Genomic DNA, 55,392 nt, shown 5'->3' on the forward strand with positions numbered 1-55,392 from the left:
GCGCATCTGGGTATATCGGCTGCCGCCGCGCGAGCCGCTCCCGGCGCGGCGCGGCTGAGCCGACGGAACGCTCGCGGCGCCCGTGGCGGGGCCGCTCCGGAGCGGGGATAATGCCGCCCTGTGCACCGCGACGTGGCTTCCGGCCGCCGCGCGGCGTCGGAGTCTCGCCGAACGCAGGACGGCCTGCGCCCGCGATCGGCCAGCAGCGTCGATCCTTCCCGAATCTAACAATGCTCGGCGGATGCCGGCCGTGGGGCCCGTCCGTCCAGGAACCGTCATGTTCAGCCCGCTCGTCACCTTTCCCGCGCTCTACACCGCCACCCTGCTCATGCTGGCCGGCTCCGGCCTGTTCACCACCTACATCGGCCTGCGCCTGACCCAGGAAGGCGCAGGCGACCTGTGGGTCGGCGGGCTGATGGCGTCCTACTATTTCGGCCTGGTCTGCGGTGGAAAATTCGGACACAAGCTGATCGCCAGCTTCGGCCATATCCGTTCCTACGTGGCTTGCGCCGGGATTGCCACCGTGACCGTGCTGCTGCATGCCCTGGTCGATCAGCTGGAAGTCTGGCTGCTGCTGCGCTTCATCACCGGCGCGGTGATGATGAACCAGTACATGGTGATCGAGAGCTGGCTCAACGAGCAGGCCGAGAGCCACCAGCGCGGCAAGGTGTTCGCCGGCTACATGGTCGCCGTCGACCTTGGCCTGGTGCTCGGCCAGGGCCTGCTGGCGCTGAGCCCGACCCTCGACTACAAGCCGCTGCTGCTGGTCGCCATCTGCTTCGCCTCGTGCCTGATCCCGCTGGCCATGACCCGGCGCGTGCACCCGGCCAAGCTGGTCGCCGCGCCGCTGGAAGTGCGTTTCTTCTGGCAGCGCGTGCCGCAGGCGCTGGGCACCATCTTCATCGCCGGCCTGATGGTCGGCGCCTTCTACGGCCTGGCGCCGGTCTACGCCAACCGCAACGGCCTGGATGCCTCGCAATCGAGTTTCTTCGTCGGCATGTGCATCGTCGCCGGCTTCTGTGCGCAGTGGCCGCTGGGTTGGCTGTCCGACCGCCTCGACCGCAGTTGGCTGATCCGCGGCAATGCGGTGCTGCTGTGCCTGGCCTCGATCCCGATGTGGGGGCTGGTGACGCTGCCGTACTGGTTGCTGCTGGCCAACGGGTTCGTTACCGGCATGCTGCTGTTCACCCTCTATCCGCTGGCGGTGGCGCTGGCCAACGACCACGTCGAGCAGCCGCGCCGGGTCGCGTTGTCGGCGATGCTCCTGACCACCTACGGGGTCGGCGCCTGTATCGGTCCGCTGGTGGCCGGCGCGCTGATGCGCCACTTCGGTCCGGGACTGTTCTACATGCTGGTGTCCGGCTACGCGGTGCTGCTGGTGTTCTGGGTGCAGCCCAAGCGCGTCACCGGCGAACACCGGGTCGACGAGGCGCCGCTGCAACACGTGGCGATGCCGGACACGGTCAGCCCGATGGCCGCCACCCTCGACCCGCGCGTCGAGGAAGTGCCGGAGGAGCTGGTGGTGGAGGCGCCGGCGAATATCGGCCGCTCCGACGGCGAGCCGGACGCCGGCGAGAAACCCGCTCAGTCCTGAGCCGGGAACGCCAGGTCGAAGCGGATGCGTCCCGGAGCCGGTGCACTCGCTTCGGCGCGGCCGCCGTGCAGGCGCATGATCGCCTGGACGATGGCCAGGCCGAGACCGCTGGACTGGGCGTCGCTGCGCGCGGCGTCGCCACGGTAGAAACGGTCGAACAGGCGCGACAGCGGTTCGGCCGGCAGCCTGTCGCAGGCGTTCTCCACGCTCAGCAGGAATTCCCCCGATCGGCGCAGGCCGCGCACTTCGATCAGGCTGTCGGCGCTGGCGTAGCGGATGGCGTTGGCCAGCAGGTTGCTCAGCGCCCGGCGGAACAGTTGCGGATCGGCGCGTAGCTGGCCGCTGACCTGCACGTCGAGGCTCAGCCCACGTTCCTCGGCCAGCCCTTCGAAATACTCCGCCTGGCGCCGCAGTTCTTCGCCCAGGTCCAGGCGGCTGCGCTCCACCGCTGCCCGTACGTCGTCGGCGCGAGCGAGGAACAGGATGCTCTCGACCATCCGCGCGATGCGCTCCAGCTCTTCCTGGTTGGAGGCGATCAGCGCCTGGTACTCCTCGTTGCTGCGCGGCTGGCGCAGGGCCACCTGGCCGTGGCCCATCAGCGAACCGATGGGCGTGCGGATCTCATGGGCGAGGTCGGCGGAGAACTGCTGCAGACGCTGGTAGCCGTCGTCTAGGCGTTCGAGCATGGCGTTGAACGACTGTGCCACCTGCTGCAACTCGGCAGGCGCGGCGGCGACGTCGAGGCGGGTATCCAGGCTGGTCGGATGGATCTCCGCCGCCTTCGCCGCCAGCGTGCGCAGCGGGCGCAGGCCGTGGCGCAGGACCAGCCAGCCGAGCAGGGCGGTGCCAAGGAACGCCAGCAGCACGGCGGCGATGACCCGGTCGCGGTACTGGGCGAGCATCCGCGTCTCGCCCAGCAGCAGGTGTGCGGCGGTGATCTGCAACGGCTCGCGGCCGCCGACCAGGACCTCGGCGGCGAGCACGCGCATCGGGATGCCGTCGTGGGTCAGCGCGGCGTGCACGACGGACGGATTCAACGCCTGGCCGGCGGCGACCACCCGTAGCGACGGCAGGCGTTCGTGGCGCGGGTTGACCGCGACGATCGGCGCCTCGCCGGGCTGACCGAGGAGCAGGATGTCCTGCTCGTTGCCGAGCATGTTCTCGAACAGACGCGGGCGCGCCTTCAGCTCGGCCAGGGTGAGGTTGTCGCGCAGCAGGTTGCGGAAGTGCTCGACCCGGCCGGCGACCATCACGTCGCTGCGCCGCAGCATCGCCTCTTCCACCGAGCGGTACAGGTAGAAGCCGACCGCGCTGACCACCAGCGCCGCCACCGCGGCGAACAGCAGCGCCGCGTAGAGGGTCAGGGAGCGGCGGGCGGGCACGGGCGCTCCTCGCAGACGTAACCGATGCCGCGCACGGTATGGATCAGCTTGTTCGGGAAGGGATTGTCGACCTTGGCGCGCAGGCGCTTGATCGCCACGTCGACGACGTTGGTGTCGCTGTCGAAGTTCATGTCCCAGACCTCCGAGGCGATCAGGGTGCGCGACAGCACCTCGCCCTCGCGGCGCATCAGCAGGTGCAGGAGGGCGAACTCCTTGTTGGTCAGGGCGATCACCTGCCCCTGGCGGCTGACCTTGCGCCGCAGCACGTCCAGATGCAGATCGGCCAGTTGCACCTGCTCTGCCTCGCGGACCACGCCGCGGCGCAGCAGGGTACGGATACGCAGCAGCAACTCGGTGAAGGAGAAGGGTTTCACCAGGTAGTCGTCAGCACCCAGTTCGAGGCCGCGGATACGGTCTTGCAGCTGGTCGCGGGCGGTGAGGAAGAGCACCGGCACATCGTGCTTCTTGCGCAGCACTTCCATGATCTGCCAACCGTCCAGGCCGGGCAGCATCACGTCGAGGACCACCAGGTCGTAGCGGTTCTCCAGCGCCAGGTAGAGACCGTCGGCGCCGTGCTGCGACCAGTCGACCGCATAGCCCGACTCGCCGAGGCCCTTCTTCAGGTACTCGCCGGTCTTCGTATCGTCTTCGATCACCAGGATGCGCATGTCTCGTTCCCCCTCGTTCGCCGCCATTCTAGCCAGCGCGCGGCGCGGATTCGGTGACATTTTTGTCATGCGAAAGTCATCTCCGGGTACCGCCGGCGGGGCGACCATCGAGGCTCAACCCCACCGAGGATCGACCGATGCTTCGACTCAAGGCTTCCCCCGCGCTGTTCTTCGGCCTGCTCCTGGCCAGTGCCGCCAGCTTCGCCGCGCAACCGCCTGCGGGCATGCTGCAGCCGCTGCGCGGCACCATCCAGCAGGCCGCCGACGACCACCTGCAACTGAAGGCCCGCAACGGCCAGCAACTGACGGTCAGACTCACCGACAAGACCGCGATCCGCGCCGTGTCGCTGGCGAAGCCGGAGGACATCCAGCCCGACAGCTTCATCGGCACCGCCGCCGTGCCGCAGCCCGACGGCACCCTGAAGGCCCTCGAGGTGCATGTCTTCGCCCCCAGCCTGCGCGGCAGCGGCGAAGGCCACCGGCCCTGGGAGAACGCCGATGGCAGCGCCTCGACCATGACCAACGGTACGGTCGGCAACCTGGTGGTCAGCCAGGGCCGGCGCATGACCGTGAAATACGGCGATGGCGAGAAGACCGTGGTGGTGCCGGACGACGTGCCCATCGTCAGCCTGGAGCCGGGCGAGCGCAGCCTGCTCAAGCCTGGCGCCAAGGTCGTGCTGTTCCCGCAGAAGGGCGCCGACGGCAGCCTCACCGCCCTGGCCATCTCGGTCGGCAAGGACGGCGTGACCCCGCCGATGTGAGGTTTCGCCGGGACGGCGCGTCCGTCCCGGCCGGGTTTCCTGGGAGAAAAGCCATGAACCGTGCGTTGCACGCCTGGCCGGTGAGACTCTGCCACTGGCTCAATGCCTATGCCATGGCCTGCCTGATCGGCAGCGGCTGGGGCATCTACAACGCTTCGCCGCTGCTGGATTTCCGTTTTCCCGCCTGGGCGACCCTCGGCGGCTGGCTCGGCGGTTCCATCGCCTGGCATCTCGCCGCCATGTGGCTGCTGCTCGGCAACGGCCTGTGCTACCTCGCCCACGGACTGTCCAGCGGGCATTTTCGTCGCGACTTCCTGCCTTTGAGCGCGGCCGGCGTCTGGCGCGACCTGCGCCTCGCCCTCGGCCTGCGCCTGGTCCATGAGCCGGGCCGCTACAACGCGGTGCAGCGCCTGCTGTACTGGCTGGTCCTGGCGCTCGGTGCGCTGCTGGTGCTGTCCGGGCTGGCGATCTGGAAACCGGTGCAACTGCACGGGCTGACCGCGCTGTTCGGTGGCTTCCAGGGTGCGCGCTGGGTGCATTTCCTGGCCATGGCCGGGGTCGTCGGGTTCGTCGTCGTGCACCTGCTGCTGGTGCTGTTGGTGCCGCGCACCCTGCTGCCGATGATCATCGGACGCGAGTGGCGGCGCGGACGGAGGAGCGAAGGATGAAGGGGCCGGAGAAGAAGCGCGCGAAGATCGCGGTCGACCCGTCCAGCGAGCGGCAGATGGTCGATTTGCAACGCCGCCTGCTGTTGCGCGGCGGCCTGTCCCTGGGCGCCCTGGCGATGCTCTCGGGGTGCCGGCTACAGGATGGCGATTCGGTCGACAAGGTACTCTGGGCCATGTCGCGCTGGAACGACCGGGTCCAGGCCTGGCTGTTCAGCCGTATGCGGCTGGCGCCGACCTTCGATCCGTCGCAGGTGGCCTCGCCGTTCCCCTTCAACGCGTTCTACCCGGCCTACAACGTGCCGGAGATCGACCTGCCGGAATACCGCCTGCAGGTTTCCGGGCGGGTCCGCGACAAGCGCCCCTGGAGCCTGGAGCAACTGCGCCGGCTGCCGCAGGCCAGCCAGGTCACGCAACTGATCTGCATCGAGGGCTGGAGCGCGATCGGCCAGTGGAGCGGAGTGCCGCTGCGCACCTTCCTGGAGCTGGTCGGCGCCGACACCTCGGCGAAGTACGTTGGCTTCAAGTGCGCCGACCGCTACTACTCCAGCCTCGACATGCCCAGCGCGCTGCATCCGCAGACCCTGCTGGCGCTGGAGATGTCCGGGCAGGCGCTGCCGGAGGAGAACGGCTATCCGCTGCGCCTGCGGATTCCCACCAAGCTCGGCTTCAAGAACGCCAAGCACGTGGTGGAGATCTTCGTCAGCAACAGCAATCCCGGAGGTTACTGGGAGGACCAGGGCTACAACTGGTTCAGCGGAGTCTGAGGCGGGAGAGTGCGGCTTGCCTCGGGCCATGCGCCCAGCGCGACAGGGATGGGAAAATAGGAAAGCCCGGCATCGAGCCGGGCTTTTCTCGCGCCTTGCGGCGTAACGAGCGGTCAGGCGGTGCGCAGGTCGAAACGGCTCATGCTGCGATGCAGGCGGTCCACGGTCTGTTCGCTGCCGTTGTCGGCCAGGCGGGCTTCGGCCTTGGTCATGTCCTTGTGCAGGCGGTCGATGGTCTGCTCGCTGCCGTTGTCGGCGATGCGCAGTTCGACGCTGGACATGTCCTGGTGCAGCCGGTCGATGGTGCGGCTGGAGCCATCGGCGGCGAAGGCGGCGTTGGCGGTCAGGGTGGCGAGGGCGAGGCCGAGGATCAGGGAAGCTTTCATGACGGTGACTCCGAGTGGGTTGTCGATTGCGTTGGAGTCATTTTCAGTTCGGATAAGTCGATTTAAAAACGAAGTGCGATGATAGTGTCTATCGACATGGGTGATTATGTGTTTTCTTATTACTTATCAGTAAGTTAGTTGATTATTTTTGTGATGTCGAAGATTTCGTAAAGGATAGTTAGCTTTTCTCTATTTAATCGATAAATTGGATAAATAAGGCGAAAAGAAAAGCCGGCGCTGCGGGCGCCGGCTCTCGGACGGGTCTTGCTCTGGAGTCAGGCGAGGTCGTCGAGGATGTCGGCCATGTCGTCCGCGTGTTCTTCTTCCTGGGCCAGGATCTCCTCGAAAATGCGTCGGGTGGTGGGGTCGTCGTTACCGAGGTAGGTGATGATCTCGCGATAGCTGTCGATGGCGATGCGCTCGGCGATCAGGTTCTCGGTGACCATGTCCTTCAGGGTCTTGCCTTCGACGTATTCGGCATGGGAGCGCTCCTCCAGGCCGCGCGGATTGAAGTCCGGCTCGCCGCCCAGTTGCATGATGCGCTCGGCCAACTGGTCGGCATGCTGCATTTCCTGGTTGGCGTGCTCGAGGAACTCGGCGGCGGCGATGCTCGCCTTAAGGCCGGTGGCCATGAAGTAGTGGCGCTTGTAGCGCAGGAAGCAGACCAGCTCGGTGGCGAGCGCTTCGTTGAGCAGGCGCAGGACGGTCTGGCGATCGGCCGAATAGCCTTCGGTGACCGCGCCTTCCTGGATGTTCTTGCGGGCACGGTCGCGAAGGGTCTGGACGTCCGTCAGTTGAACGGTGGTCATCGGTTTTCTCCTTGAGGCTGATCCGGTGAAAAGGGCCGGCTCTGCGGCCGGCTTTTTCTGCTTACCTAAGGTGTGAGTCCCGCGCGGTCGAAAAAGTTTTATCGACCCGCCGCCGAACTGGCCTTTTGCCTGAAATGCGTGGGACGGGGAGCAATGCCGGCATTTCGCCGGTCCTAACGGAACGGGCCGGCGTATTCGCGCTGGCGAGTCCATGGGCCAGCCTGCACACTGACGGGCTGAGCGAGGCGCGCTGCCGCGCCTGCCCGACAACCGACGCGGCGAAAAGGAGTTGTGCATGACGCGCGGCCGAAAGATCCTGACCTGGAGCCTCGCCAGCCTGGTCCTGCTGCTGGCGGCGTTGGTGGTGTTCATCGCCACCTTCGACTGGAACCTGATCAAGCCCACCCTCAACGAAAAGGTCTCGGCGGCGCTGAACCGCCCGTTCGCCATCAACGGCAACCTCGCCGTGGCCTGGCGCCGCGAGGAGGGCGAGGAAGGCTGGCGCGCCTGGATCCCCTGGCCGCGCTTCAGCGCCGAGGACATCACCCTCGGCAACCCGGAGTGGACGGCGGGCAAGACCAAGGCGAGCGAGTTCGCCAGCCTGGAACGCATCGAATTCCGCCTCGCGCCGTTGCCGTTGCTCTGGCAGACCATCCGCATTCCACAGATCAAGCTGACCCAGCCGCGCGCCGACCTCCTGCGCCTGGCCGACGGCCGCGCCAACTGGGATTTCGACCTGCCTGCCAGCGACAGCGACGAGCCGTCCGCCTGGCAACTGGACATCCGCGAGATCGGTTTCGACAAGGGTAGCGTCAGCCTCGACGACCAGCGTTTGAAGACCCGCCTGGAAGTGCTGGTCGACCCGCTCGGCAAGCCGGTGCCGTTCGGCCAGTTGGCCGGCAAGGCGCTGGCCACGGGCGATGCGGCGAACGCCCAGGACTATGTGTTCGGCTGGAAGGTCAAGGGCACCTACAAGGGCCAGGCTCTGGCCGGCTCGGGCAAGGTCGGCGGGATGCTGGCGTTGCAGGATGGGAGCAAGCCCTTCCCGCTACAGGCCGAGGTCAGTGCCGGCAGCACCCGTGCCGCGGTGGTCGGCACCCTGACCGACCCGCTCAACCTCGGCGCCCTCGACCTGCGCCTGAAGCTGTCCGGGACCAGCATGGCCAATCTCTATCCGCTGACCGGCATCACCCTGCCGGACACTCCGGCCTACTCCACCGACGGACACCTGCTGGCGCGGCTCAAGGAGGAGGGCGGCGCACTGTTCCGCTACGAGAACTTCAACGGCAAGGTCGGCGCCAGCGACCTGCACGGCAGCCTGACCTTCGTCGCTCGCCAGCCTAGGCCGAAGCTGTCCGGCAAGCTGACCTCCGAGCAACTGCGCTTCGCCGACCTCGGCCCGCTGATCGGCGCCGACAGCAATGCCGAAAAACAGAAGCGCGGGCAGACCAGCCGCCAGCCGGGCGACAAGGTGCTGCCGGTGGAGGAATTCCGCACCGAGCGCTGGCGCGACATGGACGCCGACGTGGAATTCACCGGCAAGCGTATCGTCCACAGCGACCAGTTGCCGATCAGCGACCTCTATACCCATCTGGTGCTCAACGATGGCCTGCTGCGCCTGGAGCCCCTGCGCTTCGGCGTGGCCGGCGGCAAGCTGGAGTCGGACATTCGCCTCGACGGCGGCAAGCAGCCGATGCAGAGCCGAGTGAAGATGAGCGCGCGGGGCTTCAAGCTGAAGCAGTTGTTCCCCGGCTTCGCGCCGATGCAGACCAGCTTCGGCGAGCTGAACGGCGACGCCAGTCTCAGCGGCAGCGGCAATTCGGTGGCGAAGATCCTCGGTGGCGCCGATGGCGAACTGAAGATGCTGATCAACGACGGTGCGATCAGCAAAGGCCTGACCGAAATCGCCGGCCTCAATGTCGGAAACTACCTGGTGACCAAGCTGTTCGGCGACGACGAGGTGAAGATCAACTGCGCGGCCGCCGACTTCGGCCTGCAGAAGGGCCTGATGACCAGCCGGCTGTTCGTCTTCGACACCGAGAACGCGCTGGTCAACGTCGACGGCACGGTGAACTTCGCCAACGAGAAGCTCGACCTCGATGTCACCCCGCACAGCAAGGGCCTGCGGATCTTCTCGCTGCGCTCGCCGCTGTACGTGCGCGGCACCTTCGCCAAGCCCGACGCCGGGGTCCACGCCGGGCCGCTGGTGGCGCGCGGCGCGGGAATGATAGCCCTCGGCGTGACGGTGGGCCCGGCGGCCAGCCTGCTGGCGCTGGTGGCGCCGAGCAAAAGCGACGACAACCAGTGCACCGCGCTGCTGCAGCGCATGCGCTTGCCAGCCAAGGTGCCGGCCGGCAAGCGCTGATTCAGTAGATGGGGATATACAGGTCGACTTGCGAGTTCGGATCCAGCGGTCCGCGGAAACGCTGGTCGTAGTATTCGAAGTCGACCCCCGCCTTGGGCTCCAGGCCGCGTTCGGCGAGCAGGTGGCTGTAGATCGCCTGGAAGCTCTCGGCGATCTGCGGCGCCGTGCCCTTGTGGGTGAACACCGCGTACTTCTGCGCTGGCACCTGGAAGCGCACCATGCCCTCCGGCACCGGCCAGCCCTCCTGCACCTCGAAGCCGGCGACGTAGTGGAATTCGCCGTTGGGCTGCTGCGCGCAGATGCCATAGGAGACCTCGGGATCGTGCTTGCCGGCGATCTCGTGCTCGCGCGGGATGAAGCGTTCCCAGAGCTGGCCGATGGTGTCGCCGGGGGCGCTGCCGAAGTATTCCATGCCCACCACGCTGAAGGCGGGACGTTCGACGATTCGTGCATGCATGTTGCGGATCCTCCAGTGGGCGAGCTTCGCCAGGGTTCGGTCGAGTTCCGCCAGCAGGCGCTGGCGGGCGCTGATCTCTTCGCGCAGGGTGTGCTGGTGTCGTTGCAGGAAATGCCGCAGGCGTTGCGGGTCGTCCAGCGCGCCATCGCGTTTCAGGCGGTCGATGGCTTCCAGCGGAACGTCCAGCCGGCGCAGCGCGAGTATGCGCGAGAGCTGCTCGATCTGTTCCGGCTGGTAGTAGCGGTAGCCGTTGTCGCTACCGGTGCGCGCGGGGACGAACAGGCCGATGGCATCGTAGTGGCGAAGCGTCTTGGTGGAGATCTCGAAGATTCGCGCCAGTTGGCCGATGGTGAGCATTTCCGGTTCCTGCTGCGGGATACCGGCAGACTACGGATTGCCCCTGGGGCAAGGTCAAGGGGTTTGTGCCGGTGCGCACTTTCTCTGAACGTCCGCCGTCGCCTCCCGGTCCCAACAGTGAACCCATCGCAAAGGGAGATATCCCCATGCCCCGTGGCGACAAGAGCAAGTACAGCGACAAGCAGCAGCGCAAGGCCGAGCACATCGAGGAGAGCTACAAGGCCAAGGGTGTGAGCGAATCGGAAGCCGAGGCGCGCGCCTGGGCGACGGTGAACAAGCAGTCCGGCGGCGGCGAGCGCAAGGGCGGTTCCGGCCGCGCCAAGAGCGAGACGGCCAAGCGCGCCGACCGCAAGGACTCGGCCCATCGCGCCGCCCAGGCCCGCTCAGGGAGACCGGCCAACCGCGGCTCGGCGAGCCGTGGCAAACGTCAAGGCAGCACCTCGGTGAGCGAGATGACCCGCGAGGAATTGATGCAGCTGGCGCGCAAGCGCGACATCCGCGGTCGTTCGACGATGCGCAAGGCCGAACTGATCGAGGCCCTGTCCCGGGCCTGAACGCAGACGCCCCGCCTCCGTAAGGAAGCGGGGCGTCGAGCCGTCAGGGGCGGGCGTCGCGCTCGTGGCGGTCCAGCTCGGAGCAGCTCAGGAAGCCCGAGCCGTCGACCTTGCCGCTGCCGTCGAAACTGACGTAGAACGGCTGCTGCTGGCCGTCCTTGTTGAGGATGTAGCTGTTGCAGCTCCCCGGTTTCATCAGGCGCTTCTGGGTGTCGGAAGGCGTGCCGCCGATGCGCAGGACTTCCTGCTGGCTCATGCCTTTCTCGACATCCTTGACCAGCGGTTCGTTGCGGAAGGTGATGTAGTTGACCGGGTTCTGCACCTTGGTCGACGCGCAGCCGGCCAGGGTTGCCATCACGAACAGTGCCGCCAGTGACTGCTTGTACATGCTGTGACTCCTTGTGGTTGAGCGGTGCTTGCCAACATTGGAACGCAGGCCCTCGCGCAGAGTTCGCCCGGAATCGCGGCGGATTGCCTCAGACCTTCTCCAGGGCCCGGTGCGGCAAGGGGGGCAACTGGATATCGATGGCGTCGCCGGGGCGAACCTCGCCGTCTTCCAGGACGATCGCCATCACCCCGGCCTTGCGAATCAGGTTGCCCTGTTCGTCGCGGCCGAGCACGGCGGCGGTCAGTCCGGGCTGGTAGTTGTCCAGCTGCGAGCAGGGATTGCGCAGGCCGGTCAGCTCGACCAGGGCGCTTTCCCCCAGGCGCAGGCGGGTGCCGGTGGGCAGGCCGAGCAGGTCGACGCCACGGGTGGTGATGTTCTCGCCCATGGTCCCCGGGCCGATGGCGAAGCCGCTGGCGCGTAGCTCGTCGTGCAGTTCCTCGTGGATCAGGTGGACCTGGCGCAGGTTCGGCTGGGTCGGGTCCTGCCGCACCCGCGAGCGGTGCTTCACGGTGACGCCGTGGTGGGCGTCGCCCTCGACGCCGAGGCCTTTCAGGAGGCGGATGGCGGGACGCACCTGCTTGCTGAACGCGTGGGTGGCGCAGAGGCTCACCGCGATGACCTGTTGCATGGAACTCCTCCTCGTGCGAAGCGTCAGTCTAGCCGCGAAACATGACGCTTGTCGCAAGCGCACAGGACGCGTTCCCAGCCCCTGCAAAGCCCGCCGCAGTCGCTAGACTTCAGCGCACCTGCATGCGAACGTGCAGCCCTTCAAGGAGAGTTCGATGAATATCCTGCGTATCCCGATGTTCGTATTGGCCATGGCCGTCTCGGCCCATGGTTTCGCTGCCACCGCGCAGCAGGAGAAGATGACCGCCTGCAACGCCGAGGCCACCACCAAGGCGCTCAAGGGCGACGAACGCAAGGCGTTCATGAGCGGCTGCCTGAAGGCCGGCGCGCCTGCCGGCGGCAAGGCCACCGCCCAGCAGGAGAAGATGAAGAGCTGCAACGCCGACGCCAGTGCCAAGTCGCTCAAGGGCGACGAACGCAAGGCGTTCATGAGCAGTTGCCTGAAGGCCGGCGGCAGCGCCAAGGCGGCGACCCAGCAGGAGAAGATGAAGACCTGCAACGCCGACGCCACCGCCAAGGCGCTCAAGGGCGACGAACGCAAGGCGTTCATGAGCACCTGCCTGAAGAAGTGAGTCCCGCCCTAGTCGGGCTCGGTGGGGCGGCGGATAGCGCCTGTGGCGTTATCCGCCCTGCGGACGGGTGTGGCGTGGTCTTGGCGTAGGGCGAATAACCGCTCGCGGTTATCCGCCATGGCGGGCCCGGTGTGACCTTATCCCCCTATAGGGCAGGGGCGCGGCCAGGGCGGCTCAGCCGTAGCGCTTCTTCGCCTCGATGGCCAGGCCGCTGCCGATGCTGCCGAACAGGTTGCCCTCGACATGACGGGCGTTGGGCAGCATCGCCGAGACGCTCCGGCGCAGCGCCGGAATGCCGCTCGAACCGCCGGTGAAGAACACCGTGTCGACCCGGTCCGGGTCGACCCCGGCCGAGGCCAGCAGTTGCGCGACGCTGTTGCGCACGCGCTCCAGCAGTCCGTCGACGGCGTTCTCGAACAGCCCACGGGTCAGCTCCACGCCGAGCCCGGCCTCGATGCGCTCCAGCGAGAGGTGCAGGCGCTCGGTTTCGGTCAGGCGGATCTTGCTGTCTTCCACCTGCATCGCCAGCCAGTGCCCGGCGCGTTCCTCGATGAGCCTGAAGAGGCGGTCGATGCCGGTGCTGTCGACGATGTCGTAGCGCATGTTCTTCAGCGCCAATTGCGACTTCTGCGCGTACACCGCGTTGATGGTGTGCCAGGTGGCCAGGTTCAGGTGGTAGCTGGTGGGCATGAAGGCATCGCTCTTCATCCGGCTGCCGTAGCCGAACAGTGGCATCACGCCTTCCAGGCTGAGCTGCTTGTCGAAGTCGGTACCGCCGATGTGCACGCCGCCGGTGGCCAGGATGTCGTCCTGGCGCTCGGCCAGGTTGCGCCGCTCCGGCGCCAGGCGCACCAGGGAGAAGTCCGAGGTGCCGCCGCCGATGTCGACGATCAGGACCAGTTCCTCGCGCTGGATGCAGCGCTCGTAGTCGAAGGCCGCGGCGATCGGTTCGTACTGGAAGGAAACCTCCTTGAAGCCGAGCTTGTTGGCCACCTGCACCAGGGTGTCCTGGGCCTCGCGGTCGGCCTCCGGGTCGTCGTCGACGAAGAACACCGGGCGACCCAGCACCACCGCGTCGAAGGCTTGCCCGGCGGCGGCCTCGCCGCGCGCCTTGAGCTGGCCGATGAACAGGCCGAGCAGGTCCTTGAACGGCAGGGCGCTGCCGAGCACGGTGGTCTCGCTCTTCAGCAGCTTGGAGCCCAGCAGGCTCTTCAGCGAGCGCATCAGCCGGCCCTCGTAGCCCTCCAGGTACTCGCCGAGCGCCTGGCGGCCGTAGACCGGGCGGCGCTCCTCGACGTTGAAGAACACCACCGAGGGCAGGGTGATCTTGCCGTCCTCCAGCTCGATCAGCGGTTCGACCTCCGGCCGCCACCAGCCGACGGTGGAGTTGGAGGTGCCAAAATCGATGCCCAGGGCGCGGGCGGCGGTGCTCGGGTTCATGGCGCGAAACGGTCCGGGAAAAAAACGGCCGCGCAGTGTATGCGAGAGCGTCGTAGATTTCACCGCCGGCGATCGGCAGGAAGCGTCCTGGGACGTCCGTGCGGGCCGCCCCGACCTTTGTATACGGATTTGCCAAGGGGCCTGCGCATGGTGCTATGTTGGCGCTGCTTTCCCACTCCGTCTTGCCGTGTTGTCCTGGATTTCGCCATGCATAGAGCCTCACACCATGAGTTGCGTGCGATGTTTCGCGCGCTGTTGGACTCCTCCCGTTGCTACCACACCGCTTCCGTGTTCGATCCCATGTCGGCGCGTATCGCCGCCGACCTCGGCTTCGAGTGCGGCATCCTCGGCGGTTCGGTGGCTTCCCTGCAGGTCCTGGCGGCGCCGGACTTCGCCCTGATCACCCTCAGCGAATTCGTCGAGCAGGCCACCCGCATCGGCCGGGTGGCGCGCCTGCCGGTGATCGCCGACGCCGACCACGGCTACGGCAACGCGCTGAACGTGATGCGTACGGTGGTCGAACTGGAGCGCGCCGGAATCGCCGCGCTGACCATCGAGGACACCCTGCTGCCGGCGCAGTTCGGGCGCAAGTCCACCGACCTGATCTGCGTCGAGGAAGGCGTCGGCAAGATCCGCGCGGCCCTGGAGGCGAGGGTCGACCCGGCGTTGACCATCATTGCCCGGACCAACGCCGAACTGATCGACGTCGATGCGGTGATCCAGCGCACCCTGGCCTACCAGGAAGCCGGCGCCGATGGTATCTGCCTGGTCGGCGTGCGCGACTTCGCCCACCTCGAGGCGATCGCCGAGCACCTGCACATCCCGCTGATGCTGGTCACCTACGGTAATCCGCAACTGCGCGACGACGCCCGCCTGGCGCGGCTCGGCGTGCGTGTCGTGGTCAACGGCCACGCCGCCTATTTCGCCGCGATCAAGGCGACCTACGACTGCCTGCGCGAGGAGCGCGGTGCGGTGGCCTCGGACCTGACCGCCTCGGAGCTGTCGAAGAAGTACACCTTCCCCGAGGAATACCAGGCCTGGGCCCGCGACTACATGGAAGTCAAAGAGTAGGCGATTTCAGGCCAGGCCCATGTTGCGCTGCCGCGCCTGCAGGTCGGCGACGCCCGCCAATGCGCAGAAGGTCGCAGGGCGACAGTCTGGCTCAGGATCGCCCGGAGCGCTCGCGTCGCTTGCGTTCGCGGTAGGCGGCCTGGTTGGCCAGGCGCCGCTGCGCCGAACCGGGGCGGTTGGCCGACTGGGCGCGGTACAGGCGCTGGGCGTAGACCAGTTCCATGTAGCGTTGCATCGCCCGGCTGTTGAACAGCAGCCAGGCACAGGCGCCGCCGCCGAGCGCCACCAGGCCCGACGTCTCGCCGCTGGCCAGGCGCAGCAGGAGCCCGGTGGCGACCAGCAGCAGGCTGGCGTCGCGGGCCAGGCGCGGGCCGAGGCTGGCGCCACGGGAGAGCAGGGCGATCAGCCACAGCCAGGCCGCCAGCAGCGGCAGGGCGGAGAGCCAGCCCAGCGGCCGCAAAGGAGCCTCCGGCAATGCCAGGCGCAGCGCGGCAAGACCCAGCGGCGCGGCACCGAGCAGCAGCGCCAGGCTGCCGAGCAGCGGTGCGTAGAGACCGGGATGACGGCGCGGATACAGGCCGTGCAGTTGCCGGACGCTATAGCGGTCCTCCGGCGCCGGCAGGGCGAACGGATCGCCGGCGAGCGCGGCGTCGAGCTGGCGGCCCTGGTCGATCAGGTGGGCGAGGCGGCGGAACGGTCCCATCATGCGGTGTACCTCCAGGCTTGGCTGGCGATTGTGCCACGCCAGGCCGATGGTCGCGCCGCCCTTGCAAAGCCGCGGGCGAACGCCCATATCTGGAGGTTCCAGGGTTTCAGCCAGAGGAGTCAGTCATGGCCAGCGGGTGGGCGAACGACGGTGCGGTGCAGGAACAGATCGACAGCACGATCGAGGATGCCATCGCTCGTGCGCGCAGCCAGTTGCCTCGTGGCGAGAGCCTGACCCATTGCGAAGAGTGCGACGCGACTATCCCCGAGGCGCGGCGCCGGGCGATTCCCGGCGTGCGCCTGTGCGTCAACTGCCAGGCCGAGCACGACAGGGAACAGGCGAAGTTCAGCGGCTACAACCGCCGCGGCAGCAAGGACAGCCAGTTGCGCTGAAGGCCTGCCTCAGTTTTCCCGATAGCGTTCCTTCACCCATTGCTCCACCGGCGACAGGGTGCGCATTCCCACGCCCAGCGGATCGTCCATGTCATGCTGGCTGGAGGCGGTCCAGCGCGGGTCGATGAAGGACCAGGCCAGGCCCGCCGGGCCCTGGTCGCGGTAGGTGCCGAAAACGTCGTTGAGGCCCAGCGGCTCCGCGTTGCGCAGCCATTGCCCGTTGAAGCTGTCGCCGTTGATGGTGCGGTCCGAGATCCAGCGACCGTCGTCGTAATGGAAAGCCATCACTCGCCAGCGATGCTCGCACCAGTGGCAGGCGTCGTCGTCGACGTAGAAGGCTTCGACGAAGATTTTCTTCCCGCCGATGTCGAGGAAGGTCGAGTAATCGTCGGTATGGCGCGGGGCCAGGGTCAGTCGGCTGCCGTCGCCGAGGTCGATGAAGCGATCGGGGGCGTAGGGCGAGCGCGGCGAAAGGCTCATCAGGACCCTGGCGTAGTCGTCCCGCTGCGGCGGGTCGGCGACCAGTGCCTGGCGCTCCGCGGCGGTCAGGGCGAAGCGCTCGCTGCCTCGGCCGACCACGTCTTCCAGCTGACGCTGGTCGCGTGGCAGGGTGCCGTCGAGGCCGGCGTACAGGTTGACCGCCTGGATGAACCGGGCGACGTCGATGTCGAGCATTTCCGGATAGCCGGAATGGGCGGTCAGCGCGCCGTCCTTCAGGTCGTAGATCACCGACCAGCGCGTCCCTCCCGAACCGCCGGCGTAGGACAGGTAGCCCAGGCGCAGTTCGTCGCGGCCGTCGCCGTCGTAGTCGGCGACTTCCATTTGGCTGAGGCTGAACAGCTGGGGGAAGGCATAATCGGTTTCGAACTGCTCGCGCGGTTTCCGCTTCGCGTCCGGATCGAAGGGGACCAACTGGATCTTCCGGTATTCCCGGAGGCTCAGCTCGACCATGTTCTTCTGGATATCCAGGAACGGGGAGAGGTTGAGCAGCGAGGAGAGGAGGCCGGGTTCGGCGATGTAGAACACCTTCACCAGCGGCAGGTTGGTCCGTCCCTGGTTCCGCTCCAGGCGCTCGATGACCTGGTCGTCCATGGCGAAGGCCTTGCCGACGAAGCGCCGATTGCCGTAGGCGACCAGGAATTTCTCGCCGAAGCCGAGCAGGTCGGCGCCCTTGATCTCCACCTCGTAGTCCGCCGGAAAGCGCGCGAGGATGGCTTGGCGCAGCATCACGTCCTTCTTGCTGATGGGAATCTCGCCGTACTGGTAGAGCTGGTAGGTCCAGTAGAGGAAGTAGCTCACCACGACGATGGCCGTTGCCTGGAAGGCCTTGGCCAGATACGGGGTGGAAGCGTTGCGGGACGATTGGCGGGAGGACATGGACGGACTGCCGGCGGCTACGGGTAGGCGCCATTGTCGCCGCTAGCGCCGACAAGCCAAGCTGTCCGAACGGAGCGGTCGACGTCCCGGCGTGGCGCCGGGACCCGTCGCGTGGGAATCAGAACAGGAAATAGCGCTGCGCCATCGGCAGCACGTCCGCCGGTTCGCACCAGAGCAACTGGCCGTCGGCGCGTACCTGGTAGTTCTGTGCGTCGACCTCGATGGTCGGCAGGTAGCCGTTGTGGATCAGGTCGGTCTTCTGCACACCGCGACAGCCGCTGACCACGCCGATGGCCTTGCGCAGGCCGAGCTGCTGCGGTACGCCGGCGGCGAAGGCGGCCTGGCTGACGAAGGTCAGGCTGGTCGCGTGACGGCTGCCGGCGTAGCTGGCGAACATCGGTCGGTAGTGCACCGGCTGCGGCGTGGGGATCGAGCCGTTGATGTCGCCCATCAGGCTGGCGGCGATGGCCCCGCCCTTGAGGATCAGGCTCGGCTTGACGCCGAAGAAGGCCGGGCGCCAGAGCACCAGGTCGGCCCACTTGCCGGCTTCGACGGAGCCCACTTCATGGCTGATGCCGTGGGTGATCGCCGGGTTGATGGTGTACTTGGCGATGTAGCGCCTGGCGCGGAAGTTGTCGTTGCGCGCACCGTCGCCGTCGAGGCGGCCGCGCTGGCGCTTCATCTTGTCGGCGGTCTGCCAGGTGCGCGTGATCACTTCGCCGACCCGGCCCATGGCCTGGCTGTCGGAGCTGATCATGCTGAACGCGCCGAGGTCGTGGAGGATGTCCTCGGCGGCGATGGTCTCGCGGCGGATGCGCGACTCGGCGAAGGCCACGTCCTCGGCGATGGCCGGGTCGAGGTGGTGGCAGACCATCAGCATGTCCAGGTGCTCGTCGATGGTATTGCGGGTGAACGGCCGTGTCGGGTTGGTCGAGCTGGGCAGCACGTTGGCGAAGCCGCAGGCCTTGATGATGTCCGGTGCGTGGCCGCCACCGGCGCCCTCGGTGTGGTAGGTGTGGATGGTGCGGCCCTTGAAGGCGCCGAGGGTGGTCTCGACGAAGCCGGATTCGTTGAGGGTGTCGGTGTGGATCGCCACCTGGATGTCGTGGCGCTCGGCGACCTCCAGGCAGTTGTCGATCGCCGCCGGGGTGCTGCCCCAGTCCTCGTGCAGCTTCAGGCCGATGGCGCCGGCGAGCACCTGCTCCTCCAGCGGCAGCGGCAGGCTGGCGTTGCCCTTGCCGGTGAAGCCGATGTTCATCGGGAAGGCGTCGGCGGCCTGGAGCATCCGCGCCATGTGCCAGGGACCGGAGGTGCAGGTGGTGGCGTTGGTCCCGGCGGCGGGGCCGGTGCCGCCGCCGATCATGGTGGTGACCCCGCTCATCAGCGCCTCTTCGATCTGCTGCGGGCAGATGAAGTGGATGTGCGTGTCGATGCCGCCGGCGGTGAGGATCATGCCCTCGCCGGCGATCACCTCGGTGCCGGCGCCGATGGCGATGTTCACCCCGGGCTGGATGTCCGGGTTGCCGGCCTTGCCGATGGCCTGGATGCGCCCGTCCTTGAGACCGACGTCGGCCTTGACCACGCCCCAGTGGTCGAGGATCAGCGCATTGGTGATCACCGTGTCGACCACCTGCGCCGCGCCCAGCTGGCTCTGGCCCATGCCGTCGCGGATGACCTTGCCGCCGCCGAACTTCACTTCCTCGCCATAGACGGTGAAGTCCCGTTCCACCTCGAGCCACAGGTCGGTGTCGGCCAGGCGCACGCGGTCGCCGACGGTGGGGCCGAACATGTCGGCGTAGGCTTGTCTGCTGATTTTCATCGAACGCTCCTTTGGCGATCGTCGGTGTTCGCTGTCTTTCCTCGGACCTGGCCAGTTGGGAATGGGCCCTAGAGGTCCCCCATCACCCGCCCGGCGAAGCCGTATACCCGCCGTCCGCCGCCGATTTCCACCAGCTCCACCTCGCGGCTCTGCCCCGGTTCGAAGCGCACCGCGGTGCCGGCGGCGATGTTCAGGCGCATGCCACGGGTGGCCGGACGGTCGAAGGCGAGGGCGTCGTTGACCTCGAAGAAGTGGTAGTGCGAGCCGACCTGGATCGGCCGGTCGCCGGTGTTCGCCACGCTCAGGGCGAGGGTGCGGCGGCCGGCGTTGAGTTCGATATCGCCGGGCTGGATGTCGTATTCACCGGGGATCATGGGGGCTCCTTGGGGCTCAGGGCGCGCTGCGCGTCGGGTCGAGGTTCAGTTGCATGAAGGTCAGGTCGAGCCAGCGGCCGAACTTCTGGCCCACCTGCGGCATCTGCCCGCTGATCTCGAAGCCGAGGCGCCGGTGCAGGCCGATCGAGGCGGCATTGCCGCTTTCGATGGCGGCCACCATGACGTGCAGGCCCTGGGCCCGCGCACGTTCGATCAGCGCCAGCAGCAGTTGCACGCCGAGGCCTTTGCCGCGCTGGTCGTCGCGCACGTAGACGGAGTGCTCGACGGTGCCGCGGAAGCCCTCGAAGGGTCGCCAGTCGCCGTAGGAGGCGTAGCCGAGCACTTCGCCGGCGGCGTCGCTTGCCACCAGGATCGGGTAGCCCTGGCGGGCGCGGGTGTCGAACCAGGCCTGGCGGTTGGCCAGGTCCACCGGGGTTTCGTTCCAGATCGCCGTGGTATTGCCCACGGCGTCGTTGTAGATGGCGAGGATGCCGGGCAGGTCGGCGACGCCGGCGTCGCGGATCGAAGCGCTCATGGCCGGCCTCAGGCGATGGGCTGGTGGACGGTCACCAGCTTGGTGCCGTCGGGGAAGGTGGCCTCCACCTGGATGTCCGGGATCATCTCCGGCACGCCCTCCATCACCTGCTCGCGGTTCAGCAGGGTGGTGCCGTAGTGCATCAGCTCGGCGACGCTGCGGCCGTCGCGCGCGCCCTCCAGCAGGGCGGCGGAGATCAGCGCCACCGCCTCCGGGTAGTTCAGCTTGAGACCGCGTGCCAGCCGGCGCTCGGCGAGCAGGCCGGCGGTGAAGATCAGCAGCTTGTCTTTCTCGCGGGGGGACAAGTCCATCTCAGGTACTCCAGATGCGTGGGGGAACGGCCTCGCGGCCGAGCAGCGCCGGCCGCAGCAGGCGCCAGAGTTCGATCAGCCAGGCTCGCGCGTGCAGCGCCTCGTCGGCCAGGCAGCGCGCCACCAGCAGGCCGCCGGGCAACTGGCTGAGGTTGCCGCGGCCGGCGCAGGGGAGCGCGCGGCAGCGTTGCAGCAGGTCGGTGTCGATCTCGCCGCTGGCGACCAGGGTCGCCAGCACCGGATGCCCGGCGAGGCCGATCGGCGAGTCGAGCAGGCGGTCGCCGCCGTCGATGCGCTGGCGCTCGTGCCAGAGCAGGCGGTCGTCGCGACGGATGTCCAGGGCCGCGACGAAGTGGCCGCTGGCGAAGCGCTCGCCGCTGGCCGGGCGGCCGAGCGCGACCATGTCCCAGTAGAACAGGCGGGCGTCGCCGCGCAGCTGGATACGGGTTTCCAGTTCGGCCTGGGCGCCGGCGAAGACGATGCTTTCCTGCGGCAGCCATTCCAGGGTGGCGCCGGGCTCCAGGTGGATCTCCAGGGTCTGCCGCGACGGGCAGGCGGCGCGGTACCACTTGGCCGCGCCGGGGCTGGTGAGCTGGGCCCAGGCGCGTTCGCCGAGGCGCACGTCGAAGGCCAGGCTGTCGCCGCCGGCGATGCCGCCGGGCGGATGCACGAGGATGTGCTGGCAGACTTCCGGGCCTTCGGCGTAGAGGTGCTTCTGCACCCGCAGCGGTCCGGAGTGGCGCCGCGTCACCGGGCGGGTGGCGTCGCCGGCGCGGGCGTAGGCCAGCTCCAGTTGGGCGTGCCAGGCGGGGTGGAAGCTCAGGTCGGGGAGGGCGGCGGTCATCGGTCGGGTCAGGCCAGGGCCTTGCGCATGAACACGCGGCGGAATCCCTCTTCCTGGCGGCGTTCGTATTCGAGGTAGCCGACCCTGGCGTAGAGCTCGATGTTTTCCGTCATCCGCTCATTGGTGTAGAGGTACAGCGAGCGGTAGCCGAGGCTCGTTGCGTCGCGCTCGGCACGCTCCAGCAGTTGTCGGCCGATGCCCTGGCCCTTGCATTCGGGAAGCACGGCGAGGTTGTCGACGAGGAAGCCGTCGGCGGTTTCCCGCGTCACCAGCAGGCCGACCGGCTGGCCGTCGTGCTCGGCGATGAGGACCCGGTCGCTGGCGATCACCTCGTGGTAGTCCTGGGTCATCGGCCAGGGCTTGCGGCCGATCACCGCGATCCACGGGGCATAGGCGGCGGCGACGCAGAGCGCGGCGAAGCCCGCGTCGGCCTGGACGGCCGGGCGCAGAGTGACGGTCATTTCGACCTCCTGCGGAAAGACGAGGGCATAGAGATTGCCAGCGCAGGCCCCGGTTGCGCCAGCGGCAGTGTGTCCCAGTCCGTTCAAATCGCCACCAGCCCGCGCACGCCCTCGCTCTCCATGTCGCGGCCGCGGCCCTGCTGGACGATCTCGCCGCGCGCCATCACCAGGTATTGGTCGGCCAGTTCGGCGGCGAAGTCGTAGAACTGCTCGACCAGCAGGATCGCCATGTCGCCGCGCGCCGCCAGGCTGCGGACGACCGTGCCGATCTCCTTGATCACCGAAGGCTGGATGCCTTCCGTGGGTTCGTCGAGGATCAGCAGTCGCGGCTGGCTGGCCAGGGCGCGGCCGATCGCCAGTTGCTGCTGCTGGCCGCCGGAGAGGTCGCCGCCGCGGCGCTGTTTCATTTCGCGCAGGACCGGGAACAGCTCGTAGATGAAGTCCGGCACCGCCCGGGCGTCCCTGGCGCTGAAACGGGACAGTCCCATCAGCAGGTTCTCTTCCACCGTCAGCCGGGGGAAGATTTCCCGTCCCTGCGGCACGTAGGCGATCCCGGCGCGGACCCGCTGGTGCGGCCTGAGTCCGGTGAGCGAACGGCCTTCCCAGGCGACCTGGCCCTCGCGGGCCGGGACCAGGCCCATCAGGCAGCGCAGCAGGGTGGTCTTGCCCACCCCGTTGCGACCGAGCAGGCAGGTCACCTCGCCCACCTTCGCCTCGAAGCTCAGGCCACGGAGGATATGGCTACCGCCGTAGTACTGGTGGAGCTTGTCGACTTGCAGCATGGTTCTCTTCCATTTGTCCCGTGATGGTTCTTCACTGCGATTCCCAACCTGGCTCGGCGGATAACCGCGAGCGGTCATTCGCCCTACGCGACGGGCGCCACTTGGCAGGCGCTACCCGCCGAGCGGATGGCTGGCGTCAGCGACCGAGGTAGACCTCGATCACCTGTTCGTCGGCCTGTACCTCCGCCAGCGAGCCTTCGGCCAGCACGTGGCCCTGGTGCAGCACGGTGACATGGTCGGCGATGCTGCCGACGAAACCCATGTCGTGCTCCACCACCATCAGCGAGTGCTTGCGCGCCAGGGACTTGAACAGCTCGGCGGTGAATTCGGTCTCGGCATCGGTCATGCCCGCCACCGGCTCGTCGAGCAGCAGCAACTGCGGTTCCTGCACCAGCAGCATGCCGATCTCGAGGAACTGCTTCTGGCCGTGGGACAGCAAACCCGCCGGACGCTGCCGCGACTCCAGCAGGCGGATGGTGGCGAGCACCTCCTCGATGCGTTCCCTCTGCGTGCCGTCGAGCCGCGCGCGCAGGCTGGCCCACACCGACTTGTCGGCCCTCTGCGCCAGTTCGAGGTTCTCGAACACGCTCAGGGCCTCGAACACCGTGGGCTTCTGGAACTTGCGGCCGATCCCGGCCTGGGCGATCTGCACCTCGCTCATGCGGGTCAGGTCGAGGGTGTCGCCGAAATACGCGGTACCGCTCTGCGGGCGGGTCTTGCCGGTGATCACGTCCATCAGGGTGGTCTTGCCGGCGCCGTTGGGGCCGATGATGCAGCGCAATTCGCCGACGCCGATGTACAGGGTCAGGTCGCGCAGGGCCTTGAAGCCGTCGAAGCTGACGTTGATGTCTTCCAGGCTGAGGATGGTGCCGTGGCGCGCGTCCAGCCGGCCGCTGGTGGCGGCGCCCAGGCCGATGGCGTCGCGGCCGCTGCCGGCGGTATCGAGGCCGGGGTGGAAGGCCGGTTCGAGCATCAGGTGCGGGGTGGTCCTCATTGCTCCTTCTCCTTGCGCAGCAGGCCGAGCAGGCCGCGCGGCAGGTACAGGGTGACGACGATGAACAGCGCGCCGAGGAAGAACAGCCAGTATTCCGGGAAGGCCACGGTGAACCAGCTCTTCGCGCCGTTCACCACGCCGGCGCCGAGCAGCGGGCCGAGCAGGGTGCCGCGTCCGCCGAGGGCGACCCAGACGGCGGCCTCGATGGAGTTGGTCGGCGACATCTCGCTGGGGTTGATGATCCCCACCTGCGGCACGAACAGCGCGCCGGCGAGGCCGCAGAGCACCGCGCTCAGGGTCCAGACGAAGAGCTTGTAGCCGCGCGGGTCGTAGCCGCAGAACATCAGGCGGTTCTCGGCGTCGCGCAGCGCGGTGAGGACCCGGCCGAACTTGCTTCGCGCCAGGCGCCAGCCGAGCAGCAGGCTGGCCGCGAGCAGCGCGACGGTGGCGAGGAACAGGGCGGCGCGGGTGCCCGGCGCGGTGATCGGGAAGCCGAGGATGCTGCGGAAGTCGGTGAAGCCGTTGTTGCCGCCGAAACCGGTCTCGTTGCGGAAGAACAGCAGCATGCCGGCGAAGGTCAGGGCCTGGGTCATGATCGAGAAGTACACGCCGCGGATCCGCGAGCGGAAGGCGAAGTAGCCGAAGGCGAAGGCCAGCGCGCCGGGCACCAGCACCACCAGGCACAGCGCCCAGAGGAAGTGCTGGGTGCCGGCCCAGTACCAGGGCAGTTCGTTCCAGGAAAGGAAGGTCATGAACGCCGGCAGGCTGTCGCCGGAGGCCTGGCGCATCAGGTACATGCCCATGGCGTAGCCGCCGAGGGCGAAGAACAGCCCGTGGCCGAGGGACAGCAGGCCGGCGTAGCCCCAGACCAGGTCGAGGGCGAGGGCGACGATGGCGTAGCAGAGGATCTTGCCGGTCAGGGTCAGGCTGTAGGCCGAGAGGTGCAGCGCGCTGTCCGCCGGCAGCAGGTGCAGCAGCGGCATGGCCAGCAGCGTGGCGAAGGCTGCGCCGAGCGCGATAGCGGTGACGCGGCCGCCGGCCCGGCGGGCGAGGGTGACGGTGAGTGGCTGGTTCAATCGATGACCCTCCCTTTCAGGGCGAACAGTCCCTGCGGGCGTTTCTGGATGAACAGGACGATCAGCGCGAGGATCAGGATCTTGCCCAGCACCGCGCCGATCTGCGGTTCGAGGATCTTGTTCGCCACGCCGAGGCCGAAGGCGGCGAGGACGCTGCCGGCGAGCTGGCCGACGCCGCCGAGCACCACCACCAGGAAGGAGTCGATGATGTAGCCCTGGCCGAGGTCCGGGCCGACGTTGCCGACCTGCGACAGGGCTACCCCGCCGAGCCCGGCGATGCCCGAGCCGAGACCGAAGGCGAGCATGTCCACGCGCCCTGTGGGCACCCCGCAGCAGGCCGCCATGTTGCGGTTCTGGGTCACCGCGCGGACGTTCAGGCCGAGCCGCGTACGGTTCAGCAGCAGCCAGGTGAGGAGCAGCACGAACAGGGCGAAGCCGATGATGACGATGCGGTTCCACGGCAGCACCAGGTTCGGCAGCACCTGGATGCCGCCGGACAGCCAGGCCGGGTTGGCTACCTCGACGTTCTGCGCGCCGAACAGCATCCGCACCAGTTGGATCAGCACCAGGCTGATGCCCCAGGTGGCGAGCAGGGTTTCCAGCGGCCGGCCGTAGAGATGGCGGATCACCGTGCGCTCCAGGGCCATGCCGATGGCGGCGCTGACGCAGAACGCCACCGGTAGCGCCAGCAACGGGTAGAGCGCCAGCCATTCCGGCGCCAGGCGCTGGAACAGCAGTTGCACCACGTAGGTGGAGTAGGCGCCGAGCATGAGCATTTCGCCGTGGGCCATGTTGATCACCCCGAGCAGACCGTAGGTGATCGCCAGGCCGAGCGCCGCGAGCAGCAGGATCGAGCCCAGCGACAGGCCACTGAAGGCCTGGCCGAGCAGGTCGCCGACCAGCAGCCGGCGCTTGACCTGGGCCAGGCTGGTGGCGGCGGCGATGCGCACGCCTTCCTCCGGTTCCACCGCCGGGTCGAGCAGGTTCTCCAGGCGGGTTCGCGCCAGCGGATCGCCGGACTCGCCGAGCAGGCGCACGGCGGAAAGGCGTAGCGCCGGGTCGGGATCGCCGAGTTGCAGGTTGGCCAGGGCCAGGCCGAGGGCTTCCTTCACGCCAGCGTCGCTCTCGATCCGCAGGCGCGCTTCGAGCAGCGGCCGTTGCGCGGCCTTGGCGGTTTTCTGCAACTGCTGCGCGGCGGCCTGCCGCAGCGGCACTTCGTTGGCCACCAACTGGTGGCTGGCCAGGGCGGTGTTGAGCAGGCCGCGCAGGCGATTGTTCAGGCGCAGCGGCTTCGGCTCGCCGTCCGGCAGGGCGTCGCCTTCGGCGGCCTGGAAACGCTGGTCGGCGCCGAGGATGAATGGCTGCTGGCGGCTGTCCAGCGCAATGCGGTTGTGGCGCAGCGCTTCGAGAAAGGCCAGGCGATCGGCGTCGGGCGTCGCCGCCCAGTGTTCGAGCAGGTGGGCGCGACCGCCGTTGTCGGCAGCGGCGAAGTCCTGCGCCGGTCCGGCGTAGGCCGTCACCGCGAGAAGGGCGGCCAGGACCAGGACACAGGCCTGGAGCGGGCGGGTGAGGAGGGCAAGGGGCATGCTGGGGTTCCTGGGCGACGTGCGGTATGGCCGGTCCCCGCCCTCTCCCTGAAGGACGAGGGGGCCGTTAGGCGCGCGACCGGGGCGTTCCCGTTCCGTTCAGGGGAACGCCTGGTCAGGGGGGCAGGGTTCTTCACGGCAGAACTCAGTTGCTCTTCAGCGCATGCTCCGGCTTCTTCTCGTTGCCCGGGATGAACGGGCTCCAGGGTTGCGCGCGAAGCGGCTCGGGGGTCTTCCAGACCACTTCGAACTGGCCGTCGTCCTGGATCTCGCCGATCATCACCGGCTTGTGCAGGTGGTGGTTGCTCTTGTCCATGACCAGCGTGTAGCCGGATGGCGCCTTGAAGCTTTGCCCGGCCATCGCCTCGCGAACCTTGTCGACCTCGGTGCTGCCGGCCTTTTCCACGGCCTGCGCCCACATGTGGATGCCGACGTAGGTGGCTTCCATGGGGTCGTTGGTCACCGCGGTGCCGTAGTTCGGCAGGTTCTTTGCCTTGGCGTAGGCTTTCCAGTCGGCGACGAACTTCTCGTTGACCGGATTGCTCACCGACTCGAAGTAGTTCCATGCCGCGAGGTTGCCGACCAGCGGCTTGGTGTCGATGCCGCGCAGTTCTTCCTCGCCTACGGAGAAGGCCACCACCGGCACCTCGGTGGCTTCCAGGCCCTGGTTGGCCAGTTCCTTGTAGAAGGGCACGTTGGAGTCGCCATTGACGGTGGAGACCACCGCGGTCTTGCCGCCTGCGGCGAACTTCTTGATGTCGGCGACGATGGTCTGGTAGTCGCTGTGGCCGAACGGCGTGTAGACCTCCTGGATGTCCTTGTCGTCCACGCCCTTGCTGTGCAGGAAGGCGCGCAGGATCTTGTTGGTGGTGCGCGGGTAGACATAGTCGGTGCCGAGCAGGAAGAAGCGCCTGGCGCCGCCGCCGTCCTCGCTCATCAGGTACTCCACCGCCGGGATCGCCTGCTGGTTCGGCGCCGCGCCGGTATAGAAGACGTTCGGCGAGAGTTCCTCGCCCTCGTACTGGACCGGGTAGAACAGCAATCCGTTGAGTTCCTCGAACACCGGCAACACCGATTTGCGCGACACCGAGGTCCAGCAACCGAAGACCACCGCGACCTTGTCCTGGGTCAGCAACTGGCGGGCCTTTTCCGCGAACAGCGGCCAGTTCGACGCGGGATCGACCACCACCGCCTCCAGCTTCCTGCCGTTGACCCCGCCCTTGGCGTTAATCTCGTCGATGGTCATCAGGGCCATGTCCTTCAGCGAGGTCTCGGAGATCGCCATGGTCCCGGACAGCGAGTGGAGGATGCCGACCTTGATGGTTTCGGCGGCCTGGATGGACCAGGACAGGCCCATGGAAGCGATGGACGCGGACAGCGTGAAGGCCTTGAGCAGACTGCGACGTTTCATTGGTGTTGTTCTCCATTCACCAGCGGTCGGGGCGGCAGTTTTCAGGAGGCGTCGTGCTTGTCGTCGGGCATCCGTCCGGTGGACGGCGGGGTGCGCACTGCGGCCTGGATCTCTTCGTCGAGGCTCCAGAGCAAAGGCTGTGCCTCTTCTTGGCGCTGGCCGGTATCGGTCGGCGAAAAGGCGCCGCGAGTCGCCGGGGAAGCATGCCGAGCAGGCCTGGTTGTGCCGGGGAAGGCGGCGTTTTCAACGGGTTTTCGCCGGATATCGAGGGAGAAGGCGCCGTGGGCACCGGAAGGGGATGCGTCGCGCTGACCTCTCTCCTTGCCGCCGGCGGCGCGTCCATGGGAACGCCGTCGCTCCGTCCTGGCACCACCGCGGTGCGTCAGGGCGCGGCATCCAGGGCGTCCGCCTCAGGCTGGTGCGCTCAGCCTGGGAACAGCGAACCCTTCAGGCCGGTGACGATGATCTGCGCCGCCAGTGCGCAGACGAACAGGCCCATCAGGCGACTGACGATCTGTAGCCCCTGGTCGCCAAGCAGGCGTTCGATGCGGTCGGAAAGATAGAGCGTGGTGCCGAGGGTCAGGCAGGCGAGGAAGATCGCCACCAGGGAGATCAGCTTGGCCTCCCAGCCCTGGCCGACGCCCATCACCAGCAGCGCGCCGATGGTGCCGGGGCCGACGGTGAGAGGAATGGTCAGCGGGACGATGGTCACGTCCTGCTGCACGTTGTCGCTCTGCACCGCCGCGCGCCCCTGGGCCATGCCCAGCGCGGAGATGAACAGCACGCTGCCGGCGCCGATGCGGAAGGCGTCGGCGGTGATACCGAAGAGGATGAAGATGTAGCGGCCGAACAGGTACAGCGCGACGCTGGCGATCAGCGCCGCCAGGGCCACCCGCCAGGCCATGCGCTTGCGGTCGCGCGGGCCGAAGCCGCGGCTGAGGCTGATGAAGCAGGACAGCACGAAGAAGGGGCTATAGAGCACCAGCATCTTCAGGTAGACGCTGAACAGCAAATGCATGGAGGCGCTTCCGGTCCGGGTGTGGGCATGAGCATAGCGTGCGACGGGCCGGTGCGATGTCCGGCGGGTTGGCAATATGCCGGTTCGCGTGGCATGTGACAACGAGGCCGGATGTCGGCGGATAACGCCGTTGGCGTCATGCGCCCTACGGGAGCCGGGACCACCGGGGCGTAGGGCGAATAGCCGCTTGCGGTTATCCGCCGTGGCGGAAATGGCGGTATCGGTGGCGTCATGCGCCCTACGGGAGTCGGGACCACCGGGGCGTAGGGCGAATAACCGCGTGCGGTTATCCGCCGTGGCGGAAGTGGCGGTATCGGCGGATAACGCCGTTGGCGTTATGCGCCCTACGGGAGCCGGGACCACCGGGGCGTAGGGCGAATAGCCGCTTGCGGTTATCCGCCGTGGCGGAAATGGCGGTATCGGTGGATAACGCCGTTGGCGTCATGCGCCCTACGGGAGCCGGGACCACCGGGGCGTAGGGCGAATAACCGCGTGCGGTTATCCGCCGTGGCGGAGGCCGGGTGCAGCGCCGGAGCACGTCGCTGCCCTCAGGAGGGCAGGGCGTCGCCCTGGCGGCGGCGATCGCGTTCGCCGACCCAGTAGGCGATCAGCTCACGCAATTGCGACAGCTCCACCGGCTTGGCCATGTGCCCGTCCATGCCGACCAGCCGCGCGCGTTCCTTGTGTTCGCTGAGGATGTGCGCGGTGAGCGCCACCACCGGGGTATGCGGGCGCTGTTCGTGGGCTTCCCAGGCGCGGAGCTGCTCGGTGGCGGAGAAGCCGTCCAGAACCGGCATCTCGCAGTCCATCAGCACCAGGTCGTACTGGGTCGCCTTCATCGCGCTGAGCGCCTCCTGGCCGTTGCTGGCGGTGTCCGGCTGGAGGTTGAGCTTGTTCAACATGCCGCGGATGACCTTGGTGGAGATGCTGTTGTCCTCGGCGACGAGGATCCGGAAGTCGCTCGGCAGGCTCGGCGCCTGCGCTTCCTTGGCCGGTTGCAGGTAGTTGGTGACGCCGCTGACGCCGCGCTGGGCGAGTTCGTCGGCGAGGGTCGCCTTCAGCGTGTAGCCGGCCACCGGCTTGGCCAGGATGCGCTTGATCCCGGCGTTGCGGGCGATGATCTTGCTCGGCGCGTTGCTGATCCCGGTGAGCATGATCAGCAGGATGTCGTGGTTGAGGTTGGGGTCTTCCTTGATCTTCGCCGCCAGTTGCATGCCGGTCATGCCGGGCATGTCCTGGTCGAGCAGGACCACGTCGAAGTACTCGCGCAGGTGCGCCTTGGTGCGCAACTGGGCCAGCGCCTCCTTGCCGGACGACACCGCGCTGACGTTCAGGCCCCAGCCGCTGCACTGCTGCACCAGCACCTTGCGGCAGGTTTCGTTGTCGTCCACCACCAGCAGCCGGGCGCCCTGCAGCGGGCCGTCGAGGTCGGCGGTGGGGTTCTCCAGCTGCTGCGGGTCGAGCGGCAGGGTCAGCGACAGGGTGGTGCCCTGGCTGCTGCCGGACTGGATGCCGAACTCCCCGCCCATCAGCCGCACCAGTTGGCGGGCGATGATCAGGCCGAGGTGGCTGCCGAGCTTGCTGGCGGAAAGGAAGTCGCCGCTGTGCAGCTCGGCGGTGAGCAGCGCCTCGCGCTCCTTGGCGTCGAACGGGTGGCCGCTGTCCTGCACGGCGATGCGCAGGCGTGGCGTCTCGCCCTGGTCGGCGAGGGCCACCACCAGCAGGATCTCGCCTTCCTCGGTCTGCTTGAACGCGTTGTCCAGCAGGCTCAGGACCACCTGGCGCAGGCGCGTCGGATCGCCGCCGATGACCCGCGGCACCTGCGGCTGGGTGAAGCTGATCAGCTCGATGCGCTGCTGCTCGGCCTTGACCCGGAAGATATCCAGGCAGTCCTCGATCAACGCGTTGAGGTCGAACTGCACTTCGTCCAGCTCGATCTGCCCGGACTCCAGCTTGGAGATGTCGAGTATCTCGTTGATCAGCGTGAGCAGCTCGTTGCCGGCGCTGTGGATGGTCTGCACGTAGTCGCGCTGCTTCGCCGACAACGGGGTGCCGAGGAGCAGTTCGGTCATGCCCAGCACGCCGTTCATGGGCGTGCGGATCTCGTGGCTGATCTTGGCCAGGAACTCGGCCTTGGTCTGCAATTCCGCGGTGTGCGCCGCCTCGCTGGTGCGCTGTTGCAGGTTGAGCTGCTGGATCAGCCGCTGGCGTTCGGTGAGCGAGACGCTCAGGACCAGCCCGGCGAGGGTGGCGAAGCTGAACACCCCGAGCACCAGCCAGCCCGGATCGAGTTGCTTGGTGCCGAACAGTACCGGCAGGAACACCATGAAGCCGGCGTTGAACACGATCATCCCGGCAACGATCAGGCGCGCCGGCTGGTAGCCGCGATACCAGTGCCAGGCCGCGATCAGCGGGACGCTGAGCGAACTGAGGATCACCAGCAGGTAGATCAGCCAGCTGAACCAGAGTTGCTGGGTGAAGGCGATGATCGCGCCGACCGCCAGGATCAACAGCGCCTCGCCTTGCAGGAGGCGGTTCAGGCGGCTTTCCGCAGTGCCGCGGAAGAAGCTGCAGGCGAACCACAGCAGGCTCACCGCAGCGCCGAGGGCGCCGAGGTCGGCGGTCAGCGACTGGTTGAACTTGAGTCCCGGCAGCCAGAACGCCACCAGCCCCAGGTTCGCCGCGGCGCAGACCGCCAGCGCCGCGTGCACCGCCGCCAGCCACAGGCTGCTGGCGCTGCGCGAGTAGGCGAAGCGGATCAGGTTGTACATCAGCAGCAGGAGCATGCCGCCGAGCAGCATGCCGAAGGCGTAGGCGGGCTTCTCCAGGCCGACCAGGCCGGCTTCGTCGATCTGGTCGAACCAGGCCATCAGCGGATGGTTGGAGGTCATCCGCACGTACAGGGTCATCGGCTTGCCGTCGACCGGCAGCGAGAACAGGTAGGAGCGCGAGGGCAGCGGGCGCTCCTGGAACGGTCGCGACTCGCCGGTGTGTTGATCCCGCACCAGTTGGCCGTCCTGCACCAGGTAATAGTCCAGGTACTGCACCCGCGGGGCGAAGATCCACAGCCAGCTCGGCACCTTCTGCGCGGGAAGCTGGACCTGCAGCCAGACCGCCTGGGGGCTGGCGGGGAAGATGAAGGAGCGCTTGGCCAGCGGGCGGAACTGCTCCTTGCGCTGGAGGACGTCGGCGATCCGCAGTTGCGCGCTCTCGTCGCGCAGCAGGCGCCAGTTCTGGTTGACGCTGGGGGTGGTGGCGGTGGTTTGCAGGGGAACGCTGGAAACGCCGGCGTCGTCCGCGACCGCCGGCGACATCGGACCGAGCAGAAGCAGCAGGAAGCTGACGAGTAGTCCTATGGCGATCCGAAGCCGTACCACGGCGAAGTCCCTTCGAAGGTGAATGGCCGGATTATAGCCAAGTGGCCGTGGCAACGGCATAGGCCGCGGAAGCGCCGTGCGGCGCCCGCGGCTTTGGGCCCGGTCAGGACTCGCCGCGCTCGCGGGCGATGGCACGGTAGCCGATGTCCTTGCGGTAGAAGCAGCCGTTCCAGCGGATCTTCTCGGCCAGGCGATAGGCCTGTTGCTGGGCGGCGGACACGCTCTCGCCGATGGCGGTGGCACAGAGCACGCGGCCGCCGGAGGTGACCACCTGGCCATCCTTCAGCGCGGTGCCGGCGTGGAACACCTTGCCGTCCAGCGCGGCGGCCTCGGCCAGGCCTTCGATGACCTCGCTCTTGGCGTAGTCGCCCGGATAGCCGCCGGCGGCCAGTACCACGCCCACGGTCGGACGCGGGTCCCAGGTCGCCTCGACCTTGTCCAGCGCCTTGGCCAGGGCGGCCTCGACCAGCAGGACCAGGGAGGACTCCAGGCGGACCATGATCGGCTGGGTTTCCGGATCGCCGAAGCGGCAGTTGAATTCGATGACCTTGGGCGCGCCGCTCTTGTCGATCATCAGGCCGGCATAGAGGAAGCCGGTATAGACGTTGCCTTCCTCGGCCATGCCGCGCACGGTCGGGTAGATCACTTCGTCCAGCACCCGCTGGTGGACCTCGGCGGTGACCACCGGGGCCGGCGAGTAGGCGCCCATGCCGCCGGTGTTCGGCCCGCTGTCGCCATCGCCGACGCGCTTGTGGTCCTGGCTGGTGGCCATCGGCAGCACGTTCTGGCCGTCGACCATGACGATGAAGCTGGCCTCCTCGCCATCGAGGAACTCCTCGATCACCACGCGCGAGCCGGCGTCGCCGAAGGCATTGCCGGCGAGCATGTCGCGCACGGCGGCTTCGGCTTCGTCCAGGTTCATGGCGACGATCACGCCCTTGCCCGCGGCCAGGCCATCGGCCTTGATGACGATGGGCGCGCCCTGCTCGTGCAGGTAGGCCAGGGCCGGCTCGACCTCGGTGAAGTTGCGATAGGCGGCGGTGGGGATCCGGTGGCGGGCGAGGAAGTCCTTGGTGAAGGCCTTCGAGCCTTCCAGCTGGGCGGCGCCGGCGGTCGGGCCGAAGATATCCAGGCCGCGCTCGCGGAACAGGTCGACCACGCCTGCCACCAGCGGCGCCTCGGGACCGACGATGGTCAACTGGACGTTCTTCGCGGCGAAGTCGGCCAGTTGCTCCAGGGCCAGCACGTCGATGGCGACGTTCTCGCACTTGGCTTCGGTGGCGGTGCCGGCGTTGCCCGGGGCGACGAAGACCTTCGCCACGCGCGGGTCCTGGGCGACTTTCCAGGCCAGGGCATGTTCACGACCGCCGCTGCCGATGATGAGTACGTTCATGGGGTTCTCCTGGCGCAACGGCGGGTAACGCGCCGCGTTATCCGCCCTGCGTGAAATTCGTGGGTAGGGCGGCTGACCGCATCGCGCTCAGCCGCCGTGATACTCAATGGCGGAAATGGCGCATGCCAGTGAACACCATCGCGATATCCGCCTCGTCGGCCGCCGCGATCACTTCGTTGTCGCGCATCGAGCCGCCCGGCTGGATCACCGCGGTGATGCCGGCCTTGGCCGCGTTGTCGATGCCGTCGCGGAACGGGAAGAAGGCGTCGGAAGCCATCACCGCGCCTTTCACTTCCAGGCCGGCGTGCTCGGCCTTGATCGCGGCGATCCGTGCGGAGTTGACCCGGCTCATCTGGCCGGCGCCGACGCCGACGGTCTGGCGGTTCCTGGCGTAGACGATGGCGTTGGACTTGACGAACTTGGCCACCTTCCAGGCGAAGATCAGGTCGTGGATCTCCTGCTCGGTGGGCGCGCGGCGAGTGACGATCTTCAGGTCCTCGGCCTTGATCATGCCGATGTCGCGGCTCTGTACCAGCAGGCCGCCGTTGACCCGCTTGAAGTCCCAGCCCGGGGCGCGCTCGGCTGGCCATTCGCCGCATTCGAGCAGGCGTACGTTGGCCTTGGCGGCGACCACCTCGCGGGCGGCGGCGGAAATCTTCGGCGCGATGATCACCTCGACGAACTGGCGCTCGACGATGGCCTTGGCGGTTTCGCCGTCCAGCTCGCGGTTGAAGGCGATGATGCCGCCGAACGCCGATTCGCTATCGGTGGCGTAGGCCAGGTCGTAGGCCTTGCGGATGCCGCCTTCGTCTTCCGGCACCACGGCGACGCCGCAGGGGTTGGCATGCTTGACGATCACGCAGGCCGGCTTGAGGAAGCTCTTCACGCATTCCAGGGCGGCGTCGGTGTCGGCGACGTTGTTGAACGACAGTTCCTTGCCCTGCAACTGGATGGCGGTGGAGACGCTGGCCTCGCCCTTCTTCGCCTCGACGTAGAACGCCGCGCTCTGGTGCGGGTTCTCGCCGTAGCGCATTTCCTGGGCCTTGACGAACTGACTGTTGAAGGTGCGCGGGAAGGCGCCGCGGTCGGCGGTGCCTAGGGTATCGCGGGTCTGGTCGATGGTACCCAGGTAGTTGGCGATCATGCCGTCGTAGGCGGAGGTGTGCTCGAACGCCTTGAGGGCCAGGTCGAAACGCTGGGCGTAGGTCAGGCCGCCGGCCTTGAGGGATTCGATCACGGTGGCGTAGTCGCCGGCATTGACCACGATGGCGACATCCTTGTGGTTCTTCGCCGCCGAACGGACCATGGTCGGCCCGCCGATATCGATGTTCTCGATGGCGGTAGGCAGGTCGCAGTCGGGCCTGGCCACCGTGGCCTCGAAGGGATACAGGTTGACCGCCACCAGGTCGATCGGCTTGATGCCGTGCTGCTCCATGACCGCGCCGTCCAGGTCGCGGCGACCGAGGATACCGCCATGCACCTTCGGGTGCAGGGTCTTCACCCGACCGTCCATCATTTCCGGGAAGCCGGTGTAGTCGGCCACTTCCACGGCAGAGATGCCGTTGTCCCGGAGCAGCTTGTAGGTGCCGCCGGTGGAAAGGATTTCCACGCCGAGGGCGACCAGCTCACGGGCGAAGTCGACGACGCCGGTCTTGTCGGAAACGCTGATCAGCGCGCGGCGGATGGGCAGGCGGGTGGTTTGGTCGGTCATTGCAAGGGTCCTGAGGGCTGGCTTCCGGCCGCGGGTGCCGGCCGGGACGCGCGCCCTTGGCCGGAGCCCGCCGCCGCTCTTAAAGAAGATCGTATTGCTTGAGTTTCTTGCGCAGGGTCCCGCGGTTCAGGCCGAGTAGCTCGGAGGCCTTGGTCTGGTTCCCCTTGACGTGGTTCATGACGGTTTCCAGCAGCGGCGCTTCGACTTCGCAGAGCACCATGTTGTAAACGTCCGTGACCGGCTGCCCTTCGAGGTGGGCGAAGTAGTTGTGCAATGCCTTCTCCACGCTGTCGCGCAGGGTCTGCCCTTCTTGCGTCGGCGTGGTGAGGTGCTGTTTCAGGTTGGCGTTGTCGCTCACGGGCGTTGTTCCACTCACTAAAGTCTCGGTCGTCATCGTTGTCATGCGGCCACCCCTGTTCCGTTGTTCTGGCGCTCGGCGAAGAACTGCCTGACGCTGGCGCACTGCGCATCCGTGTCCTGCAAACGATTGAACTGGGCGCGGAATTCCCTTGCGCCCGGCAGAGTCGCGAGATACCACCCCACATGCTTGCGGGCGATCCGCACACCCATTTCTTCCCCATAAAAAAGGTGCAGCTCCGCGAGGTGTTCGAGCAGGATGCTCTGCACTTCGGGAAGCGGCGCCGCCGGCAGGTGCTCGCCGGTCCGCAGGTAATGGTCGATCTCGCGGAAAATCCACGGTCTTCCCTGGGCGGCCCGACCGATCAGCAGGGCATCCACCCCGGTCTGCTCGATGACTTTCCTGGCCTTTTCCGGCGAATCGATGTCGCCATTGGCGAACACCGGTATCGACACGGCCTGCTTGATCGCCGCGATGGTCTCGTACTCCGCCTCCCCGGTGTACAGGTCGGCGCGGGTCCGGCCATGCACCGCAAGAGCCTGGATCCCCGCCTGTTCGGCGAGCTTCGCGACGGTGACGCCGTTACGGTTGTCCCGGTCCCAGCCGGTCCGGATCTTCAGGGTGACCGGTACGTCGACCGCCCTGACCACGGCATCGAGGATCTCGGCGACCAGCGCCTCGTCCCGCAGCAGGGCGGACCCCGCTGCCTTGTTGCATACCTTCTTCGCCGGGCAGCCCATGTTGATGTCGATGATCTGCGCACCGAGTTCCACATTGCGCTGCGCGGCCTCGGCCAGCATGGCCGGATCGCCACCGGCGATCTGCACCGAGCGCGGCTCGTCCTCGCCATCGTGGATCAGGCGCAGGCGCGACTTGCGGCTGTTCCACAGGCGGACGTCGCTGGTCACCATCTCCGATACCACCATCCCGGCGCCAAGGCGACGGCAAAGCTGACGGAACGGACGATCGGTCACCCCGGCCATCGGCGCGAGGATCAGTCTGTTGGGCAGTGTATATGGGCCGATGCGTACCACCGACATGGGGCTTCCCTGTCTTGCGGTGCTGCGAAAAAAGGGAGGGCATGATACCCGCTCTGGATGACCGGATAAAGGCTGTTTTGGATAAATTCTGAACAGCCGATTCCTTAGTTCTTACAGTTGGAAGACGAGCGGCACTTGCGCCTGGCGCTCCGCGCGAGCGGGTGGGCGTAGCGGCCCGGCGGCGACCGGGGAGGTCTTTCCGGTCACTCCGGGGAATGGAAGCTCAGGCTGTAGTTCACCGCCTTCGGACCCGGGTCGAGGATGTCCAGCGACACGTGGATCGGTACCTGCGGTGGCATTTCCGTTCGTCCGGCCAGCTCGCCGCCGAGGTACTCGCCGGGCTTGAAGCGGCGATTGGCGATGAGGTGGCCGTTGAGGTCGGCGAAGCGCAGTTCCAGCAGCGGGAACGGCTGCGAGAAGCTGGCGCGATTGTAGATGATCGCGTCGACCACCAGCGCGCCGCTGAATTCGGGATGGCTGCGGACCACCAGGTTGCTGCTCCTGATCTGCTCCACGTCGACCTTGGAGGGAAGGGTGCAGCCGATTTCCGGGCAGAGCTGGGCGAACCAGGGGCGATAGGCGTCCTGGCGCGCCAGTTCGTCGAAATGGTAGGCGATGTACTGAGCGGCGAGACCGCCCAGCGCCAGCAGGATCAGCAGCAGCCAGCCGAGACGCCGCGGCCATTGGCGCCGGGGCTTCTCCCAGGCCAGTTGCAGCGGCTCGTCGCGCAACTGGTCGAGACTCTCGACCGGCGCCTCGTCCGGTTTGCGGGCGCTGCCCAGGGGCGCGACGGACTGTTCCTCGGCGCTTTCCTCGTCGTCTTCATCCAGGGCGCTCAGGCCGTGGCGGCGCTTGCCGAGGCTGGGCTCGTCGTCATCGTCGTCATCGAGGCTGAGGCGAAGTTCCGGCGGATCCTCGGCGCGGCGCAGCGGCACGAAGGATACCCGCTCTTCCGCCAGCGGTTCGCCGAGGCTCGGTTCCTGGCGCGGGTTGCCGCGCGCCGGCTGGGCCGGTTCGGCATCGGCGATCAGCGCCTCGGCCCAGCGTTCGTCATGTGGATCGCGTTCGTCGTCGCGGCGCGCCAGCAGGCTTTCCGCCGGTCGCGGGGCCTTCTCGATGCTGGAGAATTCCTGGTTCAGCTCGAATTCGTCGAGCTTGGCCAGTTCCTCGTCGAGGTTGAGGCTGTCCAGGTCGAGGTCGTCATGGATCCACAGGGTTTCGTCGCGCGGGCGCGCTGCCGGGGGCGCGGCCGAGGTGGCGGCCGCGACGCTTGGCGCGGGTGGCGGAGCGGCGACCGGCTTCGCTTCGGCTGCCGAAGGAGCGTTCGCGCGCGGCGCGCCACCGACCTGGTGTTGCAGGGCGTTGAAGACTTTCAGGCAGGTGCCGCAGCGGACCGCGCCATTGGCGGCGCCCAGTTGCGCGTCGTTGACGCGGAAACTGGTGCTGCAATGGGGACATTGGGTGATGACGCTTTCGCTCATGCGGCGATCCGTAGGGAAAATCCGGCGGCTAGTCTACCCCAAGCTTCTTGCACGAAGGCAGTGGGGCGGGATCAGTGGTGGCTGGCGGCGCGCCATCAATCGGCGCGGCGGCGGCCGCTGATGCGGATCCAGCCTTCGCGCTCGGCGGTCGGGTCGAGATCGAAGTGTGCGGAGTAGGCCGCGCGGACCTCCGCGGCCTGCTCGGCGAGGATGCCGGACAACGCCAGCAGGCCGCCGGGACGTACCAGGCCGGTCAGTTGCGGGGCGAGGGAAACCAGCGGGCCGGCGAGGATATTGGCGACCAGCACGTCGGCCTGTCGCTGCGGCAGGTCCGCCGGCAGGTAGACAGGGAACCGCGCGGGCTCGATACCGTTGCGCGAGGCATTGTCGCGCGAGGCTTCCAGGGCCTGTGGATCGATGTCGGTGCCGACCGCCCGTTCGGCGCCGAGCAGCAGCGCGGCGATGGCGAGGATTCCCGAGCCGCAGCCGAAGTCGAGCACCTGCCGGCCGGCCAGTTCCTGGCCGTCGAGCCATTCCAGGCACAGCGCGGTGGTCGGGTGGGTGCCGGTGCCGAAGGCCAGGCCCGGATCGAGCAGCAGGTTGACCGCGTCCGGCTCGGGGGCGGCGTGCCAGCTCGGCACGATCCACAGGCGGCGGCCGAAACGCATCGGCTGGAAGTTGTCCATCCAGCTGCGTTCCCAATCCTGGTCGGCGATTTCCTCGACATGGTGCTCGGGCAGGTCGCCGCCGGTAAGCAAGGCGAGGTGGGCGAGCAGGGCGGTCTCGTCGGTGTCCGCTTCGAACAGCGCCAGCAGGTGGGTGCGCGACCACAGCGGGGTGGTGCCGAGGTCCGGCTCGAAGATCGGCTGGTCTTCGGCGTCCATGAAGGTCACGGAGACGGCGCCGACTTCGAGCAGGGCGTCTTCGTAGGTTTCGGCCTGTTCCGGGGTGATGGCCAGGCGAACTTGTAACCAGGGCATGGGGCGACCTCTGTTGCGGCTGTAAACGAAACGGGCCGCCCAGGGGCGACCCGTTTTCCACCGCGCAAGCTTACTTGAGGCTAGCCGGCGCTGCCACTCTCTGCCGTGGCCTCGCCGCGCAGTTGCGCCAGGCCGCGATTGGCCAGGTGGCAGGTACCGCCGCCGAGCACCGCCGGCAGCAGCAGGTTGAGCAGCGGCACCAGCGCCAGGAGCAGTATCAGCAGGCCGAACAGCAACAGGCTGCCGCGGCGAGCACGAAGCACGGCGAGCTGCTCGCCGGCATCGGCCAGCCCGGCCAGCGTGGCGGGCAGCAGGAAGCGGATGTTCAGGTAGGCCAGCGCCAGCAGCAGGAGTACACCGTTGTAGAGCGGAACCAGCAGGCCGACCAGGATCGATCCGGAAACGCCCAGCCAGGGTGCCAGGCGAAAGCCGGCGGCACGCCACAGCGAGATCCTTTCGCCGGAGGCAGGTGCCAGTCGCGGGTAGCGTTGGCGGACCTGTTCCTTCAGTTGTCCGAGCAGGCCGATGCGCAGGCCCAGGCGGATGCCGAAGACGATGCTGGCGGCGTACAGGGCGACGAAGAACAGCGCGGCATAGCCGACGAAATAGAACGCCAGTTGCGCCAGTCCCGCCAGGCCGTTGAAGGCCGCCAGCGGATCGAAGTACGGGCCACCGCTGCCGGCCTCGATCAGCGAGCCGCTGGGGATCAGGGCGAAGTTGGCCACGCTGAATGCCGTGTACAGCGCGGCCCAGCCGCAGAGGCGGATGATCGGTTCGAAGAAATGCACGAACAGCCAGGTGCACAGCACGCTGACGAGAATGCACAGGCTCGCGGAGCGGAAGAGTGCGGCGGGTTGCAGGCTTTCCCTGAAACCCAGGGCGAAGCAGGTCGCGGCCTCGGTCGCGGCGGCCAGCGATTGGCGGTACCAGCGGCGGATGCGTTCCATGCAGGAGTCCGGTGGTGGAGGGGCGACGAGGATAGCACCGTTGGGGCGGCCGGCAGGCGGAAACGACAAGGGCCGCCCGGAGGCAGCCCTTGTGCGCAGCGACTGACGGATCAGTGCTTGTCCATACCCAGTTTCTTCTCCAGGTAATGGATGTTCACCCCGCCCTTGCAGAAGGCGGCGTCGCGCACCAGGTCCTTGTGCAGTTCGGTATTGGTCTTGATACCGTCGACGATCAACTCGTCCAGGGCATTGCGCATCCGCGCCAGCGCCTCGTCGCGGTCGGCACCGTAGGTGATGACCTTGCCGACCAGCGAGTCGTAGTTCGGCGGCACGCTGTAGCCGCTGTAGAGGTGCGAGTCGACGCGCACGCCGTTGCCGCCGGGGGCGTGGAAGTGCTTGACCTTGCCCGGGCTGGGCATGAAGGTCTTCGGGTCTTCGGCGTTGATCCGGCATTCCAGCGCATGGCCGCGGATGACCACGTCCTCCTGGCGGATCGAGAGCTTCTCGCCGGAGGCGATGCGCAGCATCTCCTTGACGATGTCGACACCGGTGACCATCTCAGATACCGGGTGCTCCACCTGCACGCGAGTGTTCATCTCGATGAAGTAGAAGCGGCCGTTCTCGTAGAGGAACTCGAAGGTGCCGGCGCCGCGGTAGCCAATCTCGATGCAGGCCTGGACGCAGCGGGCGAAGACTTCCTGACGGGCCTTCTCGTCGATGCCGGGGGCCGGCGCCTCTTCGATCACCTTCTGGTGGCGGCGCTGCAGGGAGCAGTCGCGGTCGCCGAGGTGGATGGCGTTGCCCTGGCCGTCGGAAAGCACCTGGACTTCCACGTGGCGCGGGTTGGTCAGGAACTTCTCCAGGTAGACCATCGGGTTGCCGAACGCCGCGCCGGCCTCGGTGCGGGTCAGCTTGGCCGACTTGATCAGCTCGGATTCGTCGTAGACCACGCGCATGCCGCGCCCGCCGCCGCCGCCGGCGGCCTTGATGATCACCGGGTAGCCGACCTCGCGGGCGATCGCCAGGGCGGTTTCTTCATCTTCCGGCAGCGGGCCGTCGGAGCCCGGCACGGTGGGGACGCCGGCGCGCTTCATGGCGTCCTTGGCCGAGACCTTGTCGCCCATCAGGCGGATCACCTCGGCGGTCGGGCCGACGAAGGTGAAGCCGGAGCGTTCGATCTGCTCGGCGAAGTCGGCGTTCTCGGCGAGGAAGCCGTAGCCGGGGTGGATCGCGGTGGCGCCGGTGACCTCGGCCGCGGCGATGATCGCCGGGATCTGCAGGTACGACTGGGTGGCCGGGGCCGGACCGATGCACACCGATTCGTCGGCGAGCGACAGGTGCATCAACTCGCGGTCGGCGGTGGAGTGTACCGCCACCGTCTTGATCCCCAGCTCCTTGCATGCGCGAAGGATGCGCAAGGCGATTTCGCCGCGGTTGGCGATCAGCACTTTTTCCAACATCGCAGGTTCCCCGCGGCTTAGACGATGGTGAACAGCGGCTGGTCGAACTCAACCGGCTGGCCGTTCTCCACCAGGATCGACTCGATGGTGCCGCTAACTTCGGCTTCGATGTGGTTCATCATCTTCATGGCTTCGACGATGCACAGGATGTCGCCTTTCTTCACGCTCTGGCCGACTTCGACGAAGTTGGCCGAGGTCGGCGAGGCGGCGCGGTAGAAGGTGCCGACCATCGGCGAGCGAACCACGTTGCCGTTCAGCTTCGGCGCGGCCGGGGCGCTTTCCGCGGCAGCGGCGGCCGGAGCGGCGGCTGCCGGCGCCGGAGCGGCGACCGGAGCGGCGAAGGCCGGAGCCTGTGCGTACACCGGCTGGGCGGCGGTCTTGCTGTGGCGGCTGATGCGTACCGACTCTTCGCCTTCGCGGATTTCCAGCTCGTCGATACCGGACTCTTCCAGCAGCTCGATCAGTTTCTTGACTTTACGAATGTCCATTAGCGCTAGCACTCCCAGTGAGGTCAGGGGCGTTGAAGTTGTTCAAGGGCGGATTCCAGGGCCAGGCGGTAGCCTGTGGCGCCGAGACCGCAGATCACCCCTACCGCCACGTCGGAGAAGTAGGAGTGATGCCGGAAAGGTTCACGTTTGTGCACGTTCGACAGGTGCACTTCGATGAATGGGATGCTCACCGCAAGCAGCGCGTCACGTAACGCGACGCTGGTATGGGTGAATGCCGCCGGATTGATGATGATGAAGTCCACGCCTTCGTCGCGCGCGGCATGGATCCGGTCGATCAGTTCGTATTCGGCGTTGCTTTGCAGATGCAGCAGGTGGTGGCCGGCTTCGCGGGCGCGGCGCTCGAGGTCCTGGTTGATCTGCCCGAGGGTGGTCGAACCGTAGGTGCCGGGCTCGCGGGTGCCCAGCAGGTTCAGATTCGGCCCGTGCAATACGAGGAGGGTCGCCATTGTCTTGTTGATTGTCCTGTACAGGCTGCAAACGGCAAGCGGGCACTATGCCGGAATTTCCGTATGACTGTCCAGTCACTGTTAGATTGCAGTAGATCGCCGCATGTTGACCGGCAATTGCGGCAGAAGTATGTCAGCGCATGTCACTGCCGGGTAGCGGCCCGGCGCAGTCGTTCGGCGAGCCCGGCGGCGTCGATCTCTCCGATGACGCGCAAGTCGCTCCATTCGTCACCGCCCGGGGCGAAGAACAGGATCGCCGGCGGACCGAACAGGTTGTAGCGGTCCAGCAGGCCGCGCTGGGCCGGGTTGCTTTCGGTGATGTCGAAGCGCAGCAGGCGGTAGGCCGGCAGTCGTGCCTGCACCGTGGGATCGGTGAGAACCTGGCGCTCGATGACCTTGCAACTGATGCACCAGTCCGCATACCAGTCCAGCAGCACCGGCTTGCCGGCCTGACGTGCCTCGGCCAGGGCGGCGTCCAACTGCGCCGGGGTGGTCAGGTTCTGCCATTCGCCGGGCGTGCTCGGCGGCCCGGCATGGATCGACGGCACCGAGCGGCCCAGCGGATGGATCGGGTCCGACTCGCCCTGCAGGGCGCCGATCCAGGCGGCCACCGCGTAGGTCAGGAACATCAGGCCAAGCAGTTGCAGCAGGCGGCGTGCGGCGCTCTTCGGGGTGAATTCGAGGGCGCCCAGGGCCAGGCCGGCGCCGCCGGCGAGCATGCCCCAGAGCATCAGCGCCACCGGGCCGGACACCACCCGCTCCAGCAGCCACACGGCGACCGCCAGCAACAGCACGCCGAAGGCGTTGCGCACGCCGTTCATCCAGGCTCCGCTCTTGGGCAGCAGGGCGCCGCCGCCGGCGCCGAACACCACCAGCGGCGTACCCATGCCCAGGCCGAGGGCGAACAGTTGCAGGCCGCCCCCCCAGGCATCGCCGCTGGCGCTGATATAGAGCAGCGAGGCGGCCAGCGGGGCGGAGACGCAGGGCGAGACCAGCAGGCTGGAAAGCACGCCGAGGGTGGCCGCGCCGAGGATCGAGCCGCCGCGCGCATCGCCGGCCAGGCGGTCGAGCGGTTCGCGGATGAAGCCGGGCAGGCGCAGCTCGAAGAAGCCGAACATGGCCACGGCGAACAGCGCGAAGAACGCCGCGAATGGCACCAGTACCCAGGGCGACTGCAATTGCGCCTGGAGATTGAGGCTGGCGCCGAACATGCCCATCAGCGCGCCGAGCAGGGCGAAGCAGAGCGCCATCGGCAGCACGTAGGCGAGCGACAGGACGAAGCCGCGACCACCGCCCGGCCGGCCGCGCAGGACCACTCCGGAGAGGATCGGCAGCATCGGCAGCACGCAGGGGGTGAAGGTCAGGGTCAGGCCGGCGAGGAAGAAGAACAGCAGGCTGCGCTTGCCCTTGTGCTCGAGCGGGCCCTTGCCGGCCGCGTCGCTCGCGGCTGGCGGCGCGGCACCGCCGTCGATGTCGAAGCGCCTGGTTTCCGGGGGGTAGCAGAGGCCCTTGTCGGCGCAGCCCTGGTACGTCACCACGAGGGTATAGGGCTGCCGGGCCGGGTTGTTCAGGGGAATCTCCAGGTCGACGATGTTGTAGTAGACCTCGGTATCGCCGAAGTACTCGTCGTGGTGCTGCTTGCCCGCCGGCAGCTGCACCTGGCCGAGGCTGACCTGGGCTGGCTCGACCTTGAACTGGAAGCGGTGGCGGTAGAGGTAGTAGCCCTCGGCGTTGACGAAGCGCAGCAGCACGTGCTGCGCGTCGCTGCGCTCGACGCTGGGCTTGAACGCCTGGTCGACCTTGAGGAAGCCGCCGCCATCGAGGCCGCCGCCGAGGGAGGCGCCGGGACGGCTGTCGAACAGGCCCGCGCCGGCGGGCAGGGCGACCAGCAGGAGGATCAGGGTCAGCAGGCGGCGCATGGATATCTCGTCGGATCAAAAGCCGGAATGATAGCGGAAAGCCGGGCCCGATCGAGCCCCGTGCGGCTGATCAGGTCCTGCCCCGGTTCCGCTGAGCGGTATCCGACCGGTCCGAAGCCAGACGGTTCCCCTGGCGCCTTGCGGCACGTCGCCGCAGGGTCACAGGCGGAAGGCCTGCACCGTGGTGCGCAGGTCGCCGCCCAGTTGCCGCAGTTGCTCGCCCTGTTCGCGGCTATGGCCGATCAGCCGCAGGTTTTCCCCGCCCAGGGCGTGGATGCGTTCGCTGTGCGAGCGAATCTCGCCGACCGCCTGGCTCTGCTGGGTCGAGCCTTCGGCGATGCGTTCGGCCATCACGCCGATGGTATGGATCGCGGCGACCACTTCGTCCAGCGCGCCCTCCGCCGCGCCGGCCTGTTCGGCGGTGCGTTCGGCATGCTCGACCTGGCTGCGCATGGCCTCCACCGATTGCCGCGCGGCCTGTTGCAGGCGGCCGATGAGCTGCTGGATCTCCTCGGTGGCCCCGGCGGTGCGCTGGGCCAGCGAGCGGACTTCCTCGGCGACCACGGCGAAGCCGCGGCCCTGGTCGCCGGCGCGGGCGGCCTCGATGGCGGCATTGAGGGCGAGCAGGTTGGTCTGTTCGGCGATCGAGCGGATCACCGTCAGCACGCTGCCGATGGTCGCCGACTCCTCGGCCAGGCGCTCGATCGACTGGGCGTTGCCTTGCACCTCGTCGACCAGCTCGCGCAGGCCGCCCAGGCTCTCGCCGATCACCCGCTGGCCATGCTCCACTGCCTGGCCTGCGCTGCGACTGGCGTCGGCGGTCTGGCTGGCGTCTCCGGCGACCTGCTGGATCGCCGCTTCCATGTCGCCGAGGGCGTCGCGGATCTGCCCGGTATCGCCGGCCTGGCGCTCGACCCCGGCGTGCAGGCCGCTGCTGACCTCGGCCAGGGTCTGGCTGCTGCCGGCGACCTGTTCGGCGCGGCGGTGGATCGCGCCGACCAGCTCGGCGAGGAAGCTGCGCAGGCGGTTCAGCGAATCTTCCAGGTTGCGCAGGTCCTCGGTGCGGGTACGCAGGGATATGGGGTGCGAGAAGTCGCCGTCGGCCCAGGCCGAGAGCGCCGGCACCAGTTGCCCGAGGACCCGCGCCAGGCGTCTTTGCAGGCTGTCGATGGCGAGGGCGATGAGCAGGATCAGGGCGATCATCCCACCCTGGATCAGGCGTACCTGGCCTTGCAGGCGCTGGCGTTCGCCGCGCACCTGCGGTTCCAGGGTGGCCAGGGCCTGGCGCACCGCGTCCAGTCTGGCGCCGGTGTCGGCGGACAGTTGCTGGCGACGCTCGATCAGGTCGCGGGTGCGGCGCAACTCGTCCGGATAGCGTTGCAGCAGGCTGGCGAGTTCGCGCCGCAGCGCCACGCCGCGGTCTTCGGCATTGCCGGCGCCAGCCTCGGCGTCGCCGGCCAGCCCCATCATGGCGGCGAAGTCGTCGCTGGCCGAGCGTTGCTCGTCGAGCACGCCGAGCAGCGGCAAGGCCTCGATCCGCCCGGCCTGCTCGCGCAGGTTGGCCAATTCGCGCTCGACGTCGCCGGCCAGGGCCGGGTTGGCGCTTTCCACCAGCTTGGCGCGGGCCAGGCTGAGGCGGGTCAGGTGCAGGCTGGCGAGCAGCAGCGGGGTGCGGTAGGCGCCGGCCTGGGGCTGCCCCGCCGCGGCGTCCAGGTAGGCGGACCATTGTTCCAGGTTGCCGGTGAGGTCGCGCTCGGCCTGTAGCAGCAGGCCCTGCGGGTCGCCGGCGAGCTTGCCGGCGGCGAGCAGGTCGCCGGCGCTGAATTCGCGCAACTCCGCGAGGCTTGGCGCGAGGGTCCGGGCGAGGTCCGGCGGTAGCTCCGGCAAGGCCTCGGCGAGGCTTTCCAGGGCTTGCAGCGCGGCCTGCTGGCGCACGGCGTCGCCGCTGCCGAGGTACTGGCGGATGTTGCGCGCGACCTGTTCGTCGAAGCGCTGCGACAGCTCCAGGTACTGGTCGAGCAACTGGAAGGGCCGCTCCATGGCGCGTTGCGACCACCACAGGGTGATTCCCAGGGCGAGGCAGACGGTGAGCAGGAGCAGGGTGTTGAGGTTGGTGAGTTGCTTGAGGCGCATGGCGAGTCTCGTCCGACTACGGAACGGCGAGACCGCAGGTTATTTCCGTTCGGTTACCGACTGATGACAAAAGGCCATTATCGAGCGTCGGGACGATATACCTCGATCCGGTTGCGCCCGCCGTGCTTGGCCCGGTACAGCGCTTCGTCGGCCTGCTTGGCCATGCTCTTGATATCGAGGTCCGGGGTCAGCTCGGCGATGCCGCAACTGAAGGTGCAGCGCAGGTCGGTCGGTTGCGCCGGGTAGTGGATCTCGGCGAAGCGCTGGCGAATCTCGTCGAGCACCAGGCGCGCGGCGTCCAGGTCGGTGTCCGGAAGGACCACGGCGAACTCTTCGCCGCCATAGCGGCCGATGTGGTCGGTCTTGCGCAGGCGTTGCTTGAGGAACAGCGCCAGGCCCTTGATCACCCGGTCGCCCATGGGGTGGCCGAAACGGTCGTTGACCTGCTTGAAGTGGTCGATGTCGAGCATCGCGAAGCTCAGCGGACGGCCATCGCGACGTGCGCGCAGACGGGCGTCCTCGAGCAGTTGCAGGGTATGGGTGTGGTTGTACAGGCCGGTCAGGCTGTCGCGCACCATCCGCGCCTTCAGGCTGCGCGCGCGGCTGGCGCGGGTGCGCACGGTGGCGATCAGGTGGCGCGGGCGGATCGGCTTGGTGAGGAAGTCGTCGCCGCCTTCGCTCATGGCGTCCAGCTGCTTGTCCAGGTCGTCCTCGGCGGACAGGTAGATGATCGGCACGCTGACGTGGCGCTCGTGCTGGCGGATCACCTTGGCCAATTCGGTGCCCAGGCACTCGGGCATGTACATGTCGAGGATGATCAGGTCGGGCTGGAAGTCGCTCAGCTCGGCCATCACCGACAGTGGCTCGGTGAGTGCGCGGGTGATGATCCCGGCGCTGTTGAGGACCATCTCGGTGTGCAGCGCCTGGGCCCGGGAGTCGTCGACGATCAGTACCCGGTAGGGCTCGTAGAAGCTCAGGCGGCTGAGGGTCTCGATCTTTTCCAGCACGCTGGAGGCGTCCAGGGTGCCGGTGAAGAATTCCTGGCCGCCGGCACGGGCCGCGGCCAGGCGGGTCGGTGTGTCGGTCTCGCTGTCGCTGAAGAACAGCACCGGCAGCTTGTGTTCGAGGCCGGCCTGGGCCTCGCTGGCCAGTCGCAGGCCCATGTCGGGGCCGGCGAAGTCGACTTCCATGACGATCGCCGCCGGGTAGCGTTCGCGCATGCTGGCGCGGAAGGCGTCGGCGGTCTCGCAGCTCAGCGCCTGCAGACCGAAGAACTCCAGTTGCTGGGCCAGGCGCTCGGCGCGTTCGCGGTCCTTCAGTGCCAGGTAGACCGGTTTGCGCAACGGCGGCAGGACGGTGTGCTCGAGCTGGTCGCCATGCCGCAGGCCGGTGCGCGACAGGCGCTGCATCAACTGGTTGAGTTCGCTGATCGACTCGCTGGAAAGCCGGCCGCGGTTGGCCTCGACGACGTCCAGGGTACGGTCGATGGCACCGGCCAGCTGGGCATGCTCGGCTTGCTCGAAGCGTTCGGCGTAGCGCTGCAGGCGCAGGGTGGCGTCGGCCAGTTCTTCCATGCCGTCGCTGTTCCACTCCGCGCGGGTCAGGCGTTGCCAGACCTCCAGAACCTGGCGCGCCTGGTTGATCACTCGCTGGGCGAAGTGGTGCTTCAGGCGGTCCAGGGTCGGGTCATCGTGCTCGGTCATCATGACGCGCTTCTTTCGTGGTCTTCGCGGCAGAGCGTCGCCGCGAATGATGGCTCTATGCTATCACCTATCGCCATGAAAGCCAGCGGCCGTTGGGCGGCTGACGAGAGGAGCCTTTTCTTTTCCAAATGTCATCCCCACCTGTTGGTGGGTGCCTTTGTGCGACGGACTACGGCATGCTTATGCCTGTTTCGGAAAATTCTCACTGAGCATTCCGGCACAAAACCGGCTTCCACTACGCTGAAAGCCGACGATGCCGAGGTTTTCGGCGTCCTGGAAGGGTTGGCGCTTGGCACGGAACGCGTTCGCCATGGTCCAATCCCCCATCTATCGAGCTGTTTTAAGGACCCTTGCCATGCTGGACTGGAAGAAGCGTCGTGGGACCATGCGCGATCGCGTGGACAATTCCGTGGATGATGTGCGTACCTACTTCGGCGGCCCCTGGCTGGTGCGCGTGGTGGGAGGCCTGCTGGGCATCTACCTGCTGGTGGCGATGCTGGTTGGCTGGTACTGGAGCCAGGAACCCGACCTGTTCCCCGTGCAGCAGGACGCCCAGGCCGCCGCCGAGCGCGCCGGGCGGCAGATGGTCACCGGCTACACCACGGTGGAGACCCTCAAGGAAGTAGTCGACACCCTGCTGACCAAGCCGGGCGGCTACATCTCCAACGACATCTTCCCGCCGGGCATCTGGATGGACAACATGCCCAGCTGGGAGTATGGCGTGCTGGTCCAGGTGCGCGACATCAGCCGGGCGCTGCGCAAGGATTTCGCCCGTTCGCAGTCGCAGTCCACCGAGGACGCCGACCTGGCTCGCGCCGAGCCGCGTTTCAACTTCGACAACAAGAGCTGGGCGCTGCCGGCGTCCGAGTCGGAGTACCAGGAAGGCATCAAGTCGCTGGACCGCTACCTGGCTCGCCTGTCCGACCCGAACCAGCCCAACGCGCAGTTCTATGCCCGTGCCGACAACCTGAACAACTGGCTGGGCGACGTCGCCACCCGCCTGGGCTCGCTATCCCAGCGCCTGTCGGCGAGCGTCGGCCGGGTCAAGCTGAACACCAACATCAAGAACCCCGAAGAGGTACAGCCGGGCGAGGCGCCCAAGGTCGAGGAAGTGGTCCAGGAAACCCCCTGGCTGCAGATCGACAACGTCTTCTACGAGGCCCGGGGCCAGGCCTGGGCGCTGTCGCACCTGCTGCGCGCCATCGAGGTCGACTTCGCCGACGTGCTGGCGAAGAAGAACGCCACGGTCAGCGTGCGGCAGATCATCCGCGAACTGGAGGCCGCGCAGGAGCCGTTGTGGAGCCCGATGGTGCTGAACGGCAGCGGCTACGGCATCCTGGCCAACCACTCGCTGGTGATGGCCAACTACATTTCCCGCGCCAACGCCGCGGTGATCGACCTGCGCCAGCTGCTTTCCCAGGGCTGACCCATGGCCGCGCCGATCAGCGCCGAAGAGGTGGCCCACCGGGCCGCCTCCGACGCCGAACTCATCGCCTGGGTCGACGAGCAGGACCGCCCGCTCGGTAGCCTGCCGCGCGCGGAGCTGCGCGAGCGCGGGCTGATCGGTCGCGGCACCTTCATCCTGCTGTTCAACTCCGCCGGCGAGCTGTGCGTGCAGCGCCGGACCCTGAGCAAGGCGGTCTATCCCGGGTACTGGGACCTCGCCGCCGGCGGCATGGTCCAGGCCGGCGAGCCCTACGCCGACTCCGCCGCCCGCGAACTGGAGGAAGAGCTGGGAATCCGCGACGCGGTCCTGCGCGAACATGGTCGCTTCTTCTTCGACGAACCGGGCAACCGGCTCTGGTGCGCGGTGTTTTCCGCCGTCTCCGATGCGCCCTTGCGCCTGCAGGCGGAGGAAATCTCCGAGGCCCGCTTCATCCGTCCCGAACTGGCGCTGGAGGAGGCTCGCAGCTTGCCGTACTGCCCCGATTCCCTGCAGGCGTTGCGCCTGTACCTGGACGCCTGAGCCGCGGATGTCGCCATTTCACCGATCAATGGCGCATTTTCGCTCTTAGCATTTGCTCGCAATGCTGCTAAATTGCGCGACCTTTTCGGGCGGTCCCCATGCCGCCCCTGCGCAGCCCCTGCCTGAGTGGGGCGTCGCGGTCGGCTCCCGCCGGCCATCGTTGTTGACCTGGCCCGTCGAGGCCATTCTGGGGGAAACGCCCGGTGGTCAAAAAAGCTTCGTCCCTGTCCGCCCTCGGCGGGCTGGTGTATTCCACGGATGGCGGCCGGCATTGCCCGGACTGCCAGCAACCCAAAGACGCCTGCATCTGCGGGCAGGCCGTAGCGCCTGTCGGCGACGGGATCGCGCGCGTGCGCCGCGAGACCAAGGGCCGCGGCGGCAAGACGGTGACCACCATCAGTGGCCTGCCGCTCGCCGGCGATGCGCTCAAGGAGCTGGCCAGCGCGCTGAAGCGGCGCTGCGGCACCGGCGGCAGTCTCAAGGACGGCGTGGTGGAGATCCAGGGCGAGCATGTCGAACTGCTGATCGACGAACTCCTCAAGCGCGGTTTCAAGGCGAAGAAGTCCGGCGGCTGACCGCGTTCTCCCCTGCAGAGAGCGGGCAGGTCCGGCACCGCGAAGGCCGCACCAGCCCTTTCCCTAGATGGGAGACTGCGGATACCCGCATGAGCGGATTTCCTCGGCTTTCCTAAACTACCGCCCAGTGTGGCGGTCAACACGGCAACGTCACATCCTCCGGCTAGCCTCCACCACAGGCGTGCCGGCCCAGGGCCATCCGGAGATCCCGGCGCCCGCCCGACCCCGAACATTGAGGAGATCACCGCGCATGGCCGCTCGACGGACTCGCAAAGACGATGGCAGCAACTGGACCGTGGCCGACAGCCGCGGCGTATACGGCATCCGCCACTGGGGTGCGGGTTATTTCGCCATCAACGATGGCGGCAATGTCGAAGTGCGTCCGCAGGGTGCCGACTCGACGCCCATCGATCTCTACGAGCTGGTCGGCCAACTGCGCGAGGCGGGCCTGAGCCTGCCGCTGCTGGTGCGCTTCCCGGATATCCTGCAGGACCGCGTGCGCAAGCTCACCGGCGCCTTCGACGCGAACATCGAGCGCCTCGAATACCAGAACCGCTACACCGCGCTGTATCCGATCAAGGTCAACCAGCAGGAAGCGGTGGTGGAGAACATCATCGCCACCGAGAACGTCTCCATCGGCCTGGAGGCAGGCTCCAAGCCGGAACTCATGGCGGTGCTGGCGCTGGCCCCGAAGGGCGGCACCATCGTCTGCAACGGCTACAAGGACCGCGAGTTCATCAAGCTGGCGCTGATGGGGCAGAAGCTCGGGCACAACGTGTTCATCGTGATCGAGAAGGAATCCGAGGTGCAGCTGGTGATCGAGGAGGCCGCCAACGTCGGCGTGCAGCCCCAGGTCGGCCTGCGCGTGCGGCTGTCCTCGCTGGCTTCGTCGAAGTGGGCAGACACCGGTGGCGAGAAGGCCAAGTTCGGCCTTTCCGCCGCCCAGCTGCTGTCGGTGGTCGAGCGCTTCCGCCAGGCCGGTCTCGACCAGGGCGTGCGCCTGCTGCATTTCCACATGGGCTCGCAGATCGCCAACCTGGCCGACTACCAGCACGGCTTCAAGGAAGCCATCCGCTACTACGGCGAGCTGCGCGCGCTCGGCCTGCCGGTGGATCACATCGACGTTGGCGGCGGCCTCGGCGTCGACTACGACGGCACCCATTCGCGCAACGCCAGCTCGATCAACTACGACATCGATGACTATGCCGGCGTGGTGGTCGGCATGCTCAAGGAGTTCTGCGACGCCCAGGGCCTGCCGCATCCGCACATCTTCTCGGAGAGCGGCCGGGCGCTGACCGCGCACCATGCGGTGCTGATCACCCAGGTCACCGACGTCGAGCGGCACAACGACGACGTGCCGAAGATCGTCGATCTCGACGAGCAGCCGGAGATCGTCCGCTGGCTGGCCGAACTGCTCGGCCCGACCGATGCCGAGATGGTCACCGAGACCTACTGGCGCGCCACCCACTACATCGGCGACGCCGCCGCGCAGTATGCCGACGGCAAGATCAGCCTGGCGCAGAAAGCCCTCGCCGAGCAGTGCTACTTCGCTATCTGCCGGCGCCTGCACAACCAGCTCAAGGCCCGCCAGCGCTCCCACCGGCAGGTCCTCGACGAACTCAACGACAAGCTCGCCGACAAGTACATCTGCAACTTCTCGGTGTTCCAGAGCCTGCCGGATACCTGGGCCATCGGCCAGGTGCTGCCGATCCTGCCGCTGCACCGCCTGGGCGAGGAGCCGGATCGGCGCGCGGTACTGCAGGACCTGACCTGCGACTCCGACGGCAAGATCACCCAGTACGTCGACGAGCAGAGCATCGAGACCAGCCTGCCGGTGCACGAGGTGAAGGAGGGCGAGGACTACCTGATCGGGGTATTCCTGGTCGGCGCCTACCAGGAGATCCTCGGCGACATGCACAACCTGTTCGGCGACACCGACTCGGTGAACGTCTACCAGCGCGCAGACGGCGGCATCTATCACGCCGGCATCGAGACCCACGACACCATCGAGGACATGCTGCGCTACGTGCACCTGTCGCCGGAGGAACTGATGACCCTCTACCGCGACAAGGTCGCCGGGGCCAAGCTCACCGCCCGCGAGCGCAACCAGTACCTGGATGCGCTGCGCCTGGGGCTGACCCGCTCGGCGTACCTGTCCTGACTGGCTAGCCCGTCGGCGACGGGAAGCGAACCAGGCAATGGCCGGCGGGCGCGAGGCGCCCGCCGGCCGTTTCGTTTCCGTTGTCTGGGAGTTCCGCGCAACCCTTCATTTCTACTTCCCTGCCGGCGGTGGACGTCGGCGTGGTTGCCTGCTGTGTCCGGCGGATAACGCTTCGCGTCATTCGTCCTACCCGTGGGGGGAAGGGCCGGACGTTTCCAGCGGCTCCTGGATGCTCCGCGCCTCAGAAGTACTTCAACCAGGCGATATCCCGCCGCCGCGCCTTGAAACCGGCGAACCAGTGCACCGCCGGGTACAGCGCCACGGCCAGCAGGATGCTGCATAGCCATAGCGCCGGCACCGAGGAGAAACCGAAGTAGTCGCCCCGGTTGGCGCCCCAGATCGCCAGCGCCAGCAGGTACAGCAGCTTCAGTAGGTAGAGATGCAGCAGGTAGAAGAACATCGGCGCTCCGCCGAACGCCACCAGGGCCTTGCCGCGACCGTTCCAGTCCAGGCGTTCGAACCAGGCCAGGAGCAGCAGGCCGATTCCCAGGGTGAGGGCGAGGAACAGCAGCGACGGCGGATACTTGGTGACGTTGAAGAAGCCCATCAGGGTGATCGCCGGCGTCTCGCCGAAGGCCCAGGGTTTCTCGCCATAGCCGTTGAGCAGGCGCAGCAGGATGAAGCCGAGCAGCAGCCCGCCACCGCCCGCCAGGAGGTAGCGTCGGCGCGTGGTCGCCGGCGTGGCGCCGCTGAACCAGTTGCCTGCGGCATAGCCCAGGGCGATCACACCGATCCACGGCAGCAGGGGGTAGGAGGTGCGCAGGCGCAGGGCGTCGCCCGCTTCGATCCAGCCGCGATCGTGGAGCACCGCCCACGGCAGGTGCCAGGCCGAGCCGGGAGCGAAATGCAGCGGATCGAGCAGGTTGTGGCCGGCCACCAGCAGCACGCCGAGCGCCGCGAGCAGAGGGCGCGGCAACCAGAGCAGGGCGGCCAGGGCGAGCATGCTCAGGCCGATCGCCCAGATCACCTGGAGATAGATCACCGTCGGCGGCAACTGGAAGGTCCAGGCGAAGTTCACCAGGGTCAGTTCCAGCGCCACCAGGAACAACCCGCGCTTGAACAGGAACGCCGAGACCGCCCGGCGTCCCTGGCGCTTCTCGCCGTAGAGGAATGCCGACAGGCCGGTGAGGAAGACGAACACCGGCGCGCACAGGTGCGCCAGGGTGCGGCTGAGGAACAGCGCTGGCTCGGTGCTGGCGACGTCCATCGGGTCGCCGACCTGGCGGTGCAGGAAAAAGGTCTCGCGGACATGGTCGAGCAGCATGAACAGCATCACCAGGCCGCGCAGGGCGTCGATGCTGTGCAGGCGGGAGGAATTGGAGATGGAGTTGGGCATGGCTGGGCTGGTCGTCGGAAAAGAGGGATGAGTATCACAGCCTGGCGGCGAGACGCGAGATAGAGCCGGGCATTGTATTGCGAGGCCGGAATCGAACTGGTAGCGTTATAGTATATCATTTCTTTTCTGGTGCGATTTCCCATGAGAGTCAGTGTGTCGCTTGTCCTCGGTGTCGGCCTCGGTTGCAGCAGTCCGGCGCTCTGGGCGGAAACGGAAAGGCCCGCAGAGCTTGAGGTCCTCACTGTCACCGCCGAAGCGGAGCGCGCGGAGGGCCCGGTGCAGGGCTACCGGGCCAATCGGACGGCCAGCGCGACGCGCACCGACACCCGTATCGAGGACATCCCGCAAGCCATCAGCGTGGTGCCGCGCCAGGTGCTCGACGACCTTGACAGCGCTCGTATCGAACGGGCGCTGGACTTCGCCGGCGGGGTCTCGCGGCAGAACAACTTCGGCGGCCTGACGATGTTCGAGTACAACGTCCGTGGCTTCACCACTTCGGAGTTCTACCGCGACGGCTTCAGCGCCAACCGCGGCTATATGAACGCCCCGGACAGCGCCACCATCGAGCGCGTGGAAATCCTCAAGGGACCGGCCTCCAGCCTTTACGGGCGCGGCGATCCCGGCGGCACGGTGAACCTGGTGACCAAGAAGCCCCAGGCCGAGCGCTTCGCCCGCCTGCATGCCAGCGCCGGCAGTTGGGACCGCTACCGCTCGACCCTGGACCTGAACACGCCGCTGGACGAAGAGGGCGACCTGCTCTACCGGATGAACCTGGCGGTGGAGGACAGCAAGGGCTTCCGCGACTACGCCGACGGCCAGCGCCTGCTGGTGGCGCCATCGTTCAGCTGGCAACTGGACCCGGACACCTCGTTGCTGGTGGAAGCCGAGGTGGTGCGCAACCGCCAGGTCTTCGACCGCGGCACCGTGGCGCCGCACAACCACCTGGGCAGCCTGCCGCGCTCGCGGTTCTTCGGCGAACCGGACGACGGCAAGATCGACAACAACAACGAAACCCTCCAGGCCACCCTGCGCCATCACTTCAACGAGCAGTGGAGCCTGCGCCTGGCCAGCCACTACAAGCATGGCCACCTGGACGGCTACGCCTCGGAGAACTCCAGCCTCGCCGCCGACGGCTACAGCCTGCGCCGGGAGTACCGCTACCGCGACTTCGAGTGGCACGACAGCATCACCCAGCTCGACCTGCTCGGCGATCTCCATACCGGCTCGATCCGCCACCAGTTGCTGATGGGCCTGGAGTACGAGCGCTACCACAACGACGAACTGATCC

52 protein-coding genes (2 of these 52 running past the window's edge) are annotated in these 55,392 nt (G+C 67.5%); 15 read left to right on the forward strand and 37 right to left on the reverse strand.

The window, feature by feature from the left end:
- Positions 1–58: the 3' portion of a fatty acid desaturase DesB gene (gene desB, locus HMPREF1224_RS30885; RefSeq protein ID WP_074198700.1), read on the forward strand. It extends 1,055 nt beyond the left edge of the window; only the last 58 of its 1,113 coding nucleotides appear in the window; its start codon lies off the left edge, out of view; the stop codon is at positions 56–58.
- Between the two features lie 219 nt (positions 59–277).
- Positions 278–1,594 (forward strand): MFS transporter, encoded by a 1,317-nt coding sequence (locus tag HMPREF1224_RS30890; protein WP_003095519.1) that lies wholly within the window; start codon positions 278–280, stop codon positions 1,592–1,594.
- Here the strand turns inward: HMPREF1224_RS30890 and HMPREF1224_RS30895 are convergent.
- Both HMPREF1224_RS30895 and HMPREF1224_RS30900 read right to left on the reverse strand, forming a co-directional pair.
- Complete coding sequence (locus HMPREF1224_RS30895) at positions 1,585–2,976, reverse strand: sensor histidine kinase (protein ID WP_003099516.1); 1,392 nt, start codon at positions 2,974–2,976, stop codon at positions 1,585–1,587. The genes HMPREF1224_RS30890 and HMPREF1224_RS30895 overlap by 10 nt on opposite strands.
- Entirely contained in the window at positions 2,955–3,644 is a 690-nt protein-coding gene (locus HMPREF1224_RS30900) for a heavy metal response regulator transcription factor (protein WP_003123548.1), read from the reverse strand. The genes HMPREF1224_RS30895 and HMPREF1224_RS30900 overlap by 22 nt, the downstream gene beginning before the upstream one ends.
- Before the next feature lie 137 nt (positions 3,645–3,781).
- On the opposite strand from HMPREF1224_RS30900, the gene HMPREF1224_RS30905 reads away from it, so the two are divergent.
- From HMPREF1224_RS30905 to HMPREF1224_RS30915, 3 genes are read left to right on the forward strand one after another with little or no spacing between them, the layout of a single operon-like run.
- Positions 3,782–4,405, forward strand: a complete 624-nt coding sequence (locus tag HMPREF1224_RS30905) for a hypothetical protein (protein WP_003116116.1) — start codon at positions 3,782–3,784, stop codon at positions 4,403–4,405.
- Positions 4,406–4,458: 53 nt separating this feature from the next.
- Entirely contained in the window at positions 4,459–5,073 is a 615-nt protein-coding gene (locus tag HMPREF1224_RS30910; RefSeq protein WP_003161310.1) for a cytochrome b/b6 domain-containing protein, read from the forward strand.
- The gene (locus tag HMPREF1224_RS30915) at positions 5,070–5,837 is read left to right on the forward strand and encodes a molybdopterin-binding protein (RefSeq protein WP_003161312.1); all 768 of its coding nucleotides are present in this window, start codon (positions 5,070–5,072) and stop codon (positions 5,835–5,837) included. Before HMPREF1224_RS30910 ends, HMPREF1224_RS30915 begins: the two co-directional genes overlap by 4 nt.
- A 113-nt stretch (positions 5,838–5,950) precedes the next feature.
- On the opposite strand, the gene HMPREF1224_RS30920 is transcribed toward HMPREF1224_RS30915, so the two are convergent.
- Both HMPREF1224_RS30920 and HMPREF1224_RS30925 read right to left on the reverse strand, forming a co-directional pair.
- Complete coding sequence (locus tag HMPREF1224_RS30920) at positions 5,951–6,223, reverse strand: hypothetical protein (protein ID WP_009877165.1); 273 nt, start codon at positions 6,221–6,223, stop codon at positions 5,951–5,953.
- Between the two features lie 275 nt (positions 6,224–6,498).
- A complete protein-coding gene (locus tag HMPREF1224_RS30925; RefSeq protein WP_003095503.1) occupies positions 6,499–7,032 on the reverse strand; it encodes a ferritin-like domain-containing protein in 534 nt (177 codons plus the stop codon).
- A 295-nt stretch (positions 7,033–7,327) separates the two neighbouring features.
- On the opposite strand from HMPREF1224_RS30925, the gene HMPREF1224_RS30930 reads away from it, so the two are divergent.
- Positions 7,328–9,397, forward strand: coding sequence for an AsmA family protein (locus HMPREF1224_RS30930; RefSeq protein ID WP_010793716.1), 2,070 nt, complete (start codon positions 7,328–7,330; stop codon positions 9,395–9,397).
- A 1-nt stretch (position 9,398) separates the two neighbouring features.
- On the opposite strand, the gene brlR is transcribed toward HMPREF1224_RS30930, so the two are convergent.
- Positions 9,399–10,211 (reverse strand): c-di-GMP-binding multidrug transporter transcriptional regulator BrlR, encoded by an 813-nt coding sequence (gene brlR / locus HMPREF1224_RS30935; RefSeq protein ID WP_010793717.1) that lies wholly within the window; start codon positions 10,209–10,211, stop codon positions 9,399–9,401.
- A gap of 146 nt (positions 10,212–10,357) precedes the next feature.
- Between brlR and HMPREF1224_RS30940 the strand changes: the two genes are divergently transcribed.
- Positions 10,358–10,765 (forward strand): Rho termination factor N-terminal domain-containing protein, encoded by a 408-nt coding sequence (locus HMPREF1224_RS30940; RefSeq protein WP_003095492.1) that lies wholly within the window; start codon positions 10,358–10,360, stop codon positions 10,763–10,765.
- 43 nt (positions 10,766–10,808) lie between these two features.
- Here HMPREF1224_RS30940 and osmE read toward each other — a convergent pair whose 3' ends face one another.
- Both osmE and HMPREF1224_RS30950 read right to left on the reverse strand, forming a co-directional pair.
- Positions 10,809–11,153, reverse strand: a complete 345-nt coding sequence (gene osmE, locus HMPREF1224_RS30945; RefSeq protein WP_010793718.1) for an osmotically-inducible lipoprotein OsmE — start codon at positions 11,151–11,153, stop codon at positions 10,809–10,811.
- Positions 11,154–11,241: 88 nt separating this feature from the next.
- Complete coding sequence (locus HMPREF1224_RS30950) at positions 11,242–11,781, reverse strand: MOSC domain-containing protein (RefSeq protein ID WP_003095483.1); 540 nt, start codon at positions 11,779–11,781, stop codon at positions 11,242–11,244.
- Positions 11,782–11,935: 154 nt separating this feature from the next.
- Here HMPREF1224_RS30950 and HMPREF1224_RS30955 point away from each other — a divergent pair, with 154 nt between their 5' ends.
- Entirely contained in the window at positions 11,936–12,352 is a 417-nt protein-coding gene (locus HMPREF1224_RS30955) for a PsiF family protein (RefSeq protein WP_003095479.1), read from the forward strand.
- Positions 12,353–12,526: 174 nt separating this feature from the next.
- Here HMPREF1224_RS30955 and HMPREF1224_RS30960 read toward each other — a convergent pair whose 3' ends face one another.
- Positions 12,527–13,792 (reverse strand): Hsp70 family protein, encoded by a 1,266-nt coding sequence (locus tag HMPREF1224_RS30960; RefSeq protein WP_003099398.1) that lies wholly within the window; start codon positions 13,790–13,792, stop codon positions 12,527–12,529.
- Between the two features lie 207 nt (positions 13,793–13,999).
- Between HMPREF1224_RS30960 and HMPREF1224_RS30965 the strand changes: the two genes are divergently transcribed.
- Positions 14,000–14,863, forward strand: a complete 864-nt coding sequence (locus HMPREF1224_RS30965; protein ID WP_003121125.1) for an isocitrate lyase/PEP mutase family protein — start codon at positions 14,000–14,002, stop codon at positions 14,861–14,863.
- 91 nt (positions 14,864–14,954) lie between these two features.
- On the opposite strand, the gene HMPREF1224_RS30970 is transcribed toward HMPREF1224_RS30965, so the two are convergent.
- On the reverse strand, positions 14,955–15,569 hold the full coding sequence (locus HMPREF1224_RS30970) for a hypothetical protein (RefSeq protein WP_003121124.1): 615 nt from the start codon (positions 15,567–15,569) through the stop codon (positions 14,955–14,957).
- A gap of 125 nt (positions 15,570–15,694) precedes the next feature.
- On the opposite strand from HMPREF1224_RS30970, the gene HMPREF1224_RS30975 reads away from it, so the two are divergent.
- On the forward strand, positions 15,695–15,961 hold the full coding sequence (locus HMPREF1224_RS30975; protein ID WP_003099395.1) for a DksA/TraR family C4-type zinc finger protein: 267 nt from the start codon (positions 15,695–15,697) through the stop codon (positions 15,959–15,961).
- Positions 15,962–15,970: 9 nt separating this feature from the next.
- On the opposite strand, the gene HMPREF1224_RS30980 is transcribed toward HMPREF1224_RS30975, so the two are convergent.
- The 27 genes from HMPREF1224_RS30980 to gcbA form a co-directional block, all read right to left on the reverse strand.
- On the reverse strand, positions 15,971–17,338 hold the full coding sequence (locus HMPREF1224_RS30980) for a hypothetical protein (protein ID WP_003162684.1): 1,368 nt from the start codon (positions 17,336–17,338) through the stop codon (positions 15,971–15,973).
- Positions 17,339–17,456: 118 nt separating this feature from the next.
- Entirely contained in the window at positions 17,457–19,157 is a 1,701-nt protein-coding gene (ureC, locus tag HMPREF1224_RS30985) for an urease subunit alpha (RefSeq protein ID WP_003095453.1), read from the reverse strand.
- 68 nt (positions 19,158–19,225) lie between these two features.
- On the reverse strand, positions 19,226–19,531 hold the full coding sequence (locus HMPREF1224_RS30990) for an urease subunit beta (RefSeq protein WP_003095450.1): 306 nt from the start codon (positions 19,529–19,531) through the stop codon (positions 19,226–19,228).
- Between the two features lie 16 nt (positions 19,532–19,547).
- Positions 19,548–20,066 (reverse strand): L-methionine sulfoximine N-acetyltransferase, encoded by a 519-nt coding sequence (locus HMPREF1224_RS30995; protein WP_003146239.1) that lies wholly within the window; start codon positions 20,064–20,066, stop codon positions 19,548–19,550.
- Positions 20,067–20,074: 8 nt separating this feature from the next.
- Positions 20,075–20,377: an urease subunit gamma gene (locus tag HMPREF1224_RS31000; protein WP_003099389.1), complete on the reverse strand. Its 303-nt coding sequence runs from the start codon at positions 20,375–20,377 to the stop codon at positions 20,075–20,077.
- A gap of 1 nt (position 20,378) precedes the next feature.
- Positions 20,379–21,221 (reverse strand): urease accessory protein UreD, encoded by an 843-nt coding sequence (locus HMPREF1224_RS31005; RefSeq protein WP_003123539.1) that lies wholly within the window; start codon positions 21,219–21,221, stop codon positions 20,379–20,381.
- A gap of 8 nt (positions 21,222–21,229) precedes the next feature.
- Positions 21,230–21,682: a GNAT family N-acetyltransferase gene (locus HMPREF1224_RS31010; RefSeq protein WP_003121119.1), complete on the reverse strand. Its 453-nt coding sequence runs from the start codon at positions 21,680–21,682 to the stop codon at positions 21,230–21,232.
- Positions 21,683–21,765: 83 nt separating this feature from the next.
- Complete coding sequence (urtE, locus tag HMPREF1224_RS31015) at positions 21,766–22,464, reverse strand: urea ABC transporter ATP-binding subunit UrtE (RefSeq protein ID WP_003105134.1); 699 nt, start codon at positions 22,462–22,464, stop codon at positions 21,766–21,768.
- 136 nt (positions 22,465–22,600) lie between these two features.
- A complete protein-coding gene (gene urtD / locus HMPREF1224_RS31020) occupies positions 22,601–23,458 on the reverse strand; it encodes an urea ABC transporter ATP-binding protein UrtD (protein WP_003105136.1) in 858 nt (285 codons plus the stop codon).
- Positions 23,455–24,534, reverse strand: a complete 1,080-nt coding sequence (gene urtC, locus HMPREF1224_RS31025; protein WP_003105139.1) for an urea ABC transporter permease subunit UrtC — start codon at positions 24,532–24,534, stop codon at positions 23,455–23,457. Before urtC ends, urtD begins: the two co-directional genes overlap by 4 nt.
- Positions 24,531–26,120, reverse strand: a complete 1,590-nt coding sequence (urtB, locus tag HMPREF1224_RS31030) for an urea ABC transporter permease subunit UrtB (RefSeq protein ID WP_010793719.1) — start codon at positions 26,118–26,120, stop codon at positions 24,531–24,533. Before urtB ends, urtC begins: the two co-directional genes overlap by 4 nt.
- A 145-nt stretch (positions 26,121–26,265) precedes the next feature.
- Positions 26,266–27,531, reverse strand: coding sequence for an urea ABC transporter substrate-binding protein (urtA, locus tag HMPREF1224_RS31035; RefSeq protein ID WP_003105144.1), 1,266 nt, complete (start codon positions 27,529–27,531; stop codon positions 26,266–26,268).
- Between the two features lie 424 nt (positions 27,532–27,955).
- Entirely contained in the window at positions 27,956–28,549 is a 594-nt protein-coding gene (locus tag HMPREF1224_RS31040; RefSeq protein WP_003095417.1) for a MarC family protein, read from the reverse strand.
- Positions 28,550–29,097: 548 nt separating this feature from the next.
- Positions 29,098–31,926, reverse strand: coding sequence for a hybrid sensor histidine kinase/response regulator RetS (gene retS / locus HMPREF1224_RS31045; RefSeq protein ID WP_010793720.1), 2,829 nt, complete (start codon positions 31,924–31,926; stop codon positions 29,098–29,100).
- A 103-nt stretch (positions 31,927–32,029) separates the two neighbouring features.
- Positions 32,030–33,319: a phosphoribosylamine--glycine ligase gene (gene purD / locus HMPREF1224_RS31050; RefSeq protein ID WP_010793721.1), complete on the reverse strand. Its 1,290-nt coding sequence runs from the start codon at positions 33,317–33,319 to the stop codon at positions 32,030–32,032.
- Positions 33,320–33,422: 103 nt separating this feature from the next.
- The gene (purH, locus tag HMPREF1224_RS31055) at positions 33,423–35,030 is read right to left on the reverse strand and encodes a bifunctional phosphoribosylaminoimidazolecarboxamide formyltransferase/IMP cyclohydrolase (protein ID WP_010793722.1); all 1,608 of its coding nucleotides are present in this window, start codon (positions 35,028–35,030) and stop codon (positions 33,423–33,425) included.
- A gap of 79 nt (positions 35,031–35,109) precedes the next feature.
- Positions 35,110–35,433, reverse strand: a complete 324-nt coding sequence (gene fis, locus HMPREF1224_RS31060) for a DNA-binding transcriptional regulator Fis (protein WP_003121116.1) — start codon at positions 35,431–35,433, stop codon at positions 35,110–35,112.
- Entirely contained in the window at positions 35,430–36,428 is a 999-nt protein-coding gene (gene dusB, locus HMPREF1224_RS31065) for a tRNA dihydrouridine synthase DusB (protein WP_003095402.1), read from the reverse strand. The genes fis and dusB overlap by 4 nt, the downstream gene beginning before the upstream one ends.
- A 203-nt stretch (positions 36,429–36,631) precedes the next feature.
- On the reverse strand, positions 36,632–37,909 hold the full coding sequence (locus tag HMPREF1224_RS31070) for a DUF3426 domain-containing protein (protein WP_010793723.1): 1,278 nt from the start codon (positions 37,907–37,909) through the stop codon (positions 36,632–36,634).
- A 95-nt stretch (positions 37,910–38,004) separates the two neighbouring features.
- Positions 38,005–38,889, reverse strand: coding sequence for a 50S ribosomal protein L11 methyltransferase (gene prmA / locus HMPREF1224_RS31075; protein WP_003107506.1), 885 nt, complete (start codon positions 38,887–38,889; stop codon positions 38,005–38,007).
- An 80-nt stretch (positions 38,890–38,969) separates the two neighbouring features.
- The gene (locus HMPREF1224_RS31080) at positions 38,970–39,836 is read right to left on the reverse strand and encodes an EI24 domain-containing protein (protein WP_003112326.1); all 867 of its coding nucleotides are present in this window, start codon (positions 39,834–39,836) and stop codon (positions 38,970–38,972) included.
- 110 nt (positions 39,837–39,946) lie between these two features.
- A complete protein-coding gene (gene accC, locus HMPREF1224_RS31085) occupies positions 39,947–41,296 on the reverse strand; it encodes an acetyl-CoA carboxylase biotin carboxylase subunit (RefSeq protein ID WP_003095391.1) in 1,350 nt (449 codons plus the stop codon).
- Between the two features lie 17 nt (positions 41,297–41,313).
- Positions 41,314–41,784 (reverse strand): acetyl-CoA carboxylase biotin carboxyl carrier protein, encoded by a 471-nt coding sequence (gene accB, locus HMPREF1224_RS31090; RefSeq protein ID WP_003110495.1) that lies wholly within the window; start codon positions 41,782–41,784, stop codon positions 41,314–41,316.
- A 23-nt stretch (positions 41,785–41,807) separates the two neighbouring features.
- Entirely contained in the window at positions 41,808–42,251 is a 444-nt protein-coding gene (aroQ, locus tag HMPREF1224_RS31095; protein WP_003095385.1) for a type II 3-dehydroquinate dehydratase, read from the reverse strand.
- A 143-nt stretch (positions 42,252–42,394) separates the two neighbouring features.
- Positions 42,395–44,170, reverse strand: a complete 1,776-nt coding sequence (locus HMPREF1224_RS31100; protein ID WP_003116102.1) for a protein-disulfide reductase DsbD — start codon at positions 44,168–44,170, stop codon at positions 42,395–42,397.
- A gap of 159 nt (positions 44,171–44,329) precedes the next feature.
- A complete protein-coding gene (gene ctpL / locus HMPREF1224_RS31105) occupies positions 44,330–46,303 on the reverse strand; it encodes a methyl-accepting chemotaxis protein CtpL (RefSeq protein WP_010793724.1) in 1,974 nt (657 codons plus the stop codon).
- Positions 46,304–46,380: 77 nt separating this feature from the next.
- Positions 46,381–48,009, reverse strand: coding sequence for a diguanylate cyclase GcbA (gene gcbA / locus HMPREF1224_RS31110; RefSeq protein ID WP_003106227.1), 1,629 nt, complete (start codon positions 48,007–48,009; stop codon positions 46,381–46,383).
- A 352-nt stretch (positions 48,010–48,361) separates the two neighbouring features.
- On the opposite strand from gcbA, the gene HMPREF1224_RS31115 reads away from it, so the two are divergent.
- From HMPREF1224_RS31115 to speA, 4 genes are all read left to right on the forward strand, one after another.
- A complete protein-coding gene (locus HMPREF1224_RS31115) occupies positions 48,362–49,432 on the forward strand; it encodes a DUF2333 family protein (protein ID WP_003106226.1) in 1,071 nt (356 codons plus the stop codon).
- 3 nt (positions 49,433–49,435) lie between these two features.
- Complete coding sequence (locus HMPREF1224_RS31120; RefSeq protein WP_003095369.1) at positions 49,436–49,972, forward strand: NUDIX hydrolase; 537 nt, start codon at positions 49,436–49,438, stop codon at positions 49,970–49,972.
- A 203-nt stretch (positions 49,973–50,175) separates the two neighbouring features.
- Complete coding sequence (locus tag HMPREF1224_RS31125) at positions 50,176–50,547, forward strand: translation initiation factor Sui1 (protein ID WP_003106225.1); 372 nt, start codon at positions 50,176–50,178, stop codon at positions 50,545–50,547.
- Positions 50,548–50,797: 250 nt separating this feature from the next.
- The gene (gene speA / locus HMPREF1224_RS31130; protein WP_003121112.1) at positions 50,798–52,708 is read left to right on the forward strand and encodes an arginine decarboxylase; all 1,911 of its coding nucleotides are present in this window, start codon (positions 50,798–50,800) and stop codon (positions 52,706–52,708) included.
- Between the two features lie 241 nt (positions 52,709–52,949).
- Here speA and HMPREF1224_RS31135 read toward each other — a convergent pair whose 3' ends face one another.
- On the reverse strand, positions 52,950–54,104 hold the full coding sequence (locus HMPREF1224_RS31135; protein ID WP_003123529.1) for an acetyltransferase domain-containing protein: 1,155 nt from the start codon (positions 54,102–54,104) through the stop codon (positions 52,950–52,952).
- Positions 54,105–54,245: 141 nt separating this feature from the next.
- On the opposite strand from HMPREF1224_RS31135, the gene cntO reads away from it, so the two are divergent.
- Positions 54,246–55,392 carry the 5' portion of a pseudopaline transport outer membrane protein CntO gene (cntO, locus tag HMPREF1224_RS31140; RefSeq protein ID WP_010793725.1) on the forward strand. Its footprint extends 980 nt past the window's final position, so 1,147 of the gene's 2,127 nt are visible here — the first part of the coding sequence; it begins with the start codon at positions 54,246–54,248; its stop codon lies beyond the right edge, outside the window.

It is taken from the genome of Pseudomonas sp. P179 (assembly GCF_000478485.2).
GTDB lineage: Bacteria > Pseudomonadota > Gammaproteobacteria > Pseudomonadales > Pseudomonadaceae > Pseudomonas > Pseudomonas aeruginosa.

What these genes read in the sequence shown, in the direction of transcription:
- HMPREF1224_RS30890 (WP_003095519.1), top strand. Translation starts at nt 278, where the DNA reads ATGTTCAGCCCGCTCGTCACCTTTCCCGCGCTCTACACCGCCACCCTG.
- HMPREF1224_RS30900 (WP_003123548.1), bottom strand. Translation starts at nt 3,644, where the DNA reads ATGCGCATCCTGGTGATCGAAGACGATACGAAGACCGGCGAGTACCTG.
- HMPREF1224_RS30905 (WP_003116116.1), top strand. Translation starts at nt 3,782, where the DNA reads ATGCTTCGACTCAAGGCTTCCCCCGCGCTGTTCTTCGGCCTGCTCCTG.
- HMPREF1224_RS30910 (WP_003161310.1), top strand. Translation starts at nt 4,459, where the DNA reads ATGAACCGTGCGTTGCACGCCTGGCCGGTGAGACTCTGCCACTGGCTC.
- HMPREF1224_RS30915 (WP_003161312.1), top strand. Translation starts at nt 5,070, where the DNA reads ATGAAGGGGCCGGAGAAGAAGCGCGCGAAGATCGCGGTCGACCCGTCC.
- HMPREF1224_RS30920 (WP_009877165.1), bottom strand. Translation starts at nt 6,223, where the DNA reads ATGAAAGCTTCCCTGATCCTCGGCCTCGCCCTCGCCACCCTGACCGCC.
- HMPREF1224_RS30925 (WP_003095503.1), bottom strand. Translation starts at nt 7,032, where the DNA reads ATGACCACCGTTCAACTGACGGACGTCCAGACCCTTCGCGACCGTGCC.
- HMPREF1224_RS30930 (WP_010793716.1), top strand. Translation starts at nt 7,328, where the DNA reads ATGACGCGCGGCCGAAAGATCCTGACCTGGAGCCTCGCCAGCCTGGTC.
- brlR (WP_010793717.1), bottom strand. Translation starts at nt 10,211, where the DNA reads ATGCTCACCATCGGCCAACTGGCGCGAATCTTCGAGATCTCCACCAAG.
- HMPREF1224_RS30940 (WP_003095492.1), top strand. Translation starts at nt 10,358, where the DNA reads ATGCCCCGTGGCGACAAGAGCAAGTACAGCGACAAGCAGCAGCGCAAG.
- osmE (WP_010793718.1), bottom strand. Translation starts at nt 11,153, where the DNA reads ATGTACAAGCAGTCACTGGCGGCACTGTTCGTGATGGCAACCCTGGCC.
- HMPREF1224_RS30950 (WP_003095483.1), bottom strand. Translation starts at nt 11,781, where the DNA reads ATGCAACAGGTCATCGCGGTGAGCCTCTGCGCCACCCACGCGTTCAGC.
- HMPREF1224_RS30955 (WP_003095479.1), top strand. Translation starts at nt 11,936, where the DNA reads ATGAATATCCTGCGTATCCCGATGTTCGTATTGGCCATGGCCGTCTCG.
- HMPREF1224_RS30960 (WP_003099398.1), bottom strand. Translation starts at nt 13,792, where the DNA reads ATGAACCCGAGCACCGCCGCCCGCGCCCTGGGCATCGATTTTGGCACC.
- HMPREF1224_RS30965 (WP_003121125.1), top strand. Translation starts at nt 14,000, where the DNA reads ATGCATAGAGCCTCACACCATGAGTTGCGTGCGATGTTTCGCGCGCTG.
- HMPREF1224_RS30970 (WP_003121124.1), bottom strand. Translation starts at nt 15,569, where the DNA reads ATGATGGGACCGTTCCGCCGCCTCGCCCACCTGATCGACCAGGGCCGC.
- HMPREF1224_RS30975 (WP_003099395.1), top strand. Translation starts at nt 15,695, where the DNA reads ATGGCCAGCGGGTGGGCGAACGACGGTGCGGTGCAGGAACAGATCGAC.
- HMPREF1224_RS30980 (WP_003162684.1), bottom strand. Translation starts at nt 17,338, where the DNA reads ATGTCCTCCCGCCAATCGTCCCGCAACGCTTCCACCCCGTATCTGGCC.
- ureC (WP_003095453.1), bottom strand. Translation starts at nt 19,157, where the DNA reads ATGAAAATCAGCAGACAAGCCTACGCCGACATGTTCGGCCCCACCGTC.
- HMPREF1224_RS30990 (WP_003095450.1), bottom strand. Translation starts at nt 19,531, where the DNA reads ATGATCCCCGGTGAATACGACATCCAGCCCGGCGATATCGAACTCAAC.
- HMPREF1224_RS30995 (WP_003146239.1), bottom strand. Translation starts at nt 20,066, where the DNA reads ATGAGCGCTTCGATCCGCGACGCCGGCGTCGCCGACCTGCCCGGCATC.
- HMPREF1224_RS31000 (WP_003099389.1), bottom strand. Translation starts at nt 20,377, where the DNA reads ATGGACTTGTCCCCCCGCGAGAAAGACAAGCTGCTGATCTTCACCGCC.
- HMPREF1224_RS31005 (WP_003123539.1), bottom strand. Translation starts at nt 21,221, where the DNA reads ATGACCGCCGCCCTCCCCGACCTGAGCTTCCACCCCGCCTGGCACGCC.
- HMPREF1224_RS31010 (WP_003121119.1), bottom strand. Translation starts at nt 21,682, where the DNA reads ATGACCGTCACTCTGCGCCCGGCCGTCCAGGCCGACGCGGGCTTCGCC.
- urtE (WP_003105134.1), bottom strand. Translation starts at nt 22,464, where the DNA reads ATGCTGCAAGTCGACAAGCTCCACCAGTACTACGGCGGTAGCCATATC.
- urtD (WP_003105136.1), bottom strand. Translation starts at nt 23,458, where the DNA reads ATGAGGACCACCCCGCACCTGATGCTCGAACCGGCCTTCCACCCCGGC.
- urtB (WP_010793719.1), bottom strand. Translation starts at nt 26,120, where the DNA reads ATGCCCCTTGCCCTCCTCACCCGCCCGCTCCAGGCCTGTGTCCTGGTC.
- urtA (WP_003105144.1), bottom strand. Translation starts at nt 27,531, where the DNA reads ATGAAACGTCGCAGTCTGCTCAAGGCCTTCACGCTGTCCGCGTCCATC.
- HMPREF1224_RS31040 (WP_003095417.1), bottom strand. Translation starts at nt 28,549, where the DNA reads ATGCATTTGCTGTTCAGCGTCTACCTGAAGATGCTGGTGCTCTATAGC.
- purD (WP_010793721.1), bottom strand. Translation starts at nt 33,319, where the DNA reads ATGAACGTACTCATCATCGGCAGCGGCGGTCGTGAACATGCCCTGGCC.
- purH (WP_010793722.1), bottom strand. Translation starts at nt 35,030, where the DNA reads ATGACCGACCAAACCACCCGCCTGCCCATCCGCCGCGCGCTGATCAGC.
- fis (WP_003121116.1), bottom strand. Translation starts at nt 35,433, where the DNA reads ATGACAACGATGACGACCGAGACTTTAGTGAGTGGAACAACGCCCGTG.
- dusB (WP_003095402.1), bottom strand. Translation starts at nt 36,428, where the DNA reads ATGTCGGTGGTACGCATCGGCCCATATACACTGCCCAACAGACTGATC.
- HMPREF1224_RS31070 (WP_010793723.1), bottom strand. Translation starts at nt 37,909, where the DNA reads ATGAGCGAAAGCGTCATCACCCAATGTCCCCATTGCAGCACCAGTTTC.
- prmA (WP_003107506.1), bottom strand. Translation starts at nt 38,889, where the DNA reads ATGCCCTGGTTACAAGTTCGCCTGGCCATCACCCCGGAACAGGCCGAA.
- HMPREF1224_RS31080 (WP_003112326.1), bottom strand. Translation starts at nt 39,836, where the DNA reads ATGGAACGCATCCGCCGCTGGTACCGCCAATCGCTGGCCGCCGCGACC.
- accC (WP_003095391.1), bottom strand. Translation starts at nt 41,296, where the DNA reads ATGTTGGAAAAAGTGCTGATCGCCAACCGCGGCGAAATCGCCTTGCGC.
- accB (WP_003110495.1), bottom strand. Translation starts at nt 41,784, where the DNA reads ATGGACATTCGTAAAGTCAAGAAACTGATCGAGCTGCTGGAAGAGTCC.
- aroQ (WP_003095385.1), bottom strand. Translation starts at nt 42,251, where the DNA reads ATGGCGACCCTCCTCGTATTGCACGGGCCGAATCTGAACCTGCTGGGC.
- HMPREF1224_RS31100 (WP_003116102.1), bottom strand. Translation starts at nt 44,170, where the DNA reads ATGCGCCGCCTGCTGACCCTGATCCTCCTGCTGGTCGCCCTGCCCGCC.
- ctpL (WP_010793724.1), bottom strand. Translation starts at nt 46,303, where the DNA reads ATGCGCCTCAAGCAACTCACCAACCTCAACACCCTGCTCCTGCTCACC.
- gcbA (WP_003106227.1), bottom strand. Translation starts at nt 48,009, where the DNA reads ATGATGACCGAGCACGATGACCCGACCCTGGACCGCCTGAAGCACCAC.
- HMPREF1224_RS31115 (WP_003106226.1), top strand. Translation starts at nt 48,362, where the DNA reads ATGCTGGACTGGAAGAAGCGTCGTGGGACCATGCGCGATCGCGTGGAC.
- HMPREF1224_RS31120 (WP_003095369.1), top strand. Translation starts at nt 49,436, where the DNA reads ATGGCCGCGCCGATCAGCGCCGAAGAGGTGGCCCACCGGGCCGCCTCC.
- speA (WP_003121112.1), top strand. Translation starts at nt 50,798, where the DNA reads ATGGCCGCTCGACGGACTCGCAAAGACGATGGCAGCAACTGGACCGTG.
- HMPREF1224_RS31135 (WP_003123529.1), bottom strand. Translation starts at nt 54,104, where the DNA reads ATGCCCAACTCCATCTCCAATTCCTCCCGCCTGCACAGCATCGACGCC.